The 54,167-nt window shown below is 71.9% G+C and carries 56 protein-coding genes (2 of these 56 cut by a window edge); 28 read left to right on the top strand and 28 right to left on the bottom strand.

Translation table 11 applies throughout. The features are described from left to right. Positions 1-308 carry the 5' portion of a pyridoxal phosphate-dependent aminotransferase gene (locus tag AB0C28_RS01845; protein WP_357839930.1) on the bottom strand. The gene continues 979 nt to the left of window position 1, outside the view, so only the first 308 of its 1,287 coding nucleotides appear in the window; the start codon lies at positions 306-308; the stop codon falls past the left edge of the window. Between the two features lie 79 nt (positions 309-387). On the opposite strand from AB0C28_RS01845, the gene AB0C28_RS01840 reads away from it, so the two are divergent. The 3 genes from AB0C28_RS01840 (at position 388) to AB0C28_RS01830 (ending at position 3,188) form a co-directional block, all read left to right on the top strand. Next, positions 388-1,431, top strand: coding sequence for a LysR family transcriptional regulator (locus AB0C28_RS01840; RefSeq protein WP_357839933.1), 1,044 nt, complete (start codon positions 388-390; stop codon positions 1,429-1,431). A gap of 77 nt (positions 1,432-1,508) precedes the next feature. Beyond that, positions 1,509-2,180, top strand: a complete 672-nt coding sequence (locus AB0C28_RS01835) for a ribonuclease HII (RefSeq protein WP_357839936.1) — start codon at positions 1,509-1,511, stop codon at positions 2,178-2,180. Between the two features lie 27 nt (positions 2,181-2,207). Continuing rightward, entirely contained in the window at positions 2,208-3,188 is a 981-nt protein-coding gene (locus AB0C28_RS01830; RefSeq protein WP_358072730.1) for an LLM class flavin-dependent oxidoreductase, read from the top strand. A gap of 78 nt (positions 3,189-3,266) precedes the next feature. Here the strand turns inward: AB0C28_RS01830 and AB0C28_RS01825 are convergent, their stop codons facing one another. The 3 genes from AB0C28_RS01825 to AB0C28_RS01815 form a co-directional block, all read right to left on the bottom strand. Continuing rightward, the gene (locus AB0C28_RS01825; RefSeq protein ID WP_326632854.1) at positions 3,267-3,653 is read right to left on the bottom strand and encodes an SCO5389 family protein; all 387 of its coding nucleotides are present in this window, start codon (positions 3,651-3,653) and stop codon (positions 3,267-3,269) included. 97 nt (positions 3,654-3,750) lie between these two features. Then, positions 3,751-4,680, bottom strand: a complete 930-nt coding sequence (locus tag AB0C28_RS01820; protein ID WP_357839942.1) for an ATP-binding protein — start codon at positions 4,678-4,680, stop codon at positions 3,751-3,753. 183 nt (positions 4,681-4,863) lie between these two features. Then, entirely contained in the window at positions 4,864-6,243 is a 1,380-nt protein-coding gene (locus AB0C28_RS01815; protein ID WP_358072728.1) for an LCP family protein, read from the bottom strand. 127 nt (positions 6,244-6,370) lie between these two features. Here AB0C28_RS01815 and AB0C28_RS01810 point away from each other — a divergent pair, with 127 nt between their 5' ends. Together AB0C28_RS01810 and AB0C28_RS01805 are read left to right on the top strand one after the other, a co-directional pair. After that, positions 6,371-7,099, top strand: a complete 729-nt coding sequence (locus AB0C28_RS01810; RefSeq protein ID WP_357839948.1) for a class I SAM-dependent methyltransferase — start codon at positions 6,371-6,373, stop codon at positions 7,097-7,099. A 42-nt stretch (positions 7,100-7,141) separates the two neighbouring features. After that, positions 7,142-8,584, top strand: coding sequence for an MFS transporter (locus AB0C28_RS01805; RefSeq protein WP_358072726.1), 1,443 nt, complete (start codon positions 7,142-7,144; stop codon positions 8,582-8,584). Between the two features lie 62 nt (positions 8,585-8,646). Here the strand turns inward: AB0C28_RS01805 and AB0C28_RS01800 are convergent, their stop codons facing one another. After that, on the bottom strand, positions 8,647-9,639 hold the full coding sequence (locus AB0C28_RS01800) for a polyprenyl synthetase family protein (protein WP_358072724.1): 993 nt from the start codon (positions 9,637-9,639) through the stop codon (positions 8,647-8,649). A gap of 130 nt (positions 9,640-9,769) precedes the next feature. On the opposite strand from AB0C28_RS01800, the gene AB0C28_RS01795 reads away from it, so the two are divergent. Then, positions 9,770-10,291 carry a flavoprotein gene (locus AB0C28_RS01795; RefSeq protein WP_357839957.1) on the top strand — a complete coding sequence of 174 codons (522 nt, stop codon included), beginning with the start codon at positions 9,770-9,772 and terminating at the stop codon, positions 10,289-10,291. 40 nt (positions 10,292-10,331) lie between these two features. Then, positions 10,332-11,276 carry a serine hydrolase gene (locus AB0C28_RS01790; RefSeq protein ID WP_358072722.1) on the top strand — a complete coding sequence of 315 codons (945 nt, stop codon included), beginning with the start codon at positions 10,332-10,334 and terminating at the stop codon, positions 11,274-11,276. Between the two features lie 135 nt (positions 11,277-11,411). Here the strand turns inward: AB0C28_RS01790 and AB0C28_RS01785 are convergent, their stop codons facing one another. Then, positions 11,412-12,281, bottom strand: a complete 870-nt coding sequence (locus AB0C28_RS01785; protein ID WP_358072720.1) for a LysR substrate-binding domain-containing protein — start codon at positions 12,279-12,281, stop codon at positions 11,412-11,414. A gap of 71 nt (positions 12,282-12,352) precedes the next feature. Between AB0C28_RS01785 and dapA the strand changes: the two genes are divergently transcribed. Next, entirely contained in the window at positions 12,353-13,231 is an 879-nt protein-coding gene (gene dapA / locus AB0C28_RS01780) for a 4-hydroxy-tetrahydrodipicolinate synthase (RefSeq protein WP_358072718.1), read from the top strand. Here dapA and AB0C28_RS01775 read toward each other — a convergent pair. Then, the gene (locus AB0C28_RS01775; protein ID WP_358072716.1) at positions 13,193-13,429 is read right to left on the bottom strand and encodes a hypothetical protein; all 237 of its coding nucleotides are present in this window, start codon (positions 13,427-13,429) and stop codon (positions 13,193-13,195) included. The genes dapA and AB0C28_RS01775 overlap by 39 nt on opposite strands. Before the next feature lie 156 nt (positions 13,430-13,585). On the opposite strand from AB0C28_RS01775, the gene AB0C28_RS01770 reads away from it, so the two are divergent. Continuing rightward, positions 13,586-14,026 (top strand): MarR family transcriptional regulator, encoded by a 441-nt coding sequence (locus tag AB0C28_RS01770; RefSeq protein ID WP_346101608.1) that lies wholly within the window; start codon positions 13,586-13,588, stop codon positions 14,024-14,026. Positions 14,027-14,066: 40 nt separating this feature from the next. On the opposite strand, the gene AB0C28_RS01765 is transcribed toward AB0C28_RS01770, so the two are convergent. Genes AB0C28_RS01765 through AB0C28_RS01755 form a run of 3 tightly spaced genes read right to left on the bottom strand, consistent with a single transcriptional unit; the run spans position 14,067 to position 21,582 of the window. Then, a complete protein-coding gene (locus AB0C28_RS01765; RefSeq protein WP_358072714.1) occupies positions 14,067-18,998 on the bottom strand; it encodes a DNA repair ATPase in 4,932 nt (1,643 codons plus the stop codon). Further along, positions 18,995-21,088: a flotillin family protein gene (locus tag AB0C28_RS01760; RefSeq protein WP_357839975.1), complete on the bottom strand. Its 2,094-nt coding sequence runs from the start codon at positions 21,086-21,088 to the stop codon at positions 18,995-18,997. Before AB0C28_RS01760 ends, AB0C28_RS01765 begins: the two co-directional genes overlap by 4 nt. Next, positions 21,088-21,582 (bottom strand): hypothetical protein, encoded by a 495-nt coding sequence (locus AB0C28_RS01755; protein WP_357839977.1) that lies wholly within the window; start codon positions 21,580-21,582, stop codon positions 21,088-21,090. Before AB0C28_RS01755 ends, AB0C28_RS01760 begins: the two co-directional genes overlap by 1 nt. A 196-nt stretch (positions 21,583-21,778) precedes the next feature. On the opposite strand from AB0C28_RS01755, the gene AB0C28_RS01750 reads away from it, so the two are divergent. Beyond that, a complete protein-coding gene (locus AB0C28_RS01750) occupies positions 21,779-22,702 on the top strand; it encodes an NADP-dependent oxidoreductase (RefSeq protein ID WP_358072712.1) in 924 nt (307 codons plus the stop codon). Here the strand turns inward: AB0C28_RS01750 and AB0C28_RS01745 are convergent. Genes AB0C28_RS01745 through AB0C28_RS01735 form a run of 3 tightly spaced genes read right to left on the bottom strand, consistent with a single transcriptional unit; the run spans position 22,692 to position 25,039 of the window. Then, complete coding sequence (locus AB0C28_RS01745) at positions 22,692-23,633, bottom strand: aminoglycoside phosphotransferase family protein (protein WP_358072710.1); 942 nt, start codon at positions 23,631-23,633, stop codon at positions 22,692-22,694. The two genes, AB0C28_RS01750 and AB0C28_RS01745, sit on opposite strands and share 11 nt — an antisense overlap. Positions 23,634-23,637: 4 nt before the next feature. Further along, positions 23,638-24,516, bottom strand: a complete 879-nt coding sequence (locus tag AB0C28_RS01740; protein WP_357839986.1) for a 1,4-dihydroxy-2-naphthoyl-CoA synthase — start codon at positions 24,514-24,516, stop codon at positions 23,638-23,640. Between the two features lie 10 nt (positions 24,517-24,526). Then, the gene (locus AB0C28_RS01735; RefSeq protein WP_357839989.1) at positions 24,527-25,039 is read right to left on the bottom strand and encodes a PadR family transcriptional regulator; all 513 of its coding nucleotides are present in this window, start codon (positions 25,037-25,039) and stop codon (positions 24,527-24,529) included. 74 nt (positions 25,040-25,113) lie between these two features. Between AB0C28_RS01735 and AB0C28_RS01730 the strand changes: the two genes are divergently transcribed. Continuing rightward, complete coding sequence (locus tag AB0C28_RS01730; RefSeq protein WP_358072708.1) at positions 25,114-25,671, top strand: hypothetical protein; 558 nt, start codon at positions 25,114-25,116, stop codon at positions 25,669-25,671. Here the strand turns inward: AB0C28_RS01730 and AB0C28_RS01725 are convergent. Continuing rightward, the gene (locus tag AB0C28_RS01725) at positions 25,664-25,996 is read right to left on the bottom strand and encodes a metalloregulator ArsR/SmtB family transcription factor (RefSeq protein ID WP_106243058.1); all 333 of its coding nucleotides are present in this window, start codon (positions 25,994-25,996) and stop codon (positions 25,664-25,666) included. The two genes, AB0C28_RS01730 and AB0C28_RS01725, sit on opposite strands and share 8 nt — an antisense overlap. Positions 25,997-26,082: 86 nt before the next feature. Between AB0C28_RS01725 and AB0C28_RS01720 the strand changes: the two genes are divergently transcribed. Beyond that, a complete protein-coding gene (locus AB0C28_RS01720; protein WP_357839995.1) occupies positions 26,083-26,253 on the top strand; it encodes a DUF3073 domain-containing protein in 171 nt (56 codons plus the stop codon). Here the strand turns inward: AB0C28_RS01720 and AB0C28_RS01715 are convergent. Next, complete coding sequence (locus AB0C28_RS01715; RefSeq protein ID WP_357839998.1) at positions 26,216-27,496, bottom strand: cytochrome P450; 1,281 nt, start codon at positions 27,494-27,496, stop codon at positions 26,216-26,218. The two genes, AB0C28_RS01720 and AB0C28_RS01715, sit on opposite strands and share 38 nt — an antisense overlap. A gap of 68 nt (positions 27,497-27,564) precedes the next feature. On the opposite strand from AB0C28_RS01715, the gene AB0C28_RS01710 reads away from it, so the two are divergent. Continuing rightward, positions 27,565-28,161 (top strand): TetR family transcriptional regulator, encoded by a 597-nt coding sequence (locus tag AB0C28_RS01710; protein ID WP_358072706.1) that lies wholly within the window; start codon positions 27,565-27,567, stop codon positions 28,159-28,161. Between the two features lie 141 nt (positions 28,162-28,302). Then, a complete protein-coding gene (locus AB0C28_RS01705; protein ID WP_357840003.1) occupies positions 28,303-28,893 on the top strand; it encodes an NAD(P)-binding domain-containing protein in 591 nt (196 codons plus the stop codon). Positions 28,894-29,029: 136 nt separating this feature from the next. Here the strand turns inward: AB0C28_RS01705 and AB0C28_RS01700 are convergent, their stop codons facing one another. The 6 genes from AB0C28_RS01700 to AB0C28_RS01675 all read right to left on the bottom strand — a co-directional run bounded on the left by AB0C28_RS01700 (position 29,030) and on the right by AB0C28_RS01675 (position 34,100). Continuing rightward, on the bottom strand, positions 29,030-30,433 hold the full coding sequence (locus AB0C28_RS01700) for an LCP family protein (protein ID WP_357840006.1): 1,404 nt from the start codon (positions 30,431-30,433) through the stop codon (positions 29,030-29,032). Positions 30,434-30,549: 116 nt separating this feature from the next. After that, positions 30,550-30,816, bottom strand: a complete 267-nt coding sequence (locus tag AB0C28_RS01695; RefSeq protein WP_346101594.1) for a DUF6510 family protein — start codon at positions 30,814-30,816, stop codon at positions 30,550-30,552. A gap of 2 nt (positions 30,817-30,818) precedes the next feature. Next, positions 30,819-31,544, bottom strand: coding sequence for a ferredoxin reductase (locus AB0C28_RS01690; RefSeq protein ID WP_357840009.1), 726 nt, complete (start codon positions 31,542-31,544; stop codon positions 30,819-30,821). A gap of 1 nt (position 31,545) precedes the next feature. Next, positions 31,546-32,145 carry a sulfite oxidase-like oxidoreductase gene (locus AB0C28_RS01685; RefSeq protein ID WP_357840012.1) on the bottom strand — a complete coding sequence of 200 codons (600 nt, stop codon included), beginning with the start codon at positions 32,143-32,145 and terminating at the stop codon, positions 31,546-31,548. Between the two features lie 45 nt (positions 32,146-32,190). Then, positions 32,191-32,853 carry a response regulator transcription factor gene (locus AB0C28_RS01680; protein ID WP_357840015.1) on the bottom strand — a complete coding sequence of 221 codons (663 nt, stop codon included), beginning with the start codon at positions 32,851-32,853 and terminating at the stop codon, positions 32,191-32,193. Beyond that, a complete protein-coding gene (locus AB0C28_RS01675) occupies positions 32,850-34,100 on the bottom strand; it encodes a sensor histidine kinase (RefSeq protein WP_358072704.1) in 1,251 nt (416 codons plus the stop codon). The genes AB0C28_RS01680 and AB0C28_RS01675 overlap by 4 nt, the downstream gene beginning before the upstream one ends. 178 nt (positions 34,101-34,278) lie before the next feature. Between AB0C28_RS01675 and AB0C28_RS01670 the strand changes: the two genes are divergently transcribed. Continuing rightward, entirely contained in the window at positions 34,279-35,418 is a 1,140-nt protein-coding gene (locus tag AB0C28_RS01670; RefSeq protein ID WP_358072702.1) for a carboxymuconolactone decarboxylase family protein, read from the top strand. After that, positions 35,415-35,810 (top strand): hypothetical protein, encoded by a 396-nt coding sequence (locus tag AB0C28_RS01665; RefSeq protein WP_358072700.1) that lies wholly within the window; start codon positions 35,415-35,417, stop codon positions 35,808-35,810. The genes AB0C28_RS01670 and AB0C28_RS01665 overlap by 4 nt, the downstream gene beginning before the upstream one ends. A gap of 12 nt (positions 35,811-35,822) precedes the next feature. Here AB0C28_RS01665 and AB0C28_RS01660 read toward each other — a convergent pair whose 3' ends face one another. Next, positions 35,823-36,296: an MSMEG_6728 family protein gene (locus AB0C28_RS01660; protein ID WP_358072698.1), complete on the bottom strand. Its 474-nt coding sequence runs from the start codon at positions 36,294-36,296 to the stop codon at positions 35,823-35,825. A 73-nt stretch (positions 36,297-36,369) separates the two neighbouring features. On the opposite strand from AB0C28_RS01660, the gene AB0C28_RS01655 reads away from it, so the two are divergent. Next, positions 36,370-38,652, top strand: coding sequence for a xanthine dehydrogenase family protein molybdopterin-binding subunit (locus AB0C28_RS01655; RefSeq protein ID WP_358072696.1), 2,283 nt, complete (start codon positions 36,370-36,372; stop codon positions 38,650-38,652). Positions 38,653-38,760: 108 nt separating this feature from the next. On the opposite strand, the gene AB0C28_RS01650 is transcribed toward AB0C28_RS01655, so the two are convergent. Beyond that, positions 38,761-38,919, bottom strand: coding sequence for a hypothetical protein (locus AB0C28_RS01650; protein ID WP_357840031.1), 159 nt, complete (start codon positions 38,917-38,919; stop codon positions 38,761-38,763). Between the two features lie 102 nt (positions 38,920-39,021). Between AB0C28_RS01650 and AB0C28_RS01645 the strand changes: the two genes are divergently transcribed. Then, a complete protein-coding gene (locus tag AB0C28_RS01645) occupies positions 39,022-39,582 on the top strand; it encodes an ATP-binding protein (protein WP_346101584.1) in 561 nt (186 codons plus the stop codon). Positions 39,583-39,600: 18 nt separating this feature from the next. Here AB0C28_RS01645 and AB0C28_RS01640 read toward each other — a convergent pair whose 3' ends face one another. Beyond that, positions 39,601-40,980, bottom strand: a complete 1,380-nt coding sequence (locus tag AB0C28_RS01640; RefSeq protein WP_358072694.1) for a DHA2 family efflux MFS transporter permease subunit — start codon at positions 40,978-40,980, stop codon at positions 39,601-39,603. Positions 40,981-41,065: 85 nt separating this feature from the next. Here AB0C28_RS01640 and AB0C28_RS01635 point away from each other — a divergent pair, with 85 nt between their 5' ends. From AB0C28_RS01635 to AB0C28_RS01615, 5 genes are all read left to right on the top strand, one after another. Continuing rightward, positions 41,066-42,046: an Lrp/AsnC family transcriptional regulator gene (locus AB0C28_RS01635; RefSeq protein ID WP_358072692.1), complete on the top strand. Its 981-nt coding sequence runs from the start codon at positions 41,066-41,068 to the stop codon at positions 42,044-42,046. A 76-nt stretch (positions 42,047-42,122) separates the two neighbouring features. Continuing rightward, on the top strand, positions 42,123-42,587 hold the full coding sequence (locus tag AB0C28_RS01630) for a hypothetical protein (protein WP_358072690.1): 465 nt from the start codon (positions 42,123-42,125) through the stop codon (positions 42,585-42,587). Then, positions 42,512-43,009, top strand: coding sequence for a hypothetical protein (locus AB0C28_RS01625; RefSeq protein WP_358072688.1), 498 nt, complete (start codon positions 42,512-42,514; stop codon positions 43,007-43,009). Before AB0C28_RS01630 ends, AB0C28_RS01625 begins: the two co-directional genes overlap by 76 nt. Before the next feature lie 10 nt (positions 43,010-43,019). After that, on the top strand, positions 43,020-45,203 hold the full coding sequence (locus tag AB0C28_RS01620) for a polysaccharide lyase 8 family protein (protein WP_358072686.1): 2,184 nt from the start codon (positions 43,020-43,022) through the stop codon (positions 45,201-45,203). A gap of 193 nt (positions 45,204-45,396) precedes the next feature. Next, entirely contained in the window at positions 45,397-46,221 is an 825-nt protein-coding gene (locus tag AB0C28_RS01615; RefSeq protein ID WP_358072684.1) for a patatin-like phospholipase family protein, read from the top strand. Positions 46,222-46,272: 51 nt separating this feature from the next. On the opposite strand, the gene AB0C28_RS01610 is transcribed toward AB0C28_RS01615, so the two are convergent. Then, entirely contained in the window at positions 46,273-47,439 is a 1,167-nt protein-coding gene (locus tag AB0C28_RS01610; RefSeq protein WP_357840050.1) for an acyl-CoA dehydrogenase family protein, read from the bottom strand. A gap of 183 nt (positions 47,440-47,622) precedes the next feature. Between AB0C28_RS01610 and AB0C28_RS01605 the strand changes: the two genes are divergently transcribed. After that, complete coding sequence (locus tag AB0C28_RS01605; protein WP_357840053.1) at positions 47,623-48,327, top strand: DUF4097 family beta strand repeat-containing protein; 705 nt, start codon at positions 47,623-47,625, stop codon at positions 48,325-48,327. 57 nt (positions 48,328-48,384) lie between these two features. On the opposite strand, the gene AB0C28_RS01600 is transcribed toward AB0C28_RS01605, so the two are convergent. After that, positions 48,385-49,302, bottom strand: coding sequence for a type II CAAX endopeptidase family protein (locus AB0C28_RS01600; RefSeq protein ID WP_358072682.1), 918 nt, complete (start codon positions 49,300-49,302; stop codon positions 48,385-48,387). A gap of 217 nt (positions 49,303-49,519) precedes the next feature. On the opposite strand from AB0C28_RS01600, the gene AB0C28_RS01595 reads away from it, so the two are divergent. The 4 genes from AB0C28_RS01595 to AB0C28_RS01580 all read left to right on the top strand — a co-directional run bounded on the left by AB0C28_RS01595 (position 49,520) and on the right by AB0C28_RS01580 (position 53,314). Next, a complete protein-coding gene (locus AB0C28_RS01595) occupies positions 49,520-50,185 on the top strand; it encodes a glycosyltransferase family 2 protein (RefSeq protein ID WP_357840059.1) in 666 nt (221 codons plus the stop codon). Positions 50,186-50,249: 64 nt separating this feature from the next. Then, complete coding sequence (locus AB0C28_RS01590; protein ID WP_358072680.1) at positions 50,250-50,912, top strand: TIGR04282 family arsenosugar biosynthesis glycosyltransferase; 663 nt, start codon at positions 50,250-50,252, stop codon at positions 50,910-50,912. After that, the gene (locus tag AB0C28_RS01585; RefSeq protein WP_358072678.1) at positions 50,909-51,895 is read left to right on the top strand and encodes an NAD-dependent epimerase/dehydratase family protein; all 987 of its coding nucleotides are present in this window, start codon (positions 50,909-50,911) and stop codon (positions 51,893-51,895) included. Before AB0C28_RS01590 ends, AB0C28_RS01585 begins: the two co-directional genes overlap by 4 nt. Positions 51,896-51,943: 48 nt before the next feature. Further along, a complete protein-coding gene (locus AB0C28_RS01580) occupies positions 51,944-53,314 on the top strand; it encodes a glycosyltransferase 87 family protein (RefSeq protein ID WP_358072676.1) in 1,371 nt (456 codons plus the stop codon). Here the strand turns inward: AB0C28_RS01580 and AB0C28_RS01575 are convergent. Next, positions 53,309-53,968 carry a class I SAM-dependent methyltransferase gene (locus AB0C28_RS01575; RefSeq protein ID WP_357840070.1) on the bottom strand — a complete coding sequence of 220 codons (660 nt, stop codon included), beginning with the start codon at positions 53,966-53,968 and terminating at the stop codon, positions 53,309-53,311. The genes AB0C28_RS01580 and AB0C28_RS01575 overlap by 6 nt on opposite strands. Next, on the bottom strand, positions 53,965-54,167 hold the 3' end of the coding sequence (locus AB0C28_RS01570) for a hypothetical protein (RefSeq protein WP_358072674.1). Its footprint extends 361 nt past the window's final position; only the last 203 of its 564 coding nucleotides appear in the window; the start codon falls outside the window, past its right edge; its stop codon occupies positions 53,965-53,967. The genes AB0C28_RS01575 and AB0C28_RS01570 overlap by 4 nt, the downstream gene beginning before the upstream one ends.

The following is a 54,167-nucleotide window of genomic DNA, read 5'->3' as shown; positions in this document are numbered from 1 at the left end:
TCTCCGCCGATCGCCAGCAGCAGGCCGTACAGCAGTGACTTGCTGCCGGGACCGCAGACGACCAGGTCGGGGTCGGTGGTGAGCCCCCGTCGTGTCCAGTAGCCCGCCGCCGCGGCCCGCAGGCCGGGCGCCCCCGCGACCGGCCCGTAGCCGTTGCGCTCGGAGGCGGCGGCCAGCCTGTCGCGCAGCGCCGGGTGGACGGGCAGACCGGCTTCACCGAAGGCCAGGTGCAGCACGCGCTCCCCGGCGCGTCGTCTTCGCTCGATGTCCTCATTCGCCGCCAGGGTGGCGGACAGAGTTACGGTCATGTTTGTCACGTTCCCAGAGTGGTTGGATGAAGGCATCAGCACAAGCGGAGCTTTTTGTGGGTAGGCATAAGGAAGTCTGATGCTCGAATTGCGGCGATTGGTCCTGATCTGCGAGTTCGCAAGGAAGGGAAGTATCGCGGCGACGGCAGAAGCGCTCGGCTACAGTCCGTCGGCCGTCTCTCAACAGCTGGTCGCGCTCGAACGCGAAACCGGCACGGCGCTCATCGACAGGACGGCGCGCAGCGCCGAGCTGACCGACGCCGGTCGCCGGCTCGTCCTGCACGCCGAGCGCATCCTGTCGATGGTGGAGGAGGCCGAGTCCGACCTCTCCGCGCACGCCGGCACACCGTCCGGGCGGGTCGTGGTGAGCGCCTTCCCGACGGCGGCGGTGGCGTTCGCGCCCGCGCTGGCGCGCTCGCTGCGCCGTCACACCGAGCTCACGCTGCGGCTGGGACAGAGCAGGTCGGGGCGGGGGATGCGCGAGGTGCAGTCGGGCGAGGTGGACATCGCGCTCGTCGACGACTGGTACGGCCGCGTCCGCGACAGCGAGAGCCTGCGCGCCTTCCCCCTGCTGCGCGACCCCATGGTGCTGGTCGTCCCGCGCAAGCACCGCCTGGCCGACCCCGACGTGCCCCTCGACCTGCGGGAGCTGCGCGACGAGCCGTGGATGGCCACCCCCGACGGCGAGCCCTCGCGGCTGGCGGTGGACCGGCTGCTCGTGGACGTGGGCGGCACCCGGCCGACGCCGTGGGAGTTCGAGGGGCTGGGAACGATCCTGTCGCTGGTCGCCAAGGGCATCGGCATCGCCGCCGTGCCCGCGCTGGCCCTGGCCGCCGGTGTGCGCGGGCTGGCCGTGCGGCAGTTCCCCGGCGATCCGGTGGCGCGCGACGTACACGCGGTCGCGCGCGGGTCCAGCGTGCACCGGCCGTCGGTGCACGTGACGCTGCGCGCCATCCACGTCGCTGCCCGCTACATCGCGGCCGACCTGGAGCCGGTACGGCTGGCTGAGCGGTCGCGAAAGGACCGTTCTGCCGACCCCGCCGACTCCGACTCCGGCGGCGGGTGGGAGGGCGGCGCGGTGCGGTCGGCGGGCTCTGTCGTCGGGAGGTCGTTCGGTGAGTGACGGTCGGTATGGGTCTGCTGCTGCTTCTTCTTCGGTCTGTGCGGTCATGGTCCTGTGAGGCGATAGCGTCTGCGGGCATGGCGCCGACGTACGAGATCGAGCAGTTGCTGCTCTCCCAGCCCAGCGTCCGGACGGTCGCGGGCGTGGACGAAGTGGGCCGGGGCGCGTGGGCGGGGCCGGTCACGGTCTGCGCGGTCGTCACCGACCTGTCCGAGCCGCCGGCCGGCCTGACCGACTCCAAGCAGGTTTCCGTGGCCAGACGCGGTCCGCTGGCCGCCGAACTGGCGGTCTGGGCGGCGGGCGTCGGCTTCGGCGAGGCCACGCACGAGGAGATCGACACGCTCGGCATGACGGAGGCCCTGCGCAGGGCCGCGCGCCGGGCGCTGGAGTCGCTGCCGGTCCGTCCCGACGCGGTGATCCTCGACGGCAAGCACGACTACATCGGCGCGCCGTGGCCGGTGCGGCTTGAGGTCAAGGGTGACGCGGCGAGCATCTCCGTCGCCGCGGCCTCGGTGCTGGCCAAGGTGCGGCGCGATGCGTACATGGGGACGATCGGCTGCGACGAGTACGGGTTCGCGGAGAACGCGGGCTACCCCTCACCCGTGCATCAGGAGGCGCTCGCCCGTCTCGGGCCCACCCCGCACCATCGGCTCTCCTGGTCATACCTAGACGAGCTGCCCCAATGGCGACACTTGAAGCACCATCGTGACCCGCTGGCGGGCGAGGGGCAGGCCAGCCTCTTCGCGTAGTCGCGCCGATCGGTCATCATTCGGTGGGTGCGCATCGGCATTTTCGTGGTCGCGGGCCTGTTCCCCGGCCGGCAGGCCGGGCCGACGCTCGCGGACGCCGTGGAGTGGATCGTCGCGGCCGAGGAGGCGGGGTTCGACGACGCGTGGATCGCCGAACACCACTTCATGTCGTACGGCGTCTGCCCCTCGCCGCTCACCCTGGCCGCGGTCGCGATCGGCAGGACCACCCGCATCGGGCTCGGCACGGCCGTCAGCGTGCTGTCCACCCAGCATCCCGTGGCGCTGGCCGAGCAGGCCGCCGTGCTGCACCACCTGTCCGGCGGGCGGTTCACGCTGGGGGTGGGCAGGGGCGGGCCGTGGGTGGATCTGGAGGTGTTCGGGACCGGGCTCGATCGGTATGAGCGGGGGTTCGCCGAGTCGCTCGACCTGCTGATGTCGGCGCTGTCGGGCGCGTCGGTGGCGGCCGACGGGGAGTTCTTCCGGTTTCGCGAGGTGCCGATGGTGCCGGGGGCGCGGCTGCGGCCGGTCGTCGCCTGCACCTCACCCGGCACCGTCGATCTGGCGGCCTCGCGCGGGCTGCCGATGCTGCTGGGCATGCACATCGGGGACGCGGACAAGGCGGCGCTGGTACGGCGGTACCGCGAGCACGGAGGGCCGCCTGGGGGCCATGTCGCGGCCGGGGTGGCCTTGGTGGGTGACTCCACGGCCGAGGCGGTGCGTGAGCTCAAGGAGCGGATGCCGTCCTGGCTGGGGCCCGGTCTGGCCGGATATGTGCCGGTGGACGATCGGCCGCGCACGGCTCGGGACGCCGGCGCGTACGTCGAGTTGCTGACCGGAATCCATCCGGTGGGGTCGGCCGAGCACTGCGCCGAGACGCTGCGGCGTACGGCGGAGAGCACCGGGATCGAGCACTTCATCCTGCTCGTGGAGGGGCTGGGCGAGCATCGGCGGACGCTGGAGAACATCGCCAGGTTCGGCGCCGAGGTGCTGCCGCTGTTGCGCGGCTGATCCGGCTGATCCGACTGCTTCGGTTGATTGCGGCTGATCCGGCGGGCCGGCCTTGGACCGGCCCGCCGGGGCAGGGGCTCAGCAGTCGACGAGCTCCGGTTTCTGGTTGAGGATCTGAGCGCGCGGGGTGACGAAGTCGGCCAGGGCCTTCGTGGCCGTCGGGTCGAAGACGGCGACCCGGTGGCAGTTCTGGAAGGCCAGGCGCACGCCGTAGTGACGCTCCAGCGCGCCACGCATCGAGTCGCTCGCCAGGCAGCGAAGGAGCTGGCCGCGCGCCTCCTCTGACGGCGGCGGCACCTCGTTGTCGGCGAACTCGGCCCCGCTGTGCTCACGCTGCTTGACCAGCTCGCTGATCAGCGACCACGCGTAGGGCAGTGAGTCGCGGACGCAGGCGAGGAAGGCCGCGTCGTCGACCTCACCGGCTTTGGCCTGGTCGAGCAGATCGTTCGGAACGGTCAGCGACATGCTGTCTCCTCTCGAAAGGGATTGAATCTGACGCTAGGTCGGAAAAGGGAAGGGCTCCAGATTCCCAACGGGAACAGTCGCGTGATCTCGCCCGCGTTCAGGGGCCGTAGACGAATCCCGGGTCGACCTGCTCGGCGAGGTCGGCGCCCGTCCGCTCGTTGCCCCAAGCCTTCGCGTTGCGCAGGTGGAACTCCACCGTCTGGCGGCCGAAGCGGGCCCAGTCCTTCTCCTGCTCGTCGAGGGTCTTGCGGAGCACGGCGAGGGCGTCGGCGTTGGCCGGCTCCAGGTCGTCGAGGGTGAAGTGGCGGCCCTGCTCCATGGCGCGGACCGCGGCGGAGTGCTCCATCCAGGTGAGCAGGTCGTCACCCACGTGCTCGCGCAGGAAGTCGACGTCGGACGGGCCGTGCACCTTGTTGCCCACGACGGCGAGGGCGACGTCGTACTTGGCGGCGTACTCGCGGTACTGCCGGTAGACGCTCACGCCCTGCCTGGTCGGCTCGGCGACGAGGAAGGTCAGGTCGAAGCGGGTGAACAGGCCGGAGGCGAAGGAGTCGGCGCCTGCGGTCATGTCGACCACGACGTATTCGCCCGGGCCGTCGATCAGGTGGTTGAGCAGCAGCTCCACCGCGCCGACCTTCGAGTGGTAGCAGGCCACGCCCAGGTCGTCCTCGCTGAACGGGCCAGTGGCCAGCAGACGCAGGCCGTCGGGGGTGGTCAAGCCGTAGGGGTCGGCGGCCAGGTCGTCGAAGCGGAGCAGCCGGGAGCCGCGGCCGGGTGGGGTGGTCTTGAGCATGACCTCGGCGGACGGGATGCGCGGGTTGTCGCCGCGCAGCCGGTCCTTGATCTCGGTGAGGTGGGCCCCGAGCGGCTCGGGCTGCTCGTCGAGGCCGAGCACGAGGGCCAGGTGCTGGTTGATGTCGGCGTCCATGGCCACCACCGGGCCGCCCTGGCTCGCCACGTGTCTCGCGAACAAGGCCGACATCGTCGTCTTGCCGCTGCCGCCCTTTCCGACGAACGCCACTCTCACTGTTGCTCCAGGTGAGGATGAAAATCATTTCCGTTGGGGACGATCACCATCATGCCACAGGCGTCGCGCGGAGACACGGGAAACGGCGGGCACACCGAAATGAGATTCATTCTCGGAACGCGTGGGAGACGCGGGAGACGCGGGAGACGCGGACAAGGGCTGGGCCTCGGTGAGACCCTGGGCTCAGGCGCAGGTGGCGTCGAGGCTGACCGGGGCGTCGGTCGGCGTCGGGGACGGCGATTGCGGGCCCGAGGTCTTGGTCGAGGCGGAGCGCTCCTCCAGGGCGTCGTCCACCTCGCGCCGGATCGCGTACCAGTCCGGGTCGGCGGTGTTGACCAGCGGCGGCACGAAGTTCAGGCTGCGGATCTTGGCGCCCTTGACCTTCTGCGCCAGATCGACCACCGCGGGCAGGAGGTCCTGGGGCAGATCGGTGGAGATGGCCCGCTTGGTGGCCGCGGCGAGGCGTTCGAAGCTGTTCAGCACGGTCATCGGGTCGGCCTGCTTGGCGACCGCGTTGAGCAGGCACTTCTGGCGTCCCATGCGGACGTAGTCGTCGCTGTCGGTGCGGGAGCGGCCGTACCAGAGGGCCTCCTGGCCGGACAGCTTGCGGGTGCCGGCGGGCAGCAGGCCCTCGCGGTAACGGCCGTACACGATGGGGTCCTTGATCGTGACCTGGACGCCGCCCATGGCGTCGACCATCTCGGCGAAGCCCTTCATGTCCACCATCGCGTAGTAGTCCACGGGGATGCCGAGGATGTCGGCGATGGTCTTCTTGATGAGAGTGGGGCCGCGCTGCCCCTTCTGTACGCCCGGCACCACCTCGGGATGGTCCTCGGCGTACTGAAAGACCTCGTTGAGCAGGCCCGGGGTGTCGGGGCCCGCGCCGGTGAAGCCGTAGGGGAAGCGGTCCCTGGCGGGACCCACGGGCAGCTGGACCTGCTGCAGGTTGCGCGGCAGGCCGAACAGGACGGTCGCGCCGGTGGCCACGTTCACGCTGGCCACGGTCATGCTGTCGGTACGCACCCCGGGCCTGCCGGGCGCGGAGTCGCCGCCGAGCAGCAGGAAGTTCACCCGTTCCGCACCGTTCCACGGGTCCTGGGCCATGACGGGGGTGGTGGCGGTGGTGCCGCGCGGGAACAGGGTGTTCACGACGTCGCGCGACAGGTACGCCAGCCGGGTGGCGTACGCGGTCGGAGCCAGCACGAGCGCGCACAGCGCGACCGTGAGCGTGGTGGTCAGGAAGCGGCCGACGGTGTCGGAGCGGGCGGGGCGTACCAGCAGGAACGACCAGACGATCACCCCGGTCCAGGCGAGCGCGACGGCCACCAGCGCGACGGTGAGCCAGGTGAGCCAGCGGGGCTGCACGGCCAGCGACAGCAGGTTCGCGCTGAAGGCGGTGAACACGGTCAGCACGCCGGCCAGCATCAGCACGTATGCCGCCATCAGGGCCAGACCGGTCTTACGGCGCTCAGCGGCCAGGTGTGCCACACCCCACAACAGGGTCGAGGCCAGCGTCAGTGCGATGCTCGCGCCCGGTCCGAATCGCCGGTCCTCTCCCGTCATGCCTGGTCAAACCCCCAATGTGCGCCCATCCCAAGCACGTTAGTAATGCGCGGTGCGTGTCAGGCGTTGCTAAGGGCAAGGGTTCGGTCAAATCACCGTCAAGTACACATTGAGATATAACGTGAGCATGAGCAAGCGTCACGGCAGCTACGGGTTCGACGCACCCTGGGCACTGGCCGGTCTGCTCCTGGGAGCGATCGTGCTGCTGGGCCTGGCCGGGATCTCGTTCGCCCTCGACGTCCTCCCCGCCGGCGTCGCCTTCCTCTTCGGCGGGCTCTACACGCTCGCCAGCGCGGTCAGCTACCTCTACACGACCAGGCGCGGCAAGTTCGTCGTCTGGGACAGGGAGCTGCGGCGGCTGCGCGGCGACGAACGGCTGCTCGACCTGGGCTGCGGCAGGGGAGCGGTGCTGCTGCTCGCGGCCGGACGGCTGGAGCGGGGCAGCGCGACCGGCGTCGACCGATGGCGCACCAAGGACCAGTCGGGCAACCGCGCGCCGGTCACCAGGCGCAACGCCGAGCTGGAAGGCGTCTCCGACCGGGTGCGACTGGTCACCGGCGACCTGCGCGACCTGCCCTTCTGCGACGACTCGTACGACGTGGTGGTCGCGAGTCAGTCCGTGCACAACATCCCCGACGCCGAAGGACGGGCCCAGGCCGTCCGTGAGGCGCTGCGCGTGCTGCGGCCCGGCGGGCTGGTGCTCATCGCGGACTTCCAGCACACGCCCGCCTACGAGGACACTCTGCGCGACCTGGGTGTGATCGACGTACGCAGGCGGAACGCGGGCTGGCGGTTCTGGTACGGCGGCCCGTGGTTCGCCACCGGCATCGTGGAGGCCAGGAAACCGGCCGCCTGACGCGACGTTTGCGCGCCGCTTCCCGGGTATCGGGAAGATCCTATGAGCGACGTGGAAACCGGCACCGTCACCACGAAAGTGCCCGCACGGCTGGACCGGCTGCCGTGGTCACGCTGGCACTGGATGATCGTCATAGGACTCGGCACCGTCTGGATCCTCGACGGGCTCGAAGTCACCATCGTCGGCAACCTCTCCGCGCAGCTCGCCAAACCGGGCAGCGGCCTGGAGATCACCCAGGCCCAGGTCGCGGGCGTCGCCGCCGCGCTCTACGTGGCAGGCGCCTGCACGGGAGCGCTGTTCTTCGGCTGGCTGACCGACAAGTTCGGCCGCAAGAAGCTGTTCATCATCACGCTGGTCGTCTACCTGCTGGCCACGCTGATGACCGCGTTCTCCTTCAGCGCGTGGTGGTTCTTCCTGTTCAGGTTCCTGACCGGCTTCGGCATCGGCGGCGAGTACGCGGCCATCAACTCCGCCATCGACGAGCTCATCCCGAGCCGGCATCGCGGGCGCATCGACATCATCATCAACGGCAGCTACTGGCTCGGCGCGGCCGGCGGCGCGTTGCTGACCGTGCCGCTGCTGAACGACCTGCCGGTCAACATCGGCTGGCGGGTCGCCTTCGGCCTCGGCGTGGTGCTCGGCCTGGCCATTCTTCTCGTACGGCGCAACGTCCCGGAGAGCCCGCGCTGGCTGTTCATCCACGGCAGGGGCGACGAGGCCGAGAAGATCGTCGGCGACATCGAGCACGACATCGGCGAGGACAAGCTGCCGGAGCCGCAGCAGTCGATGACCATTCACACGCGCAAGTCGATCGGGTTCGTCCGGATCGCGCACACGATGGTGGCGCTCTATCCGAAGCGGACGGTGCTGGGGCTGTCGCTCTTCATCGGGCAGGCGTTCCTCTACAACGCCATCACCTTCGGGTACGCGCAGATCCTGTCCACCTTCTACGGCATCGACACGCACACGGGCTACTACTTCGCCGTCATCGCCATCGGCAACTTCCTCGGCCCGCTGCTGCTCGGCCACCTCTTCGACACCGTCGGCCGGGTGCCGATGATCTCGGCCACGTACATCGGCTCCGGGGTGCTCCTGCTGGGCACGGCCTGGCTGTTCAACCAGGGGGTGCTCACGGCGGTCACGCTGACGGCGTGCTGGTGCGCGGTGCTCTTCGTGGCCTCGGCGGGGGCGAGCTCGGCGTACCTGACCGTCAGCGAGATCTTCCCCATGGAGACCAGGGCCATGGCCATCGCCTTCTTCTTCGCGATCGGCACGGCCGCGGGCGGCATCGCCGGCCCGCTCGTCTTCGCCTCCCTGGTCGAGAGCGGGGTGCCGGGGGACACGGCGCTGGCGTTCTGCATCGGGGCGGTGGTGATGATCATCGGTGGGCTGGTGGAGCTGTTCCTCGGGGTGAAGGCCGAACGGAAGGGGCTGGAGGAGATCGCGGCCCCACTCTCGAAGGCGGAGACCGAACCGGCCACGTGACGGCACCTTCGACGGATGCCCGGCACCACCACCTCCAGAACGTTGTGAACCGGATACGCCCTCTAGGGACTGGGGACGGAAGCAAGAAGCACCTGGCGTTCGACACTGTCGATATAGGCGGAAGGCAGGCGACGCAACACCACCCCCATCTCCTCATCCTGGAGCACCGGCAGGGCGGCCAGCGCCTCGGCGGCCAGGCCCCGGCAGTACCGGATCGTGTTGCCCGCCATCGGGCTCGCCCGCAGCACTCGCAGCGCGCGAGCCACCTGCTCCTCGCTCATGTCCCGCCCCACCAGACCGTCGCCGGCCAGGTCGATCCCGGACATGAGCAGGGGCAGGCTGTAGACGCCCTGGCGCAGGTCGTTCCCGGCCGGCTTGCCGAGCTGCTCGTCCGACGCGGTCAGGTCGAGCAGGTCGTCGAGCACCTGGAAGATCAGCCCGAACCGCTCACCGTACGCCGCCATCCGCGCCCTGTCCTCGGCCGGGGCGTGCGCGCACAACGCCGCCGCCAGGCAGCCCGCCCGGAACAGGGCCGCCGTCTTGCCGGTGATCGACCGCACCGCGCTCTCCCGCGTACGGCCGGTGTCGAACAGGTCGGCCGTCTCCAGATACTGGCCCTCCGCCAGCTCCACCACCGTGGCCGCCAGCACCTCGGCCACCGGCCGCGACACGTTCACGATCGCCGCCAGCGCGGCCCTGGCCAGTATGAAGTCCCCGATGACCAGCGCCTTGCCGTCCCCCAGCTCGGCGTTGAGCGTCCGCTGCCCGCGCCGCCGGTCGGCCCGGTCCATGAGGTCGTCGTGCACGAGCGAGCCCGTGTGGATGAGCTCCACACACGCCGCCGCTGTGATCACCCGGCGATCGGGCGCCTTGCCGAGTGCGATCGAGGCGGCCAGAGCCAGCGCGGGCCGCAGCCGCTTGCCACCCGCGGACACGACCCGCTCCGCGCCCGCGTTGATGTCCGGCAGCACGGACGACCCGCTCAGCCGCCGGATCCTGGCCTCGACCTTGACCAGCCCCGCGATGACGCCCGGGCTGCGCAGCAGTTGCTCCATGCCGCCCAGCCTGCGCCCCGGCCGCTGTGGAGCACCTGAGACACACTGAGGACCCTCTCAGCAGGCGTCCCCGCGGAGGATCCTGGAGGGGAGCGAACCCTGTCGCCTCCCTGGAGAGTGAGTGCACCGCGTGAGCGAGACATCGGACGAAGTCCTCTACCTCGTCGTCTGCGCGGCCGGCGCGGCCCGCGACGTCGGCCGGCTGGTCACCCTGGCCCAGGACGCGGGCTGGATCGTGCAGATCGTGGCCACACCGTCCGCCCTGGACTTCATCGACGTGGCCGCCCTGGAAGAGCAGACCGGCCGCCCCGTACGCAGCCGCTACCGCAAGCCCCACGAACCCAAACCGCCCAGGGCCGACGCCATGATCGTCGCGCCGGCCACGTACAACACGATCAACAAGTTCGCCCAGGGCATCACCGACACCTACGCCCTCGGCGTCCTGGCGGAGGCTCCGGGCCTGGGCATCCCGGTCGTCGTCCTGCCGTTCGTCAACAGCGCCCTCGCCGCACGCACACCGTACCGGCGCAGCCTGGAGGATCTGCGCGCGGACGGCGTACGCATCGTCCCGAACCCCGACCCCACTACCGCCCCCTACGCCTGGGACCGCGCTATGAAGGAACTCGGCCCAAGCCCCTCCAAAAGGCTGTAGATCTGGACAGGTCGATGGCGAAGGAAGGTGTGCCGTGGGAGTGGCTGAGCGGGTTGACGAGGTGGTGCGGGCGGGGCGGGCGCCGCAGCTGCATGGGCTGGTGGTGATGCGCGGCGGGCGGGTCGAGGTCGAGCGGTACGGTGCTGGGCGCGATCATCATCTCGGTGAGGATCTGGGGGAGGTCGTGTTCGAGCGGGACACGCTGCACGATCTGCGGTCCGTGTCCAAGAGTGTGGTGGCGCTGGTGTACGGGATCGCGCTGGGTGAGGGGCTGGTGCCGGGGCCGGAGGAGTCGTTGATGCGGCAATTTCCGGAATATCGGGATTTGGGGGCGGATCCTGGGCGGGCGCGGCTCACGGTCGAGCATGCGTTGACCATGACCCTCGGGCTGGAGTGGGACGAGTCACTGCCCTACACCGATCCGGCCAACGGTGAGATCGCGATGGAGCTGGCGCCCGACCGGTACCGCTACGTGCTGGGGCGGCCGCTCGTGGAGGCGGCGGGCACGCGGTGGAACTACTGCGGCGGGGCGTCGGCGCTGATGGGCGCGATCATCGCGCGGGGGACCGGGCGGCCGATCGAGGAGTACGCGGCGGAACGGCTCTTCAAGCCGCTCGGCATCACCCGGTACGCCTGGGCCAAGGGGAGCGACGGCGTGGCGGCGGCCGCGTCCGGGCTGCGGCTGCGGCCCGTGGACCTGGCCGCCATCGGGCAGCTCGTGCTCGACGGCGGGCGGGACGTCGTGCCCGGCTCCTGGATCCAGGAGATGTTGCGGCCCCGGGTGGTGATCGAGGACGGGTTCGAGTACGGCTACCAGTGGTACCTGAGCACCGGCGAGCGTCGCTGGGTCGAGGGCATCGGGAACGGCGGGCAGCGGTTGCTCGTGGTTCCGGAGGAGGGGCTGGTGGTGGCGGTTACGGCCGGGGAGTATGACCAGGCTCAGACCAGTGCGGGCGCCGTGCTCGATGCCGTTCTCGATCGGTAGGCACTCCGGTGGCGGTCCCCCATCGGTAGCCGTCCTGGTTGTGTCCGCGATCGGTGGTGATTCTGGTGATCGGTCTTGTCGCGGCGACGGCTGTACGGGCCGTGTCCGGTTCCCCAGGTGCGCCGGTGTTCCGGGTCAGAGGGGGAGGTGGGGGAGGGCGGTGTGGAAGGCGGTGATGGCGGCTCTGATGGCCGGGTGCTCGCCGTTGCCTCTCCTGAACGCGGCCAGCGTGCGCCGGCTCAGCGGTAGCCGGGTGAGCCGGACGCCGCGCGGCGGGTCGACGGCCGCCAAGCGGGGGACGAGGGCAACCCCCTGACCTGCGGCGGCGAAGGCGAGGACGGTGTCGAAGTCGTCGATGTGGTGACGGACGAGCGGTTCGAAGCCGGCCGCCTGGCAGGCTCTGATCGCCATGGTGTGGCAGAGCGTGCCGGGCTTGTTCATGATCCAGGCGTCGGCGCGGGCGGCGGCCACGGAGGGGCGGTCGGTGAGGTACATCGGCTCGGTGAACAGGGGCTCGATCTCGGTGGACGCGTCGGTGACGGGCGGGACGAAGTCGTACTCGTGGACGAGGGCCAGGTCCAGCTCGCCCGCCCGCAGTGCCGCAGAGACGTCGGCCGGGTCGATCTCGGACACCATGGGCTCCAGGCCGGGGTGCGCGGCGGTCAGGTCGGCGAGGGCGGGCGGGAGGAGGACGCGGGCGGCCGTGGGGAAGGCGCCGATCCGCAGCGGGCCCGAAGGGCCGCCACGGACGGCGGCGAGGGCGGCCGAAGCACGTTCGAGCTGTTCCAGTACGGCCTGCGCGTGCTCCACGAGCAGGTGCCCGGCGGGCGTCAGCGTCACCGTGCGCCCAGTGCGTTCGAGCAGCCGCACGCCCGCCTCCCGTTCCAGCGCGCTGAGCTGCTGGGAGACGGCCGACGGCGTGAACGTGACCGCCTCGGCCACGGCGGCGATCGTGCCGCGCCGGGCGAGTTCGCGGAGCAGGTGGAGCTTGCGCGGGTCGAGCATAAGGTGAGCTTAATCTCGAACGAAGAAATCCGTGCTGGACCTAACGGGTCGGCAGGGGCGAGGCTCGAAGCATGTTGAGAGGAATCCACGTACCGCTGATCACGCCGTTCGACACGTCGGGCGACGTGGCCGTGGACGCGATTGAGAAGCTCGCCCACCAGGTGCTCGACCAGGGCGCGAAGGGGCTGGTGGCGCTGGGCACCACCGGAGAGGTGGCCACGCTCGACGCCGGGGAGCGGGCGCGGGTGATCGAGGTGTGCGCACGGGTCTGCGCCGAGCGCCAGGCGCTGCTGACGGTGGGGGTGACCGGCAACGACACGCGCTCGACCGCGCGGGCGCTGCGTGAGTTGCCCTCGGGGGTGGGGGCGGCGCTGGTGATCGTGCCGTACTTCCTGCGTCCCGGCGAACGCGGTGTCGTCGCGCATTTCGAGGCGCTGGCGGAGGAGACGCCGGTGCCGCTGGTGATCTACCACATTCCCTACCGGACCGGGCAGAGCGTCAGTGCCGCCACGCTGCGCCGGCTCGGCGAGCACCCGAGGATCGCCGGGGTGAAGTACGCGGCCGGCGGGATCGACCAGGACGCGGTGAGCCTGCTGGGTGACCTGCCCGACGGGTTCGAGGTGCTGGGCGGGGACGACGCGTTCATCTCGCCGCTGCTCGCGCTCGGGGCGGCGGGCGGCATTCTCGCCTCCGCGCACCTGGAGACCAGGAGCTTCGCCGACCTGGTCGACGCGTGGCATGACGGGGACGCCGTACGGGCGCGGCGGCTCGGGCACCGGCTGGCCCGGCTGTCGGCGGCGCTGTTCGCCGAGCCGAACCCGACGGTGATCAAGGGCGTGCTGCACGCCCAGGGCCTGATCCCGACCCCGGACGTGCGCCTGCCGCTCGTGCCGGCCGGCGCGGAGTCGGTGTCACAGGCTCGCCTGGTAGCGGTACATCCAGGCGAATGACTCCTGGCTCGCGCTACGCCTGAGGAAGAACGGCAGCATCAGGTCGCGGAACACCCGGGCGACCGGGCCCGCGGCCTTGCTGTTGCTGATGGTCCTTGAGTAGGCGACGACCCGCTCCACGCGCGGGCGCCGCTCGGCCTCGAAGCGCCGGAACGTCTCCTCGTGCCCGCCACTGTCGCGCAGGCACCGGGCCAGCACGATCGCGTCCTCGATGGCGAGCGAGGCGCCCTGGCCGGAGCTGGGCGAGGTGGCGTGGGCGGCGTAGTGATAACCTTTCGTTCGGCCGAACGAAATATTAGGCAGAGGCAGAGGTGGTGGGCGGTGTCGAGAGGTATTTCGGATCGACGAACTAAATTGCTGGAGGCTCTCACCGTCGCGGGACGCGAGCACAGCAACGCCGCCGTGATGTACCACAGCGCCATGGGCGGGCGGCTCGGCCTGGGGATGACCGAGGAGAAGACGCTCGACCTGCTGCAACGCCTGGGGCCCCTGACGGCGGGGGAGATCGCCCAGCACACGGGCCTGGCGCCGGCCACGGTCAGCGGGCTGATCGACCGGCTGGAGGGCAAGTGGCTGGTGCGGCGCGTCCGCGACACCAAGGACCGGCGGCGGGTCATCGTCGAGATCAACTATGAGCGGGTGGCCGGGTTCTCGGAGCTGTTCGAGCCGTTCGTGGTGGCGTTGTCGCAGTTGTACGAGCGGTACAGCGATGAGGAGCTGGAGCTGATCCTCGACTGGCTCAACCGTTCGGCGGCCCTCCAGCGCGAGGCCACCCAGGGGCTGATGGAGGAGTAGGTACTCCCTTTCGGTCCTGGGTGGCCGTGGTGGTGGCGTCTCAGCCGGCCGAGTCCTTGATGGCGGTGCCGACCTCGCTCACCCGGTCGGCCAGCAGGCCGAGCGCGCCCACCGCGCGCACCATCGGGTCGTCCTCCGCCCCTCCCAGCGCCCGCGCCTTGAGGTAGGCGGCCTTGACCTCCGTCCAGCGTTGCGCCTGGGCCGGGGTCAGCCGGCCGCGCAGCTCGGCCAGCTTGAGCAGGTTCGCCTCCGCGTCGCTGGTGAGCGTCTGCGCCTCGCCGAGGTAGTGGTCGTCGATCACCGCCTCCAGTTCGGCGTCGTTCATGGCGGGGACGATCCGCTCGGCCAGCTTGTTCATGTTCCGGTACGAACCCTGCAGCCGGTACGGCGGCTCCGTACGGGCGGCGTCGGACTGGGCGGCCGAGGCGATGTAGGCCTGGTTGTTGGCCAGGACCACCTCCTGCACCCGGACGAGCTTGGCCAGCACGCTGAGCATCTGGTCCAGCTCCGGCTTCGTGTACGGGTGCTTGAGCTGGTCGGGCCGGACCGTCGGGTCGCCCTTGGCCAGGCGTACCAGCAGCTCCACGTCCGCCCGGTCGCCCCCGGACAGGGGCGCGAGCACGGGGTTGGAGGTGAGGGCGTTGTCCACGTAGCTCAGCGCGAACAGCTCCTCCTTGCCGGAGAGCACGTCGCCCAGGTTCCACACGTCGGCCCGGTTGGCCAGCATGTCGGGGATGCGGAAGCGCCGGCCCGACTCGGTGTACGGGTTGCCCGCCATGCACACCGCGAACCGTTTGCCGCGCAGGTCGTAGGTCCTGGTGCGGCCGTTCCAGACGCCCTCGATGCGGCGCTGGGCGTCACAGAGGGAGATGAACTTCTGCAGCAGCTCCGGCGAGGTGTGCTGGATGTCGTCCAGGTAGAGCAGGGTGTTGTTGCCCGTCTCCAGCGCGAACGAGATCTTCTCCACCTCCTGCCTGGCCGTCGCGTCGGGGGCGTCCGCCGGGTCCAGCGAGGTCACCTCGTGGCCCAGGGCGGGGCCGTTCACCTTGACGAAGACGAGGCCGAGGCGGCTGGCCACGTACTCCATCAGGGTGGTCTTGCCGTAGCCGGGCGGGGAGATGAGCAGGAGCAGGCCCATCTGGTCGGTACGCTTGCCGGCGCCGGCCGCGCCGAGCTGCTTGGCCAGGTTGTCGCCGATCAGCGGCAGGTACACCTCGTCCAGCAGGCGGTTGCGGACGAACGCGCTCATGACCTTGGGCCGGTACTCGTCCAGGCGCAGGCGGCGGCGTTCGGACTCGATCAGCTCGCTCCTGCGGCGCTGGTAGGCGCGGTAGGCGGGGACGCGTTCCCGGGCGAACGTGCGCGTCCTGGTGAGGATCTCGTCCAGGCGGATCTCCAGCTTGCGGTCCTTGATACGAGGGTGGGCACCGAGCAGGCCGTCCACCGTCGCCGTGGTCGCGGCGCTGGAGTCGTGGCGGGGCAGGTCGCACAGCAGGACGGCGATGGCCTCCGCGACCTCGGGACCCTGGTGGTAGGCGGTCAGCCAGGCGCGGGCGAGCTGGAGGCGTTCCGGCAGGGGCAGGGCCTTGAGGTCGTCCTCGAACTCACGCGTCCTGGCCGGGCCGAGCGTCTGCCGGAAGCCGTCGAGCAGGTCGCGGGCCTGTTTGGCGGTGATGAAGCCGGTCGGCGTGGAGCCCAGCTCCTCGACCAGGTACTCACCGGCGACCCGAGCCACCCCGGCGTCCGCGGGAGAACCCGCGCCGCCGCCCGCACCCGCACCCGAGCCGACGCCCGCGCCCGAGCCGACGCCCGCGCCGCCGCCCGAGTCCGCACCCGAGTCGGCGCCCGGACCCGGGCCGACGCCCGCGCCCCCGTTCTCGGAGAGGAAGGCGGCGATCAGGTCGCCGAGCTCGTGCCCCAGGTCGCTCAGCGCCGGCGACAGCCCGAACACCGTCCGCGCCCGCACCAGCGACACGGCCCGGGTGGTGAATGTTTTACGTGAAACCTCGTCCACCCCGAACGCCCAGAACAGCTGAGCCGCCGCCCGGACCTCGGCCGGATACCGCAGTAGCCCGGCCCCCTCCCGCAACCGCACCAGCGCACCGAGCACGGCCGCCGCGTCGTGGTCGTGCACCCCGCGCTCGTATCCCTCGTCGTACCGCGTCTCGGCCGCCCGCCGCACCAGTTCGCCGAGCTCGTCCGCGGGGGTGGCCGAGTCGAGGAGCGAGGCGGCCAGGTACTCCCCTCGATAGACCTCCGGCGTCTCCGAGACCAGCAACTGGTCCCAGAAGGGCCGCGTGTCGGCGAACGAGGCGGGCACGGGCGCGCGGTAGTCGGTGCCGGTGATCGCGAAGTACATGGACCCGTCGTGCGGCACCAGCGTCAGATCGATCGGCTGGGTGTTGACGGCGAAGCGGTGGCGGCCCAGCCGCAGCGTCTCGCCCCCGTCGGAGAACAGGTCGAGCCGGTCGCGCAGCGCGCGTCCCGCCTCCTGCTGGGCCGACTTGACCCGCCCGTCCAGCTCCTCGGCCCGTACGGCGTCCCCGAGCGCGCGCAGCTCCCCGGCCGCCGAGCGGACCTTGGCCACCATCGGGTCGGTCGCGAAGTAGGTGTTGACCTCGTCAGGCGACGACAGCGAGGCCAGCCGCCTGGTGATGCTGCCGAGGACGCGCTCGGCGGAGGCGAAGAGGCGGTCGGCGCGCCGGGCCAGGTCGTCGAGCTGGGTCTGCTTGCGGGCCGAGAACGCCTCGTAGACGTCCTCCCGCTTGGCGGCCAGTTGCGCGGCGAAGTCGTCGGACTCGCCGAAGCGGGACTCCAGGTTCTCGACCTGGAGCATCAGCCGACCGAGCTGCTCGTCGCACTTGTCCGGCGTGTCCGCCATCGCCAGCGCGCCGGTGATGGCCTGCCCGAGCAGGGCGAACTCGGCGGCGAACGCGGCGCGGCCCTCCGCGCCGAGCAGGTCGCGCCGGCGTCCGTCGAGCACGGCCCTGGCCCGGTTCACGCCGCTGAGCACTTCGGCGATGCGGCCCAGGATCGAGGTGCGCACGGTGGCGTCGGCGATGTCGAGCGACCCGACGACCTCCGTGACCACCTCCAGGCCCTCGCTCTGCTCCTCCAGCCGGTCGGCCACGGGCGCGGCCTCGGCCACCGTGGCGATGGCGGCGGCGTCGGCGGCCAGGGTCTCGACGGCGGCGTGGTAGGCGGTGAAGGCGTCCTGACCCGACAGGAAGTCCACGGCGCGCCGGCCGGCCGAGTCCAGCTCCTCCGCCACGGAGGCCGACAGCCTGTCCATGGCGGCCAGGTCGATGTAGCGGACCTCGCGCAGCGTCACCAGGCGGCCCTGGGCGCGGCGCAGCGTGGCCAGCAGGGTGACCCAGGCGTCGGCGGTGACGGGGGTGTCGGCCCTGGCGCGGCGGACCAGCTGGGTGGTCTCCTCCGTGGCCGTGGCCAGGGTCTGCGCGGCGTGGCGGGTGAGCTGCTCGACGTTCTCGTATTCGTCGAGGACCTGTTCGGCGGTGGCGCGTACGTCGGTGAGCGGGCCGAGCAGGCCGTGCTCGCCGAGCCAGTGGTAGGAGTCGAAGGTACGGGTGCAGGCGGCGATCAGGCCCTCGAACGTGCCGGCCGACGGCGCCATCTCCTCGACCATCCGCGACACGGACAGGCAGTCGGAGATGCCGCGGACGAGCTCGGCGTTGCCGATGCGCTCCAGCGGCCCGGTCCCGGCCGGCTGGGCGGCGGCGTAGGTGTCCGACACGTACGGCGTCTGCCACACCTGCATCGGATGCACCCGGGTGGGCTCCTCGGAGGTGGCGCGGAAGACCACCATCGTGCCGTCGTCGAACAGCGAGTAGCCGTGGCAGACGATGGGGGTGGCCACCTCCTTCCTGATCACGTTGTACGGCAGCAGCAGCGAACGCCCGTCACCCCGCGCGTGGAAGACGTACAGGACGTCCTCGCCGTTGGGCGAGCGCACCACCCGCTCGAACTCCAGGTCGCTGACGTCGGTGTCGAACGTCTTGCTGACCCCCGTGGCCAGGTAGTAGCCGCCGGGGAAGATGAGCCCCTGGTCCTCGGGCAGCCGCTGGCAGGCCTGGCCGATGCCGTCGAGCCGCACCACGGCCTTGGTGCGGGTGTTGAAGACCAGGTGGCGCCAGTCCTCCTCCTTGTACGGCTTGATCCGCATGAGGATGAGCGGCCCGACGCGGGCGTAGTCGATGTCGGCGTCGGCCAGGCTCTGCAGCGGCTCGGCCACCGGCTCGGCGTAGATGCCGGCCCCGGTCTCGGTGTTGTTCTCGACCTTGATGGTCAGGTCGCCGCCGAGGGTCTCGACGAACACCTCGCCCTCGATGGAGACGTGCGGATGGCGGCCGAGCACGTGGTCGTCGCGGGTGGTGACCGTCCATTCGAAGTCGTGAGACGGGGGGAACACGTGATCGCGCTCACCCCTGTTGTCCACATATTTCGGGACTCCGCCGTTGCTGACCGTCCAGCGCAGCACCCGAATGTCGGCGGGCCCCGTACGGAAGACGGCCAGCAGCTTGCCGTCCACCCGCCGCAGCTGCTGCAGCCTGGTCTCCTTGTAGTACCGGTACAGCTCGGCGAAGTCCTTCTTGAACGCCGGGTCGGCCAGCGTCTCCAGCTTGTCCGCGTCGAACCTGAAGGCGTCGCCGTCCCTGGAGAAGCGGTGCACCGCGAACACGTCGGCCACGGTCGTCTCCGGCTTGAGCCCGATGAAGACGTTGTAGCCGAACAGCATCACGTCGCCCAGAGAGACGATGTCCCTGGGGACGCAGTTGTTCTCGGTCCGGATCCGCTCGGTCCCCAGCAGGCGCAGCTCGGCGCCGCCGAAGACGCGCAGCCGCTCCTGGTTGACCCCCTCGGCCGCCGCCGCGAGGGCCTTGGCCTGGGCCTGGAGGCGGTTCCTGAGAACCTCGTACGTCCCCGCCTCCAGCCCCGCTTCGATCGTGCTCATTTGGCCCCGGCCAGCGCCGCCACCGGCGAGTCCGCGACGCCGAGCCTGCGGGCGGTCTCCAGCAGCTCACCGAGGGCCGACGACTGCGGGCCGCCGTCCTGGATGAGCCGCATGAGCAGGGCGGACACGGTCAGGTTCTTCAGGTCGGCGGTGCTCACGCCGCTGATGACGCTCGCCAGGTCGCCGGCCAGGCTGGCGGTGCCGTTGACGTACGGGGCGGCGACGGCGCCCGCGATCTCCGAGTGGCCGATGAAGCCGTCCACCACCTTGCCCGCGGTGATCGAGCCGACGACCCTATCGAAGAACATGGTGTCGCCGCCGACGATGTCGATGTTGGCCTTGGCCAGCCCGGCGGCCAGCACGCTGGCCTGCGACTCGGCCACCTGGCGGCTGACGTCGATGTGCTTGAGCCGGATCTCCTTGTCGGCCTCCAGCCGCAGGCGGTACTCCTCGTGGGCCCTGCTGGCCTCGTCCAGCGCCGCCAGCGCGGCCGCCTTCTCGGTGAGACCCTCGGCCTCGGCCTTGAGCTTCTCGCCCACCGCGGCGGCCCCGGCCAGCGCCATGGCCTGCTCGCCCTCGGCCTGCGCCTTGAGCCGGTCGCCCTCGACCAGTGCCATGGCCCTCGCGCCGTCGGCCTCGGCGGCGAGCTTCTCCTTCAGCGCCACGGCCTCGGCGCGGCCGACCTTCTCGATGGCCTCGGCGTCGCGCTCCCTGACCTGGACCTGCGCCAGCCCGCCGGCGGCCGTCTCGGCCTGGATGCCCTCGGCGAGCCGGATCTTGGCCCTGGCGTCCAGCTCGGCGGCCTGCTGCCTGGCCTCGGCCAGCACCAGCTCCTCGCGGGCCTTGAACTTGGAGGCGGCCTCCGCGGCCTCGGCCGCCTTGATGTCCTTGACCAGGTTCTCCTGGGCCTCGGCCTCGGCGGCGATGATCACCTGCTGGCGGGTGCGCTCGGCCTCCTCGACCACGCGCAGCCGCTTGATGGACTCCTCCTGCTCGGCCACGGTCTTGTCGACCGCGATGCGCTCGCGGATGACCTCGGCGATCGAGCGCTTCTCGGACTCGACCTCCTTGTCCTTGGCGATGCGCGACAGCTCGGTCTCCCGCTCGCGGGAGATGACCTCCAGCAGGCGGTCCTTCTCGATGCGCTCGGACTCGATGGCGATCACGCGCTCGCGGTTCTTCTCGGCGACGGCGATCTCGCGGGCCCGGTTCTCGTTCTGCACGCCGAGCTGCTCGTCGGTCTTCATGTGCGCGGCCTGGGCGCGCAGCCGCTCCTCAGCCTGGACGCGGGCGATCTCGGCCTCCTCGCGGGCCTTGACGGTCTCGATCTCCCGCCGCTGCTTGAGCTCGGCGTCGGCCTGGCGGCGCTCCAGCTCCAGGATCGCCTCGCGGGCGTCCACGTTCTGGCGGGTGATCTCCTTCTCCTCGTTGCGCTGGAACTCGTTCGTCCGCACGTGCTCGATCGCCGTCAGCTCGGTGATCTTGCGGATGCCCTGCGCGTCGAGGATGTTGCTCTTGTCGAGCTGGCTGAGCGCGGTCTGCTCCAGGTAGTCGATGGCGGCGTCCTCAAGGCTGTAGCCGTTGAGGTCGGTGCCGATGATCCGGACGATCTCGTCGCGGAACTCGTCGCGCTTGGTGTAGAGATCGACGAAGTCGAGGTGCTTGCCCGCGGTCTTGAGCGCCTCGGAGAACTTGGCGTTGAACAGCTCCTGCAGCGTCGTCTCGTCGCTGGCGCGGGCGGTGCCGATGGCCTGGGCGACCTTGATGACGTCCTCGGCGGTCTTGTTCACGCGGACGAAGAACGTGATCTTGATGTCGGCCCTGATGTTGTCCCGGCAGATCAGGCCGTCGCGGCCGGTCCGTTCGATCTCGATGGTCTTGACCGAGATGTCCATGATCTCGGCCTTGTGCACCACGGGCAGGACCACGGCGCCGGTGAACGTGACGTCGACCTTGTTGACCTTCGAGACGATCAGCGCCTTGCCCTGCTCGACCTTACGGAACAATCGCCCGACGACGAGGAGGAGACCGATCACGATGATCAGGATGACGGCGAGGAATACGCCGAACCCGGTGGAGATGACGTCCATCAATGCTCACTTTCGTACGGCATGACCCAGAAGAATTCGCCGTCTTTGTCGTAGTCGAAGATGAGTGCGTTCTGGCCGCGGGCGAGGCGGTCCTGACCGGTCGTGCGGACTTGCACGATCGCGGACGAGCCGTCGGCGGCGGTGACCTCGGCCTGGCCGAAGTCCGGGGTGGCCGTGCCCGTGCGGATCACGCACATCTGGCCGACGAAGTCGCCGCGCGAGTGCCGGTCCCCTTCGGGGAACAGCCTGCGTAACGGCACCACGAGGCCGCGGACGGCGAACCAGGCGCCCGCCGCGGCGGCGAAGGGGACGGCGATCAGCAGGCCACCGCTCGCCACCACCACGCTGCCGATCAGGCAGAGCAGCCAGGCGAACGCGATGAGCAGCGACAGCGTGATCCCGGCGGGAACTCCCCCGAGTCCCAGCCACGTGGCGTCGTCCTCCAGCTCGAACAGGCCGGTGATGACGGTCAGCCAGTAAGCGGCGACGACCACGAGAAGAAAACTGAAAATGACAGTCGGAAAGCTCAGTGCGATGGTGAAGAAGTCGGTCATCCCGCCTCGGTATACCTGATCCCCCTGTGTACGTCCTGTCGGACTATATCTAGATAAAGCGCAACTAAAGAAGAAAGTTCCCGAAACGGTTAAGGCACTTGACCTCAACCATGGTTGAGCATGCAGGCTCGCTGGCATGAGCGAACTGATGCGGGCGGCGGCGTTCACCGAGCCGGGCGGCCCCGAGGTGCTGAAGGTGATGGAACTGCCCGCCCCGCAGGCGGGTCCAGGCCAGGTGCGGGTGCGCGTGCGGGCGGCCGGCGTGCAGCCCTTCGACACGGCCGTACGCCAGGGCTGGCTGCCGCCGTACATCGAGGACCCCGGCTATCCGCGCATTCCCGGCAACGAGTTCGCCGGCGTGGTGGACCAGGTCGGCGAGGGCGTGACCGGGGTGGCGGCGGGCGGCGACGTGCTCGGGTTCACCGCACTCAACGCCTACGCCGAGTACGTCGTCGTGCCGGCGGCCAACGTGACGCCCAAGCCGCGGGCCGTGCCGTGGGAGGTGGCCGGCGGGCTGACCGCCGGCGTGCAGACGGCCGAGCTGGCCATTGACGGGCTGGGGCTGGCGGAGGGCGAGACGCTGCTCGTGCACGGCGCGGCCGGCGCCGTGGGCACGGCGGCCGTGCAGATCGCGAGGAGGCGCGGGGCCACCGTCATCAGCACCGCGCGCGAGGTCAACCACGAGTACCTGCGCGCGCTCGGGGCCGTACCCGTCGTGTACGGGGAGGGCCTGGCCGGCCGGGTGCGCGCGCTCGCGCCCGGCGGGATCGACGCGGTACTCGACGGGGCCGGCGGGCACGCGCTGGAGGTCTCGCTCGACCTGGTCGCCGACCGCGGGCGCATCGTGACCCTGGTCGAGCACGACAAGGCGGCCGGGCTGGGCGTCAGGCTCGTCAGGGGCGACCGCACGGCCGAGCGGCTCGGGCGTTACGCCCGGCTGTGCGCGGAGGGGGAGTTCACGTTCCCGGTACGGAGGGCGTACCGGCTGGAGGAGGCCGCGGACGCGCACCGCGAGGTCGAGACCGGCCACGGCCAGGGGAAGATCGTGCTCACCATCTAGCGCGCATGGCCAGCGCCACCTGCTCCTGGACGCCGTCCGGCCCGTGGCCGTCCTCCAGACGCCACAGCAGGTTCTGCAGCACCCTGCCGAGCGTCCATCCGGCGGCCCGCCGCCGGTCGAGGCCGAGCGCGTCCACCATGAAGTCGAAGCGCCGCAGCACCTCGCGCGGCGCGTCGCCGGTCGCGAGCGCCTCGCCCCAGCGGTTGTGCAGGGCGGGCAGCAGCTCGAACGCCGGGTCGCCGGCCAGCGGCTTGGGATCGATGGCCAGCCACGGCTCCCGCTCGCCGGCCAGCACGTTGTCGTAGTGCAGGTCCCAGTGCAGCAGCCGGTCGCCGTCCCCGGTGTCTTCCCGGGCGCCTTCCCCGGGGTCGGAGAGCAGGTCGGTGACCGCCGAGGCGCACAGCCCGACCCAGTAGCGCTCCTCCTCGGGCATCGGCCGCACGGCGGCCTTCTCCGCACGTTCCAGCATCGCCCGCGCGATGTCGTCCAGCCGACGAAGGCCCTCGGGCGCGGGACGGGCCACCAGCCGGCGCAGCAGCCCGGACAGGACGTCCAGGGCCTGCATGACGTCGGGCACGGCGGCCAGGGAACGGCTGCCGTCGAGCCGTTCGAGCAGCATCGTGCCGGTCTCGGGGTCGGCGTCGAGCAGCCGCACCGCGCCGTCGCCCGCCCACGTGCGCAGGGCCAGGCCCTCGTGGACGGTCTCGGGGGTGACGGGCTGCAGCTTGAGCGCGGCCTTCGTGCCGTCGGCGCGCACCACGGGCTGGACCAGCGCCATGATCCCGTGCCGGGGCGCGCCGTCCGGGCTCAGGTCCCATTCGTCGAGATAGCGCCCGGCCAGGGCCGGCAGCGCGGCCGTCCACGCGGCGCCGGCCTCACCGCCGTACTTCAGGTGCGCGGCGGCCAGCGCGCCGGGGACCTCAAGGGGCACGGTCTCAGAAATGCCAGGGGAAGGGCGACCAGTCGGGCTCGCGCTTCTCCAGGAACGAGTCACGGCCTTCGGCCGCCTCGGCCGTCATGTACGCCAGCCGCGTCGCCTCACCGGCGAACACCTGCTGCCCCACCAGCCCGTCGTCCACGGCGTTGAAGGCGAACTTGAGCATCCGCTGCGCGGTCGGCGACTTGCCGTTGATCTTGCGGGCCCACTCCAGGGCCGTCGCCTCCAGCTCCTCGTGCGGCACCACGGCGTTGACCATGCCCATGCGGTGGGCGTCGGCCGCGCTGTAGGTGTCGCCGAGGAAGAAGATCTCGCGGGCGAACTTCTGGCCCACCTGCCGGGCCAGGTAGGCCGAGCCGAACCCGCCGTCGAAGCTGGCCACGTCGGCGTCGGTCTGCTTGAAGCGGGCGTGCTCGGCGCTGGCCAGAGTGAGATCGGCCACCACGTGCAGGCTGTGGCCGCCGCCCGCGGCCCAGCCGGGCACCACGCAGATCACGACCTTCGGCATGAAGCGGATCAGCCGCTGCACCTCCAGGATGTGCAGCCGGCCGGTGGACGGGGTGCCGTCGGCGTACTGGTAGCCGTCTTTACCCCTGATGCGCTGGTCGCCGCCGGAGCAGAAGGCCCACCCGCCGTCCTTGGGCGAGGGGCCATTGCCGGTCAGCAGCACGCAGCCGACGTCGGTGCTCTGCCGGGCATGGTCGAACGCGCGGTAGAGCTCGTCGACCGTCTGCGGCCTGAAGGCGTTGCGGACCTCGGGCCGGTCGAAGGCGATGCGCACGGTGCCCTGGTCGACCGCACGGTGGTAGGTGATGTCGGTGAAGTCGAATCCCTCGACCGCCTGCCACGCCTTGGGATCGAACAGTTCGGAGACCATGGCCGGAAGCCTAACGGATTCGCCCTTCCGCCCACTCGGCCCACTCGCCCTGGCTCTCGGCCAGGCGCCGGCCGTATTCGAGGGCGAGCCGGCCGTACACCGACAGGTTGTCCTCGCCGCTCTCGACGAACGCGCGGATGCTCGCGAGGTGCTCCAGCTGCTTGGCGGCCAGCTCGGCCTGGCGGCGCAGGTAGCTCCTGGCCTGCTCGGGCGAGACCTGGGCCAGGAAGAACACGCGCAGCAGCATGTCGCTGCGCACGACCCGGGTGGGCTCGACGTCGGTGATCCAGTGACGCAGCTCGGCCAGGCCCGCCTCGGTGATCGTGTATTCCTTGCGGCCGCGCGGGCCCTGCGCCGTCACGTCCACGAGCCCCGCCTCGGCCAGCTTGCCGAGCTCGGTGTAGAGCTGGCTCTGCGTGGCGGGCCACACGTTGGCGAGCGAGACGTCGAACAGTTTCAGCAGGTCGTAGCCGCTCGCCGGCCCCTCTGACAGCAGGCCGAGCACGGCATGTCGAAGACTCATATTCCTATGTTGACATGTCTCCTGAGGAAGTTCTACCTTCGACATGTCTGTCTAGGAATGTCGGAGGATGCCTGATGCGCGGCCTGCTCGGTTTTCTGCCCTGGATCGTCTACGGCTTCGTCGCGACCGGCGACGAGTGGCGCTGGGGCGCGATCACGGGCCTCGTCGTCGCCCTGGTGCTCGTGGCCGTGGACCGCAGGTCGGGCAGGTCGTGGGACATGATGGTGATCGAGACCAGCGCGGTGGTGTTCTTCGCCCTGCTCACCGCGCTGTCCCGGCTCGATCCCGGCTCGCCGCTCACGCCGTACGGGCCCGCGCTCGTCGACGTCTGGCTGGCCGGCACGGCCTGGGGCTCGCTGGCCATCCGCAGGCCGTTCACGCTGGGCATCGCCCGCGCCACGACGCCCGAGAAGGTGTGGCGCACCCCCGCCTTCCACCGGGCCAACGTGATCATCAGTGGCGTCTGGGCAGCCGCCTTCACCGTCGCCGCGCTCGCTCTGACGCTCGTCCTGTCCGTCTCGCTCCACGCGACCACGCTGGTGATCACCATCAAGGTGCTCTCGTTCGTCGCACCCGCCGTCTTCACCGCGTGGTACCCCGGGCACCTGAGGCGGCGGGCGCTCGCTAGGTGACCTCGGCGCGCAGCTCCGCGAGCAGTTCCCCTTGGTCGGCCAGCATCTCGGTCAGTATGCGCCGGGCGGCGCCGAGCAGATCGGCCAGCTCGGGCGTGGCCAGGGTGTAGACCACGGTGCTGCCCTCGCGGATCGCGCTGACGATGCCCGCCCGTCGCAAAACGGCGAGCTGCTGGGAGAGACTCGAAGCCTCGATGTCGATCTGGGCCAGCAGGTCCCTGACGGGGAGCGGCCCTTCCTGGAGTAGCTCCAACACTCGGATGCGAGCGGGGTGGCCGAGCGTTCGGAAGAAGTCGGCCTTGGCCTGGTAGACCTCCACGTGCATATGGTTAGCGTAATCCAGTTCAGTTGCATAATTCTTCAAGTCGCTATGTTGTCGGGTAGCATGACAGCGGGGACTAGGGAGTTGCCATGGGCCGAGGAAGAGCCAAGGCGAAGCAGACGAAGGTCGCTCGCCAGCTGAAGTACACCAACCACAACATCGACTACGACCGGCTCCGCGAGGAGTTGGGCACGGACACGCGACGCGAGGATCACTACCCGCCTACGCCGTCCGAGCAGGAGTCCGAGCGCGGGCGGTGACGCGGGTCTGCTTCGCGGGTGCCAAGGTGACGTTCTGCAGCCGCCTGGCCTCCGGTGCCTGATCGGGCGCCGTGAGCTCCAGGCGGTGCAGCACCTCGCGGATGATGACGCGCATCTCCAGGAGCGCCAGTTGCGCTCCTACGCAGAAGCGCCGCCCGCCGCCGAAGGGCATCCAGGCTCTGCTCTGGTGCCCCTCCAGGAACCGCTCAGGACGGAATCGTTCTGGCTCGGAGAAGGCGGCGGGGTCACGGTGCACGAGCGGGATGTACGGTCCGGCGTACCATCCGGCGGGGATCTCGTACCCGCCCAGCCGCAGCGGCGCGTCGAGCAGCCTCGGCGCCTCGTAGACCACCGGCCTGACCCGCAGCACCTCCTTGACCGCCGCGTCGAGATAGGGCTCGTCGTCCGGCAGCCGCTCCAGCACCTCGGGCATGCGCAGGAACCGTTCGAAGGCCCAGGCCAGACCGGTCGCGGTGGTCTCGTGGCCGGCGATGAGCATGGTGATCAGCTCGTCGCGGATCTCCTGGTCGTCCAGCTCGGTCTCCAGCAGCCGCCCGAGCACGTCCGTGCCCCCGGGGGCTTCCCGGCGCCGGCGGATCTCGCCGAACAGGATCGTGTCCACCTCGGCGCGCAGCCGCAGGAACCGGGCGTAGGGCAGGAACCGCACCCGCGCCGCCATCGGGCGCAGCCGCTCCGGCAGCAGGGCGACCTGCATGGAGCCGCCCGTCGCGAGCAGGCCGGGCAGCAACTCCCGTAGCCGGCCGGTGCGCCCGGCGTCCCTGATCCCGAAGATCAGCCGGATGATGATCTCCAGCGTGATGTCCTGCATGCGCTCGCGCAGCGCGAACGGCCGGCCCAGCGGCCACGTCGCGATCTTCTCGGCCGCGATGGCGGCGATGTCGTCGTGGTAGCCGGCGACCTGCTTGGCGCGTAGCGGCGGGTTCAGCGTCTTGCGGTGGTGCCACCACGGCTCGCCGTCCAGCGTCAGCACCGAGTGGGCGCCCACCAGGTGTTCCAGGAAGTCCTTGCGGGCCGCGCCGGCCTGCCCGCCGCCCTGGTCGGTCCGGTAGACCTCGGCGGCCAGTTCGGCGGTGGTCACGTAGACCTCCGGCGGGAAGCCGGCGTAGCGGAGCGTGAAGATCGGCCCGTACCTGCGGTGACAGCTCTCGAACATGCGCTCCGTGTCCGTCGCGAACCGTGCGGTCTGGACGATCGACGGCACTCTCGGCCCTGGAGGGATCATCGTCGCTCTCCTTGTCGTATACGTACGTCTGTCATAGACGCTTGTATTATCTCTGTAGCATGGATCGCGTGGCGAGCAAAGAGGCCGGTGGATACCGCGAACGACTGCTGGCTGGAGCGGTGAGCTGCCTCCAGGACAAGGGCTATGCCCGCACGACCGCACGAGACCTGGTCGCCGCGTCCGGCACCAACCTGGCCTCCATCGGCTACCACTTCGGCGGCAAGGAGGCGCTGCTCAACGAGGCCATCGCGGAGTTCTTCGAGCAGTGGACGGCGCGCGTCGAGCGATCGTTGTTCGGGAGCGAGCTGGGCACGCCGAGAGATCTGCTCCAGCGTGCGCTGGAGCAGTTGGTGGACGTGTTCGGGGAGATGCGGCCGCAGCTCGTGCTCTGCGTCGAGAGCTTCCCGGCGGCGGTGCGCGAGCCCTTGCTGCGGGCGAAGCTGGCCGATGCCTACGCCAGGGCCAGGGTCGCCGGCACCGACATGCTGCGCAGGGCCGCCGAGCGCCTGGAGACGGAGCTGCCGGTCGAGCCGGCGGCGCTGGTGTCGGTCGTGATCGCGATTTCCGACGGCCTGATGTTGCAGTGGCTGCTCGACCCCGAGGCCACGCCGGACGCCCGGCAGGTCGTGGACGTCCTGGCCGCGCTGGGCGCCTTCGTCGCCTGACGGCTGTCGTTCGAGAGCTGCTGTCCGGGGACGGCGTCTGAGGGCCGTCGGTTGCGGGCTATCGGGCGGCAAAAGGTGTCGGTCGGGAGGAATGTCGTCCGTGGGGATGGGCACACCCACGGAGGACGAGGAGATCGAGACATGCGCGTAGGAATCGTGGGGTCCGGAAGGCTGGGCTCGCGGCTCGGCCGCCTGCTCGCCGCGGCGGGCCACGACGTGCTCTTCAGTGACGCCGACCTCGCTCTTGCCGAAGCCGCCGCCGGTGCCGCGGTCAGGGTGCCCGCCGGGAGCGCCGACGGCCGGGCCAGGAGCGGGCCGCCGGCCGAGGCCGCGGCGTTCGGCGAGGTCCTCGTCCTGGCGGTCGGCTGGGAGGCGTTCCCCACGGTGGTGGCGGAGCTCGGCGCCGCGCTCGCGGGCAAGATCGTCATCGATCCGAGCAACCCGATCGGCGAGCGCGACGGCGCGGCCGTGATGGTGGCCGTCCCGTGCGGGCTGACCAGTCCGCAGTACCAGCAGCATGTTCTGGGGGCGGGCGTACGCGTGGTGCGCACGTTCAACACCAAGTACCCGAACGAGCTGCTGGACCTCGGCCTCGCGGGGCAGCGGGGCGGGGCGCGGGCCGACATGCCCTACTGGGGTGACGACGACGAGGCCAAGAAGGCCGTGGTGCCGCTCATCGAGGACGCCGGCTTCACCGCCATCGACGCGGGCGGCCTGTCAGAAGCCCGCTGATCAGGAGGTCGGTGATCGGGGTTCCCGATCGGACGTGGTGATCAGGGCCCCAGTGATCGGCCCCAGTGATCGGCCCCAGTGATCGGGCCCAGTGATCGGGCCCGGCGGTCAGGGTCCGGTGGTCAGGGTCCGGCGGTCAGGTGGCGCAGGTGTCGTGGGTGGCGTCGAAGCCCTTGATGGCCTCGGTGTCGTCCGTACGCAGCGGCTTGAGGCCCTTCCAGTCGTCCCCGAGCACCAGGATCAGCCGGCTGGTGGCGGCGCCGGGCACCTGGCGCAGGGCGGCGCGCTGCAGGTCCTTGGTGAGCGTGGGCACGCGGGTCTCGCCGTTGGGGCCGTAGACGATCGTGGTCTTCGGCTGCGGCTTGCGCTCGGTGTCGCCGATCTTGGCGATGTGGTAGCCGCGCTGCTCCAGGTAGGCCGCGACCTCGGTGGCCAGGCCGGTGCGCCAGGTGCCGTTGCGCAGCTCGATCTGGATCTTCGAGCGGCCCACCTTCGCCTGGCCGCCCTTGACGCCGTCCACGCTCTGGTCCTTCGCCACGATCTGGAACAGCCGGTGGGACTGCGTCCGCTCCCACTCCACCCGGCCCGGCTGGGTGAGGGAGTAGTGCCACGGGGTGGTGATGAAGCGGATCTTGCTGATGTCGAGGCCCTGGAGGCTCGTCGCGAGGTCCTTCATCACGCCGGTGGTCAGGCCGCTGTCGGTGGTGATGGCCTTGGTCCCGGCGTCGAGCAGGGCCAGCAGCTTGGCCGGGTCGGTGAGCGTCTCGCCGCTCATCGCCTTCTTCACCATCGAGGCGATGAACATCTGCTGCCGCTGGATGCGCCCGATGTCGGAGCCGTCGCCGAGGGAGTAGCGGGCGCGCACGTAGCCGAGCGCCTGCTCGCCGTTGAGCGTCTGCCGCCCGGCCGGCAGGTGGAGCAGCGCCTTCTTGTCGTTGACCGGCTCGGGCAGGCAGACCTCGACGCCGCCGACCGCGTTCACGATGCCCTTGAAGCCGGTGAAGTCGACCTTCACGAAGTGGTCGATGCGGATGTGGGTGAGCGACTCGATCGTCTTCCAGGTGCAGGCGATGCCACCCGAGTTGAACGACTCGTTGATCATGCCGACGTGGGCCTGCTGGCCGGGCAGGCCGCGCGTGGCGCGGCAGGCGGGCAACTGGACGACCGAGTCGCGCGGGAAGCTGATCACCATCGCGTTGTCGCGCCTGGACGACACGTGCATCAGCATGATTGTGTCGGTGCGCTCGCCCGCGACCCTGCCGTACTTGGCGTTCTTGCCGTCACGCTGGTCGGAGCCGACGACCAGGATGTTCATCGCCGTGCCGGCCACCTTGGGCGGACGGGTGGCGCCGAGGTCGTCGGCGGTGACGTCCTGCTGCTTGAGGTTTCCCGTCAGCCGCGCGTAGACGCCGACGGCAGCGCCGGCGATCAGGAGGACGACGGTCACCGTGACCGCGATCACCCAGCGCAGCCACGGGCGGCGCCGCCGTGGCGGCGTGTCCGGCCCGGACGGAGGCGCGTCGACAAGCCCGCTGCTCACGTCACTCCCCACAGAGACGGGGCCGAGGGCCGCCGCCCCTGGCCAAGAGCCACGCCGTACTGATCTCGGCCGTTGAACGTGCCTGAGTGTACTCAGTCGGGCGTGCCCGCGTGGCCTCAGTCGGGCAGGTTGACCCGCAGGGACACCGTGCCGCGCAGGTCGAGCCAGGCCGCGCCGGGGCCGCGGACCACCCTCAGCACGACCTCCTCGCAGCCGGGGCAGCGGGCCACGAAGCCGGGCTCCGGGCCGTAGACGAGCAGCGAGGCGACGGGGCCCGCCAGGCCGCAGTGGGCGCAGCGGCCCGTCGCGGAGGTCACGTCCACGGCGAAGATCTCGCCCAGCGGGCCCGCGAGCGCGTTGCCGTCCAGGTGTTCTGCGGTCATCGTCAGCCTCCGGTGGGACCGAAACGTTCGGTTCTGATGCGTTCGGGGGCGTGCCCGAGCGCCAGCAGCAGGTCGGCCGCCGCCTCCACGAAGCCCGTCGGCCCGCACACGTAGCAGTCGGCCTCGAACGAGGCCGGCCAGCCGCCCTCGGCCAGGTCCTCCAGCATGAGGCGGCGGGCCGGGCGGGACACCCCCTCCGGCGCCGAACGGGTGTAGAGGTAGGTGACGTCGAGCCCGGGGTCGGGGCGGCGCAGCTCCTCGGCGTAGTAGCGGCGGCCGGGGTCGCGCAGCGAGTACAGCAGCCGGAACGGCACCCGGCCGCCCGCCAGCCGCCGGGCTCGGATCATCGCCATCAGCGGCACGATGCCGGAACCGCCGCCGACCAGCAGCACCGGCGCCGTGTTCTCCGGCCGCCAGACGAACCAGCCGCCGACGGGTCCGCGCAGCTCCAGCCGGTCGCCGGGCTCCATCACCTCGGTCAGGTAGGGGGAGACCTCGCCGTCGGGCACGCTCTCCACGGTCAGCTCGACCAGGTCGCCGTCCGCCGGATTGGCCACCGAGTAGCTGCGCTGCGCCGTGTAGCCGTCGTCGGCGGTCAGCCGTACGTCCACGTGCTGGCCCGCCAGGTGCCCCGGCCAGCCGGGCACCCGGAAGCGCAGCGTGCGCGCGCTCGCGGTCTCGGCGACGACGGAGATCAGCTCGGCCGGCCGCCAGACCAGGCGGCGCACCCTAGTCGCCCTCGTAACGCTGCTCGCGCCACGGGTCGCCGTAGTTGTTGTAGCCGGCCGTCTCCCAGAAGCCCGGATAGTCCTCGTTCAGCAGGCGGATGCCGCGGACCCACTTGGCCGACTTCCAGAAGTACAGGTGCGGCACGATCAGCCGGGCGGGGCCGCCGTGGCGGGGCTCCAGTTCCTCGCCGTCGAAGCGGTGCACGATCCACGCCTGGCCGTCGAGCAGGTCCTCCAGCGGCAGGTTCGTGGTGTAGCCGCCGTAGGAGTAGATCAGCGCGTACTCGGCGGCGCTCTCCACGTCCTCCATGAGCACGTCCAGGGAGACGCCCTCCCAGGTGGTGTCGAGCTTCGTCCATTTGGTGACGCAGTGGATGTCGGCCGTGGGCGTCTGCTGCGGCAGCGCCAGGAACTCCTCCCACGACCACCGGTGGGTCTCGCCCGCCTCGGTGTCGATGGCGAACTCCCACCGGTCGAGCGGCACCCGGGGCGTCGGCCCCGCCGACAGCACGGGGAAGTCGTCCACCAGGTATTGGCCGGGTGGCAGCCGGTCGCCCGCGTCTCTGCGCCTGCCCTGAAAACCGCGCGAAATGATGCCCACGTCGCCTCCTGAGCCCATTCCACCACGAGGGGTGCGAAAGGGGGCTCAGCGACCCGCCCGGGGAACGACCAGTCCCGACTCGTACGCGAAGACCACGAGCTGGGCCCGGTCACGGGCGTGCAGCTTCGTCATGGCCCTGCTGACGTGGGTCTTGGCGGTGGTCGGGCTGATCACCATGTGCGCCGCGATCTCGTCGTTGGACAGGCCGCGGGCCACCAGGGCGGTCACCTCGCGCTCACGGTTGGTCAGCACGTCCAGGCCCCGGTGGTCCGGCTCGGGGCGGCGGGCGACGAACTCGCCGATCAGGCGGCGGGTGATCGAGGGCGACAGCAGGGCGTCGCCCCTGGCCGCCACCCTGACGCCCTGCAGCAGGTCCACCGGCTCGGTGTCCTTGACCAGGAAGCCGCCCGCGCCCGCCCTGAGCGCGTCGAAGACGTACTCGTCGAGGCCGTAGTTGGTCAGGATCACCACGTGCACACCGCTCAGCCGCTCGTCGCCGGCGATGCGCCGGGTCGCCTCGATGCCGTCCATCACCGGCATCTGCACGTCGACGAGCGCCACGTCGGGCAGGTGCGCGAGGGCGAGCGCGACGGCCTGCTCGCCGTTCGCGGCCTCGGCCACCACCTCGATGTCGTCCTCGGCCTCCAGCAGGGCGCGGAAACCGCCCCGGATGAGCGCCTGATCGTCCGCGAGGAGCACCCGGATCACGACGGGTCCCCCAGAGGCAGCTCCGCCCGTACGGTGAAGCCGCCCTCGGCGCGGGGCTCGGCCCGCAGCCGGCCGCCGAGCGCCGTGACGCGCTCGCGCATGCCGACCAGGCCCACGCCCGGCACGGGCGGCGCGTCGCTCCTGGCCGCGCCGTCGTCCTCCACCTGCACGACCAGCTCCGTCCCTCCGTAGTCGATGCGCACCGAGGCGGCGGCGCCGCCCGCGTGCCTGGAGACGTTGGTGAGCGCCTCCTGGACGATCCGGTACGCGGCCCGGTCGACCTCCACGGGCAGCCGTCTGCGCTCGCCCGAGACGGTCACCGTCGCGGGCAGGCCGGTCGAGCGGGCCCGGTCCACCAGGTCGTCGAGCCGGTCGAGCCCGCTCGGCTCAGGTCTGACCGGCTCCGCCCGCTCACGTGGGCCCCCGTTTAGATGCTCGTCCAGGCGCTCGTGCAGGTGCTCGTGCGGGCCCCCGTCTGGGCTGTCGTGCGGGTCCCGCTCCCGTGCGTCGTCGTCGCGCAGGACCTCCAGGGTGGCGCGCAGTTCGCGCATGGCGTCGCCGCTGGCCTCCTGGATGGCGAGCAGCGCCGCGGGCACCTCGTCGCCGCGCTTGCGCGCCAGGTGCACCGCCACCCCGGCCTGCACCTTGATCACGGAGATGCTGTGGGTGAGCGTGTCGTGCAGCTCCCTGGCGATGCGCAGCCGCTCCTCGCCCGCGCGCCGCCGCGCCACCTCCTCGCGGGTCCGCTCGGCCTCGGCGGCGCGCTGCTCGGCCTGCTCCAGGTACGCCTGCCGGTGCCTGGTCACCGTGCCCCCCACCCCGGCGGCCAGGAACCAGCCCAGCAGCAGCACCGTCCCCTGGACGAGCGTCTGGGGGTCCTGCCCGGACGCCGCGCCGGCCAGGTTGGCCGCCAGCGTGACGCCCAGGAAGAGCGTGCCGGCCAGCGCGGGCAGCACCCGGTGCCCCGCGCGTACCGCGCCGAAGACCGACACCATCACCGGGAAGGCGGCGGGCGGGCCCGGCTGCGCGTGCGCCGCGTAGACGAGCATGCCGAGCGTGCTGACCAGCAGCGGAACCAGGGGCGCCCGCCGCCAGGCGACGAGGGCGGCCGAGGCGGCCAGCACGGCGACGAGGTCGAGGGCGCCCGCGTCGGGGTTGGCCAGCACGGTGACCGACTGCAGGACGGCCACCACGACGGCCAGCGCGCCGTCCACGGCGACCGGCCGCCACGCGTGCACAGAGCTCATCCCTGCAGATTAGAACGAGTTCCGGGCGGGCTCATCGGCGCGGGGAAGTGATTCCGCACTACTACCGGCGAAGTACGCGTTCCGGTTCCCGGCCGCCGGCGGTAGCCACGGAAGTCTCCCCACGGCCGATGACCGGCGGCGGGTCCGCGCAGGACGATTCGGCCATGGACACGATCCGGTGCGGGAGCCGATGATGGCCGGCTCCTTCCGTTACGTCACCCCCATACCGGCCAGGCTCGCCACCGGCCGGACGGCGCAGGTGTACGCCCAGCTCGCCGAGGACTTCGGCATGGCGCGCATGGCGGTGTTCCTGACCCTGTCGCCTGCCGAGGAGGTGCTGGCCGCGACCTGGGTCACGCTGCGCGAGTCGCTGCTGGCCGGGGCGGCGCCCAGGACCGGCAAGGAGGTCGTGGCACTGGGGGTCTCGCTGGCCAACCAGTGCACGTTCTGCGTGGCCGCGCACACGACGCTGCTGCACGCCACCGGTGACCACCGGCTGGGCGAGAGCATCGCCCGTGGCGAGGTGCCCGCGGATCCCGGGCACGCCGCGCTGCTGGCCTGGGCCAGGTCGCCCGGGGCGGCGCGGCCGTACCCTGACGCGCTGGCGCCCGAGTACGTCGGGACCGCGCTGAGCTTCCACTTCATCAACCGGATCGCCTCCGCGCTGCTCACCGAGAACCTCATGCCGGGCAACCTGCAGAGGTTCCGCCTGGTCAGGAGTGTGGGTGGGCGGGCGATGGCGGGCCCGGTGCGCAGGTCGGCGGCTCCCGGGACGGGGCTGCCGCTGATCGCCGGGCTGCCCGCCCGTGCCGAGCCCGGCTGGGCGGACGGGGCTCCGGCCGGGACCGCGTACGCCACGCTCAAGGCCGTCGCGGAAGCCGGTGGCGACCTGCTCAGCGGTCCGGCGCGGGCGGCCGTGACCCGCGCGGTCGCGGGCTGGGACGGCGCGCATCCGCCGATGGGCACCGCCTGGCTGGACGAGCCGCTGGCCGGCCTGCCCGCCGGTGACCGCGCGGGGGCGCGGCTGGTCCTGCTCACCGCGTTGGCGCCGTACCGGGTGACGGACGCCGACGTGGCCGCCTGGCGCGGCGGCGCCCGTACGGACGAGGACCTGGTACGGCTGTGCGCCTTCGGGGCGATCCTGGCCACCGCGCACGTGGAGGTCCGCATCACAGCAGCCGGACGTCCTGGTGCCGGGCACGCCGGCGGCGGGAAGGCCGGTGGCGGCAAGGCCGGCGGCGGGGGAGCTGGTGAAGGGGCCGTTCGGAGCGGGGCGGGCGGCGTACAGGCCGAAACCATTCAAGGAGAGCGATCATGACCGCGCACCACACCCTCGCCACCCCGCCCGCCACCGCCCCCTGGCCGATGCAGGCGCTCAAGGCGGTGGTCGTCCTGCACGTCGTCGCGCTGCTGTTCCAGGCGGTGACGGCGGGCATGCTGCTCTCCTCGCCCGGCGGACGGGCGCTGCACGAGAACTCGGGCATCGCCCTGGGCGTCATCGGGCTCGCCCACCTGGTCGCCGCGATCCTGGTCTGGCGGCCCGGCGGCGGGTCCGCCAGGTTCGTCGGGCCGGCCGCGGCGCTGCTGGTGCTCACGGTCGCGGCGGCGCTCCTGGGGCTGGCGCACATGACGGTCCTTCACCTGCCGCTCGGGGTGGCATTGTTCGGCGGCGGTGTCGCCCAGCTCATCCGGGTGATGGCCCGCGAATGAACGGCGGGACGGTCAGGCGGGCAGGCGGTCGGAGCGGGGCCAGACGTAGTCCAGGTCGTCGGGGTCGTCGTCGCCGAAGACCGGCCGGTAGAAGCCGGGGTCCTTGCGCAGGAGCGCCGAGCGGTGGCTGAGGTGCAACTTCTCATCGCCGAGCCAGGGCGGCAGCTCCCCGGCCGCCGCCAGCTCGGCCTGCGCGCGGACCACGGGCGTGGCGCGCAGCAGGGCGATCTCGGTGGTCATGGTGTCCGCGCAGGTGTCGGCGCGGCCGAGTGAGCACCAGTGGCGGCACATCTCCAGCCCGTAGCGTACGAGCGCCTCCTCGTAACCGGCCCACATCTTCACGACGGGGTGGTGCCGCCAGCCGTACCCGGGGACGGTGAGGGCGCGCAGGACCTGCAACGTCTCGACGCGCTGTTTGCCCAGCCGCAGCGGGTCGAGCACCGCAGCCGAAGCCGCGAAATCCGGATATGGCAGGAAAGTCTGCATCGTTACCCCCGCTGACGTGCTCTTTCCCGCGGATCGTATAGACCGCCGCCCGGGCAGCGCGCACAATCGGCCCATGGGGAACGGGTATGTCGGCGCGCGGACGCCACGCAGGGAAGACGCCAGACTGCTGACGGGAAAGAGCAGATACGTCGCCTCCGTACGCCTGCTGGGCATGGCGTACGCGCACGTCGTGCGCAGCCCCGTCGCGCACGGCCGGCTGCTCGGCTGCGACGTCAAGGCGGCGCGGGCCGTCGAGGGCGTGCTCGACGTCATCCTCCCCGCCGACGCCGCCGATCTCCGCCTGCCCTGCGTGACCGTCATGCCAGGCCAGCCGATGACGTCCTACCCCGTGCTGGACGACGCCGTCAGATACGTGGGCCAGCCGCTCGCCGTCGTCGTCGCCGAGACCCCGGAGGCCGCCAGGGACGCCGGCGACCTCCTCGACCTGGACCTCGACGAGCTGCCCGCCGTGGTCGGCGCCGAGCGGGCGCTGGCCGCCGACGCGCCGCCGCTCCATCCCGAGCTCGGCGGCAACGTGCTCTTCGACTTCACCATGGGCGACGACGACTGCGCCGACGCTGTCGAGGGGGCCGAGCACGTCGTCGAGATGACCTTCAGGATGGGCCGGGTCTCGCCGTACCCGCTGGAGCCGCGCGGCGTGGTGGCCTCTTACGCCGACGACGAGCTGACCGTCCACCTGTCCTCCCAGGCGCCGCACCACGCCCGTGAACACCTGGCCGACGCGCTCGGGCTGTCCCACGACCGGGTCCGCGTCATCAGCCGCGACACCGGCGGCGGGTTCGGCGGCAAGGAGCACGTCTACCCGGACGAGACGCTCGCCTGCCTGGCCGCGATGCGGCTGGGCCGGCCGGTGAGCTGGTCGGAGTCGCCGGGCGACCGGCTGTTCGCCACGCTGCCCGCCCGGCAGGGCGTGCACAGGGGACGGCTCGCGCTCGACGGCGACGGGCGCTTCGTGGCCATGGACGTGGACGTGCTCGGCGACCTCGGCGCCCATCCGTCGAACGTGGGCGGCTCGACGTTCGCGGTCACCGCCACGCTGCTGCCCGGGCCGTACCGGTTCGACCGCTTCGCCGTACGGGTGCGCGGCGTCGTCACCACGACCACGCCGACCGGCTCCTACCGCGGTTTCGGCCAGCCGGAAGCCGCTCTGACCAGGGAGCGGCTGATCGACGAGGCGGCCCGCAGGCTCGGCCTGGACCCGGTCGAGCTGCGGCTGCGCAACATGCTGCGGCCGGAGGAGCTGCCGTACACGACGCGCGTCTTCCAGACGTACGACTCCGGCGACTACCCGCGCGCCCTGCGCACGCTGCGCGACCTGGTCCGGCCGGTCGAGAAAGACGACGGGCGCCGGCGCGGCGTGGGCTTCTCCTGCCACGTGGAGAGCACCGGCATGGGGCCGTCGATGGACATGAAGGCCATCAACGCGGCGGCGGGCGGCTACGAGACGGCGATCCTGCGGATGGAGCAGGACGGGTCCGTGGTGGTGTCGTCCGGGGTGGTCTCCATGGGGCAGGGGATCGAGACGGCGCTGGCCCAGATCGCGGCCGACCGGGTGGGGGTGCCCATCGAGCGGGTGCGGGTGGTGCTGGGGGACACGGCGACGACGCCGTACTCGTCGATCGGGGCGATCGCCAGCCGCTCGCTGGCGGTCGGCGGCGGCGCGCTCGTGCGGGCCGCCGCGCGGCTGCGGGCCAGGCTGCTGGCCCTGGCCGCGCACCGGCTTGAGGCCGACGCCGGCGACCTGGAGATCGCCGACGGGGCGGTACGGGTGCAGGGCGATCCGCGGGCGTCGCTGACGCTGCGCGAGCTGGCCACCTCGGCCTGGCGCGGCTGGGACCTGCCCGAGGGGTTCGCGCCCGGCCTTGAGGAACGGGTCAGCTACGACCCGGAGGGCTACGCGTTCGCGTACGGGGCCCACGCGGCGGCCGTGGCCGTCGATCCCGAGACCGGCGCGGTCGAGGTGGAGCGCTACTGGGTGGTCAACGACGCCGGCGTGCTGGTCAACCCCGCCGTGGTGGAGGGGCAGCTCACGGGCGGCGTGGCCCAGGGCATCGGCCAGGCGCTGACCGAGGAGATCGGCTACACCGACGACGGGCAGCCGATCGCCGAATACCTGCCGCCGACCACGCGGGAGGTGCCCGGCATCGAGGTCGTGCTGCTGGAGACGCCGTCGCCGCTCACCCCTGGCGGGATGAAGGGCGTCGGGGAGGCCGGCACGATCGGGCCGCCGGCCGCTATCGCCAACGCGGTGGCCGCCGCGCTCCCGGAGATCGCCGACCGGGTCACCGACGTCCCTCTGACGCCGGCCGTCGTGTGGTCCCTGCTGCGGAACTGACGCCGGCGGACTGCGGCACCCCCGCCGCGGGGCTCGTGCCGTGCGGCTCTCCGTCCGCGAGGCTCGTGTCGCGCGGCGACCTCGCTGCAGGGTTCGTGTCGTGCGGGGTCATGCCGGGCCGCCGGGGCCGATGAGATCTTCGATGGCCATGCCCGACTCCGACAGCGCCTGCTCCAGGGCCTTGCGGCCGGCGGGCACGGGCTCGGCGGGGCGGTGGCGTTCGCGTTTGCCGTCGATCTTGGACTTGTGCTCGTCAGGACTGCTCATGCGGGAGTCAGTACCCGGCCCGGCGCCGCCGTTTCGAGCGACCGGCAAAACAATGGCGATTTCTCGCCGAAGAATCGACCCAAAACGCCTTCCCGTACGTACATGTTTCGACGGCGATGTACGACAACCCCCGGGCAGGTCCTCTTGTTAAGCGAAACGCGCATCCGTTGCCCATCGGCACAGGAGACAGATGCCATGACCAGGCTGCGATCGACTCGGCGGAGCCGGATGCAGTACGCGTGGCCGCTGCACGACGACGTCAGGACAGTGGGGCGGGCACGAGCTGTCATTCGCACGGAATTGTCACAACTCTCCCTTTCTTCCGAGGTCATGGACGACGCCGTTCTCATGGTGAGCGAATTGATCACTAATGCCCTCATGTACGGCGCCGAACCGTACGAACTCGGGCTGCACGTGGACGCCAGAGAGATCATGTGCGTGGTCGTGGACAGCAGCCCGCTGCTGCCCGCCCAGGCCCCCCACGACCTCGCGGCCGAGCACGGACGCGGCCTGCGCATCATCGCCAGGCTCTCCGACGGCTTCTACGGCTGCCACCCCCAGCGTTACGTCACCCGCCCCGACCTCGTCGGCAAGGCCACCTGGTTCGCGCTCCCGCGCCAGGGCACGGCGGGCAACGTCGTGCCGATCAGAGCCGGGGTCTGAGGACCGCGCAGGCCCGGCTCAAGCGCGGCGCGTGGCCGCTCCCGTGACGGTGACCAGGACCAGCAGGCCCGCCAGCACACCCGTGAGCGCGCTGACCCGGTAGACGTCGTTGAGCATGGCGTACGCCGGTCCGCCGCCCTGGTACACGATGCCGAGCACCGCGATGCCGAGCGCGTACCCGAGCTGCCTGACCGTGTTCACCGTGCCGGCCGCCATGCCGGCGCGTCCGGCCGGGGCGTGGGCCATGGCGGCGGAGCTGAGCGCGGGCACGGCCAGCCCGACGCCGACGCCGACGACGATCAGGCCGGGCGCCAGCGCCGGCCAGTCCGACTCCGCGCCGAGCAGGCCCTGGAGGAACGAACCCGCGCCGATCAGCAGCAGCCCACCGCCGAGCGCGGCGCGCGGCGTCAGCGTCGGCAGCAGCCGGGAGGCGGCCACGGAGGTCACCAGCGAGGAGAGGGCCATCGGCGACAGCGCCAGCCCCGCCGTCACGGGGCCGAGCCGCAGGTCCTGCTGCAGCCAGAGCGAGGTGAAGGCCAGGCAGGCGAACGCGGCCGGCATGAGCAGCCCGGCGCCCGCCATGATCCCGCTGAACGACCGGTCGGCGAACAGGCGCAGGTCCAGCATGGGGTTCGCGCCGCGCGTCTCGGCGACGAGGAAGGCCGCGAGCGCCACCGCCGCCGCGCCGAGCGGCACCAGCGTCCGCGCCGCCGTCCAGCCGTGCTCGCCGCCCTCGATCAGCCCGTACGTGAGCCCGCCGGCCGCCAGCGTGAACGTGGCCATGCCGATCCAGTCGAGCCTGGCCCCGCCGGGCAGGCGCGACTCCTCCACGCCGCGCACGGTCAGCCAGCCGGCGATCAGCGTGATGGGCAGGTTCACCAGGAAGATGGCCCGCCAGTGCAGGTGCTCGGTGAGCAGGCCGCCGAGCACGGGCGCGACGGCCGCGGCGGCCCCGTTCACGCCGCCCCACACGCCGAACGCGATGCCGCGCCGCCGGCCGTGGTAGGTGGCGCTGATGAGGGCGAGGGTGGTGGCCATCATGGCCGCGGCCGCCGCCCCCTGCACCACGCGGGCCGCCAGCAGCACGCCGCCGGAGGGGGCCAGCCCGCAGGCCAGCGAGGCCAGCGCGAACACGGCCAGCGCCGCCAGGTACACCTTGCGCCGCCCCGTGTGGTCGGCGAACGATCCTGCGGCCAGTAGCAGGGCGGCCAGCGCCAGCGCGTAGCCGTCGAGCAGCCATTGCCCGCCGGTGAAGGACATGCCGAGATCGGCGGTGATGTCGGGGAGGGCGACCATGACGATGGTGACGTCCACGAGGAGCATGAAGGCTCCCAGGCAGGCGGCCACCAGAGGCGACCACGAGGTGGTCGCGGTCTCGGGGATCCGGGTTTGGGTCATGGCGACCACAGTGCGGCCCGGGTGCGGGTTCCCACCAGCAACAGCGGCTGTTCTGCAGGTTTTCCGTGTGAGCTAGCCTGTGGTGGTGGAAATCGTTGAGCTGGACGAGGTGGACCGGGGCCTGATGCACGCGCTCCAGGTCGACGGGCGGGCCTCGTTCAACCGCATCGCCGAGGTGCTCGGGGTGTCCGACCAGCGGGTGGCGCGCCGCTACCGCCGGTTGCGCTCCAGCGGCATGTTGCGGGTGGTCGGCGTCGTGGACGGGCGGCGGCTCGGCTACGAGTCGTGGGCGATCAGGCTGCGCTGCACCCCCGACGCGGCGGTGTCGATCGCCGAGGCGCTCGCGCGGCGCTCCGACACGTTCTGGGTACACCTGCTGTCCGGCGGCACGGAGATCTCCAGCGGCACGCTGCACCGCACCGCCAAGGAGCGCGAGTCGCTGCTGCTCGACAAGCTCGCGCGGACCAACCGGGTGCTGTCGGTGTCGGCGCACCGGACCCTGCACACGTTCGTGGGCGGGCGGGTCGGCTGGTCGGGGCTGGCCGTGCTCTCGCCCGACCAGGTGGCGCACCTGGCGGCGGAGCGCGTCCGCGGGCCGCGCGGCGACGGCGAACGGCTCACGCTCGGGCCCGGCGACCAGGCGATGGTGGACGCGCTGTCGCGCGACGGGCGTACCGGCTACGCGGACCTGGCGGCGGTGACGGGCTGGTCGGAGTCGACGGTCAAGCGCCGGATGGAACAGCTCTGCGCGGCGGGCGCCCTCTTCTTCGACATGGACGTGCTGCCCACGCTGCTCGGCTATCAGGTGGAGGCCCAGCTGTGGATGTCGGTGCCGCCGGCCGAGCTCGACGCGACGGGGCGGGCGCTGGCGGAGCATCCCGAGGTGGCGTTCGCGGGCGCGACGACGGGGCCGACCAACCTGACGGCCAGCATCGTCTGCCGTGACGACGCCGCGCTCTACCGCTACCTGACCGACAGTGTGGGCGCGCTGCCCGCCATCCGGCACATCGAGACGGGGCCGATCATCAGGACCATGAAACGGGCGGGGGCGGTCCTGCCGGTGTAAGGGGGGCGGGCACCACCATGAGCTGGGCGGAGCGCGGGATGAGGCTCGGACGCCGCGATCCCTAGCGTTTCGTGCCATGAAGACCTCCATGAAGACCCGGCTGCTCGCCCTCGCCTGCGCCGGGCTCGTCCTGGCCACCGCGACCGCTCCGGCCGCGCTGGCCGCGACCGGGACGTCCTCCGCCTCGCGATCGGGGACGTCCGACCTGACCCGATCCGAGATGTCCTCCACCACATCGTCCAGGAGCGTGACCGTCGATGGCAGAGGCTCGGTGGTCTCCGCCGAGTTGCTGGCGCGGCTGTCGGCCGAGCAGGTCGAGGCCACGCTCACCGAGGGCGGCTTCCCCGTGCCGCACCGGCCGCAGGGCGCCGACCTGTACGCGGTCGTCTACCGCACCGTCGCCGTGGACGGCACGCCCACCACGTCGCACCGATCGCGGGGCCGTTCCACGTGTGCAGGGCCGAGATGCCCGCGCTGCTCAAGGGCCGGCTCGACCCCCACAGCGCCACGTTCTACCTGGCGTACTGGACGGTCTCGATGAACCGGCTGCACCACCTGTATGACTCCCCGTCCGAGGTGTTCCAGGACCCGGCCGTGGAGCGGCTCTTCGACGGGCACCACAGCTTCGAGGAGATCGCGGCCGGGCTGCCCGCCTCGCCCCGCGACCTGGTCACCGCCGCCTACCTCAAGCGCATGGCCGAGCCGTCGGGCTCGCTGCTGCACGCGATGCTGGTCAACGACGTCACCTGCGCCGGATGGCGGCCCGGCGTGCCCGTCCGGCTCTACGCCGGGCGCGGCGACAAGGACGTGGCCGTCGCCAACTCCCGCCTCTGCCTGAAGGAGCTGAAGGCGAGCGGGGTCAAGGCGACGTTCACCGACGTCGGGAACGTGGACCACATGACCTCTCCGTTCCGCGCCCTGCCGCGCATCCTCGACTGGTTCACCGGCCTGCGCGGCGCGTGATAATCGAGGCGTGCCGCTGCCATCCAGGCGATCGTTCCTCCGGCTCGGCGGCGTGGGCGCGGCGGGGACGCTGGGGGCGCTGACGCCCGCACGGGCCGCGCACACGCCGGACGACACGTTCACGCTGCTGCGCCACCGCTGGCGGGAGGTGGCGACGGGGCCGCCGGGCGATCCGAGGGCGCGGCCGTACCGTGAGCTGGCGCGGGCCGCCGCCCGTTACCGCGACACGATGGCGCCGGGGCCGTCCTGGCTCTGGCCGGACGAGCGGTTCCCCTCGTTCACGGCCACGCCGCGGCGGCTGCGGGTCATGGCGCTGGCGTACGCGCTGGACGAGCGTCCTGAGCTGGCGAGGGCGGTCGCCGAGGGCATGAGTCACTATGTCCGGCATGTCTACGCGGCCGGCGCCGAGCCCGCAGGCAACTGGTGGCACTGGCAGATCGGCGTGCCGAAGGCATTGCTCGACGCGGCCGTGTTGACGGGGCAGGCGAGTGCTGAGCTGAGGGACGCGGTCGACCACTTCGTGCCACTGAGCCGGCTCGCCTCCTACGGCGGCACCAGCACCGCCGCCAACCGGGTGGACCTGTGCCTGGTGACGCTGCTGCGGGCCATGCTCGACGACGACCACGAGCGGGCGCGGGCGGCCGTCGCCGCGCTGGCGCCGGTGTTCCGGCTGGTCTCCGACGGCGACGGGTTCTACCGCGACGGGTCGTACATCCAGCACTCCTACGTGCCCTACCAGGGCACCTACGGGGTGACGCTGCTGTCGGGGCTGGCCACGCTGTACGCGGTGCTGCGCGGATCACCCTGGGAGCTCACCGACACGAACGTGTTCGACACGGTCGAGCGGTCATTCGCCCCCTTCGTCCGCGACGGCGCCTGCATGGACCTCGTCCGCGGCCGGTCGGTCGGCAGGAGGGCGTTCGGCGACCACGAGAGCGGGCGGGCCATCGCGGCCGCGGTGCTGCTGCTGGGGGAGAGCGCGCCGACCGAGGTGCGGGCGCGCTGGCAGGCGATGGTGAAGGGCTGGGCGGTACGCGGCACGTACCGGCCGGTGTTGCGGCACGCCGACCCCGCGCTGCACGCCCGCCTGACGGTGATCATGGACGACGACGCCGTGCCCGCGGCGCCCGAGCCGCTCGGGCACCGGCTGCTGCCCATGAGCGCCAGGGCCGTGCACCGGGCGCCGGGCTGGTGCGCGGCGCTCAGCATGGCCTCGCACCGGATCGGCCACTACGAGCACGGCAACGGCGAGAACCTGCGCGGCTGGCACACCGGCTCGGGGATGCTCTACTGGTGGGCCGAGGGCTCGGGCGATCAATACTCCGACGCGTTCTGGCCGACCGTGGACCCCTACCGGCTGCCGGGCACGACCGTCTCCACCCGGCGGCTGCCCGACGGGGCCGGGGCGGGATGGGGCGACACCCGTACGCCGTGGCGGTGGGTGGGCGGGGCGAGCGACGGCACGTACGCGGCCGTCGGCCAGCACCTCAGCGGGCTGGAGAGCACGATGGAGGCGTTCAAGTCGTGGTTCTTCCTCGACGACGCCGTCGTCTGCCTGGGCGCGGGCATCACGGCCGGCGACGGCGTGGCCGTCGAGACGATCGTGGACAACCGCAGGACGAGTGCCGCGCTCACCACGGGGGAGGGATGGGCGCACGTCGAGGGGCACGGCGGTTACCTCGTGCCGGGCCCGCAGGTCCTGCGCACGCTGCGGGATCGCCGCGCGGGCGGCGGGGTGAGCAGGGACTACACGACGCTCTGGCTGGATCACGGCGTCGATCCGCGCGACGCCGGCTACGCCTACACGCTGCTGCCCGGCGCGACGCCGTGGGAGACCCGGTTACGCGCCGCGGATCCCGGACGGGTGCGCGTGCCGGCCAACACCGCCCGGGTGCAGGCCGTGCAGGTGCCCGCGCTGGGGCTGACGGCGGCCTGCTTCTGGAACGCGGGCACCGCCGGCGGCCTGACCGTCTCGGCCCCGTGCGCGGTGCTGGTGCGCGAGCGGCCCGGCGGGAGTGCCACCGTGACCGTCGCCGATCCCCGCCGCGACCTGGGCGAACTGTCCGTCACGCTGCCCCGGCCTGTCGCCGGCGTGCTGGAAGGGGACGCGGTCGCGGCCCGGGGCGGGCTCAGGTTCGGGCGCCTGGCCGACCGGGAGGGCGCCTCTGCGACGGTTCGCGTGCGCCTCGCATGAGGAACAGGTCCCGGCCCGTCCTCGCGCCCGGCCCACCCCGTGCCCGGCCCACCCCGTGCCCGGCCCGCCCCCGTGCCCGGCTCGGCTCGGTGGGCGGCCGGTCCTTTCGGGTCCGATGGGGGATGGCATCGCGGGTGGCCGGTGTTGCGATGAGCGGGTAGATGCCGGATGAGCAGCCACGTGTGGAGGACCGATGAGTGAGATCAGGCGGGCACTGGTGCTGGGCGGCGGGGGACTCGCCGGGATCGCGTGGGAGACCGGCGTGCTGGCCGGGCTCGCGGACGGCGGGGCAGACGTCACCGACGCCGACCGGATCATCGGCACCTCGGCCGGCTCCACGGTGGCCGCCCAGGTCACCAGCGGCCTGACGCTGACCGAGCTGCTCGCCCGCCAGACCGACCCCGGCCTGCAGAACGCCGAGCTCCGGTCCGGCGTGCCGATGGAGGAGCTGTGGGCCATGTTCGAGCGCATCTCCGAGAGCTCGCTCGACGCCGGGGAGCAGCGGCGTGCGATCGGCGCGATGGCGCTGGCCGCCGCCACGGTCCCCGAGGCCGCGCGGCGTGAGGTGATCGAGGCGCGGTTGCCCGTGCACAAGTGGCCCGAGCGGGACCTGGTGATCGTGGCCGTGGACGCCGCCACCGGAGAGCCGCGGCTGTTCGACCCGGGCTCCGGGGTCGAGCTGGTGGACGCGGTGGCGGCCAGCTGCGCCGTTCCCGGTGTGTGGCCGTGCGTCACCATCGACGGGGCCCGGTACATGGACGGCGGCATACGCACGATGGTCAACGCCGACCTGGCGGCCGGGTTCGATCGCGTCGTGGTGCTCGCTCCCATGCCCGAGCCGGAGGAGCCGTCGTGGGGGCGGCTCCCGGGCACGGTCGAGGTGATCGAGCCGGACGAGGCCGCGCTGGCCGCGTTCGGCGCCGACGCGCTGGACCCGTCGTCCCGCACGCCGAGCGCCGAAGCCGGCTACGCCCAGGGCCGCGCCGCCGCGACTCGCGTCGCGGAGATCTGGCGCTGACCCCAGGCGCGCACCCCAGACGCTGACCCCAGACGCTGACCCCAGACGCTGTCACGCTTCCAGGGCGAAGAGGTGCCACGTCTCGCCCGGGGCCAGCCCCGCCAGCTCGCGCCCGCACTCGCGCAGCGCCTGCGGGCCCGAGGTGATGTGCTGGGTGCCCGCGTGGACGTCCCTGAACAGCCGCTGGATCAGCCCGTCGCGCAGCGCCGAGGTGCCGCCCGAGGCGTAGACGAAGTCGGCCACCTCGGCCAGCGTCCAGGTGAGGTGGTTGAGCGCGAGCCGCACCATCGTCTCCTGCCGCACGTCGAGCCGCCCGCCCGCGGCCAGCGTGCGCTCGGCGTCGTCCCACGTCTCGTGCACCAGCGCCTTCGCCGCCCGGAACCCCGCCTCCGCGCGGGCGAAGTCGGTGTGGAAGGCGTCACTGCTCGCGATCTGGCCCGGCCGCCCCGCGCGGGTCCCCACGTGCCTGGCGAGCTCGTCGAGCAGCCTCCGTCCGACGCCGAGCGCCCAGGAGGAGTGGCAGATCAGCGCCTGGTCGAGCAGCCCCAGCCGGTAGATCGCGCCGCCGCGCAGGGGCTCGTTCAGGTCGAAGACGTGGCTGCGCGACTCCGGTACGAAGACGCCGTCGATGGCGTAGTCGATGCTGCCCGTCGCGCGCAGGCCGAGGACGTCCCAGTTGCCTAGCTGCTTGACCTCGTCGATGGGGGTGATGAAGATCCGTCCCTCGTCGGTGCCCTCGATGATGCCCAGGCTGTGGGAGTACTGGGCGTGCAGCATGCCGGAGGCGAAGCCCCACTGCCCGCTGAGACGGAACCCTCCGTCTTCCCGGACGGCGACGCCCGGCCGGGTGCCCTGGCCCGCGATGAGCGGCATCCGCGGGCCCGCGTACATCCGTTCGACGGCGTCGTCGCCCAGGTACGCGCCGCCCGTGCCGTTCGCCAGGCTGGCCGCCATGACCACCCAGCCGGTCGAGGGGTCGGCGTAGGAGAGCTCCGCGAGCACGTCCAGCAGTTCCCTGGGCGAGAGCTCGGCGCCGCCCAGCGGGGCCGGCACCCACATGCCGAACATCCCGGCCTCGTGCAGGGCGTCCACGACGGGGTCGGTGAGCCTGCCCTGGGCCTCTGCCTGCCCGGCCTCCCGGTCGATCAGCGCGCGCAGGTCGCGGGCCCGCTCCAGCAGCGCGGTACCGGCGGTGTTCAGTTGTGGTGTGTCACTCATTTCCGGTACTCCTGTTCGCGATCGTCGGTGCTTTTACCTCTTCCGTCAGATCACGTAAACGCCGGGTTGTCCAGTGCTGGGCGGGGGTTCGATGCGGACCCGGTGCCCCCAGGGGCGGGTCAGGGACGTTCTCAGGGACCTCCCCGACGCCCGCGCCGCCCGCGTGCCGCAGAATCGGGGGACATGAGGATGAAGCGTGTGGCCACGATCGCGGGTCTGCTGGGCGTGGCGGTGGCGCTGACGGGGTGCGGGATCGGCGGTCCGGCGGAGCAGGACACCGTCGCGTACGACGTCGCCGACAAGGTGGCGGCCCTCCAGGTGGAGACCGACTCCGGCTCGATCGAGGTGGTGGAGTCGCAGCGGCAGGGCATCCACGTGACCGAGGTGCTGAGCTGGCGCAAGAACAAGCCGGAGACCAGCCACCAGGTGCGGGGTGACACGCTCGCCCTGAGCTTCGACTGCCCCTCCACCTGGGGATGGGGGGCCGCGGGCACGTCCTGCGACGTGAGCTACAAGGTCGAGGTGCCCAAGGGGCTGCGGGTCAAGGTCACCTCCGACTCCGGCGCCCTGACGCTGACCGGCCTGTCCGGCGAGCTGGACGCGCGATCCGACTCTGGGGCGATCGAGGCCGAAGGGCTGTCCGGCAGGCAGGTCGCCGCGAAGACCGATTCCGGTCAGGTCGGGCTCACGTTCACCGGGGCGCCCGACAAGGTCACCACCACCACCGACTCGGGCCGGATCTCGGTCCACGTGCCGGAGGGGCCGTACAAGGTGGTCGCCACGACCGACTCGGGCGGCAAGAACATCAAGGCCTCCGTCGACGACTCGGCGCCCCGCCTGATCGAGCTGACCAGCGACTCGGGTGACCTGGAAGTCGTCTCTCCCTGACCGTCCGGACGAGCGCGGCGGGTGCGGGACCGATCTCGGTCCCGCACCCGCTCGCGTTCAGCTCTGATGCGCCGGCTCCGCGGGCGGGCGGTAGCCGAGGCGGCCTCGGGTCGCGGCGAGCACCAGGATCGCCGCCGCGGTGCCGGCCAGCAGGGTGACGCGGGACGCCTGCTCGGCCGTGGCGAGCGTCGGGAACACCTCCGAGTAGGCGATCGACATGAAGTTGTTGACGCTGACGTGCAGCAGCATGATCAGGGGCAGGCTCTGGCCGGTCCGGTTGAACACCCAGGTGACGACCACGCTGAAGACGCAGGCGAAGGCGACGAACTCGGCGACCCGCAGCCAGGTGACGTCCGGCCACCCGCCCCACTCGCTCAGGAACAGCGGCAGGTGCCACACACCCCACAGCGGGCCGAGGATGACGGTGGCGCCCAGCGGGCCGAACTTGCGCTGCATGCGGGCCAGGGCGAAGTCACGCCAGCCCGGCTCCTCCGCCAGACCCGTGGTGACCATCTGGAGCAGCAGACCCGGCACGTACGCCACCAGCACGGCGACGGACGGCATGCTGATCTTCTCGTCGGAGAGCGCGAGACCGGTGACGACGATGGCGGCGGGGACACCGAGCGCGGTCACCAGGTACCAGACCCAGCTGACCCGCCACTTGGTCATCCGCCCGATCCATCGGCGCACGCCCTCCTTGCCCTCCGCGACCCTGGTCACCAGGTAGGCGGAGAAGATGGGGCCGAGGTAGGCGCCGGGGAGCACGCCGAGCAGTTGCGAGGTGCCGAGGAACTCGGGGAAGCTGAAGTTCAGGACGCCGAGGCCGTTCGTGGACAGGACGTACGGCACCCAGGCGACCCAGCTCAGCAGGTTGGCCAGGACGAAGAAGCTGACCAGCGGACGCCGGCGGATGAAACCCCCGAGACCGGCCTGTCCCGGATGCTGCTCGGCCACCGGCCGGCTGTCGACTGTCATTTCTCTCTCTCCTTGGGGAGCGCTTGACTGACAGTGATCAGCACATCAGCGGAGGGCCCTTCGAGTCGTTCCCGCGTACGGGCCAATGGGGGTATAGCCAGGGGTACCGTCCGGCGCCTCTGCGACGGCCAGGAATGCCTTCTGGGCAGGTCAACACTCGGAAAGACGGCACCGTTCGTCAGGGTGTGCGGGCGGATGTCTCCATAACGTCGGTGACATGAAGATCGACGTGGTGCTGCCCTGCCTCAACGAGGCGGCCGCCCTGCCGTGGGTGCTCGGGCGGATGCCGGACGGCTTCCATCCGATCGTCGTGGACAACGGCTCGACCGACGGCTCCGCGCGGATCGCGGCCGAGCTCGGCGCGACGGTGGTGCGCGAGCCCCGGCCCGGGTTCGGCGCCGCCTGCCACGCGGGCCTCGCGGCCGCGGTGTCGGACGTCGTGTGCTTCATGGACGCCGACGCGTCGCTCGATCCCGAGCAGTTGTCCAGGGTGTGCGATCCCGTGGTGGCGGGGGAGGCCGATCTGATCCTGGGCCGGCGGGTCCTGAAGCCGGGGGCGTCGTGGCCGGTGCACGCGCGGCTCGGCAACGCCGTACTGGCCAGGGGGCTGCACCGCCGTACCGGGGTCCGGCTGCGCGACCTGGGGCCGATGCGGGCCTGCGAACGCCTGCCACTGCTCGCGCTCGGGCTGGTGGACCGGCGCTTCGGCTACCCGCTGGAGATGGTGCTGCGGGCGGGCGCGGCGGGCTGGCGCATCGGCGAGACCGACGTCGACTACCTGCCCCGCCAGGGCAGATCCAAGGTCACCGGTACGGTACGCGGCACGCTGCGGGCGGTCGGCGACATGCGCCGCGTCATGCTCCGCCAGAACGGGACCGCGTGAACGCGGCGTACGGCCGGGCGAACGGCGCCGGCGCGACGCACGGTGGCGCGATGGGCGGCGGCGCGTGAACGCGGATCGCGAAGACGGTGTTCTTCGCGGGCAGATCATCGTGATCGCCAAGGAGCCCGTGCCGGGGTGGGTGAAGACGCGGCTCGTGCCGCCGCTCACCCCCGAAGAGGCCGCCGGGCTGGCCCGCGCCGCGCTGGAGGACACGCTGCGTACCGTCGCCCGGGTGCCGGCCGCCGGCCGGGTGCTCGCGCTCGACGGCGCCCCCGGCCCCTGGCTTCCTCCAGGCTTCACCGTGCTGCCGCAGCGGGGCGGTGGTCTGGACGAACGGCTGGCCGCGGCCTTCGAGGACACTCACCGGCTGCGGCCGGCACCCACGGTGCTCATCGGCATGGACACCCCGCAGGTCACCGCCTCCCTGCTGGCCGACGCCCTGGGGTTGCTCGGCGGCCACGACGCGGTGTTCGGCCCCGCGACCGACGGCGGTTTCTGGCTGCTCGGGCTCCGCGACCCCGACCCGGCACTGCTGGTGGGAGTACCGATGTCGACGCCGTCCACCGGAGAGATCCTGTTGCGCGGACTGAAGGAGGCCGGGATGAGCGTGGCCACGCTGCCCTCCCTGACCGACGTGGACACCATGGCGGACGCGGTCGAGGTGGCGGCGCTCGTCCCCGGGTCCCGCTACGCCGCCGCGCTGGCCGGGCTGGGGGTGCCGCGATGAGGGTGCTGGTGACGGGTGCGGCCGGGTTCATCGGAAGTCACGTGGTCGAGGCGCTGGAGGCGCGGGGCCACGAGGTGACCGCCTTCGACCTGCGGTGCGGCGACGACGTACGCGACGCAGCCGCGCTCGCCCGGCCGTTGGCGGACGCCGACGCGGTCGTGCACCAGGCGGCCAAGGTCGGGCTCGGCGTCGACGTGGCCGATCTGCCCGACTACGCCGCGGCCAACGTGTACGGCACGGCGGTGCTGCTGGCCGCGATGGCCCGCCACGGGGTGGGGCGGCTCGTGCTGGCCTCCTCCATGGTGGTCTACGGCGAAGGCGCCTACGACTGCGCCGGGCACGGCCGGGTCCGCCCCGGCCCCCGTACCGCCGAGGACCTGTCGAAGGGCTCCTTCGAGCCGCGCTGTCCCCGCTGCGGCGCGGACGTGCTCCCGGCCGCCATCGACGAGGACGCGCGGACGGACCCGCGCAACGCCTACGCCACCACCAAGCTCGCGCAGGAGCATCTGGCCGCCAACTGGGCGCGTGAGACCGGCGGCACCGCCGTCGCCCTGCGCTACCACAACGTGTACGGGCCCAGGATGCCGCGGGACACCCCGTACTCGGGCGTGGCGGCGATCTTCCGGTCGGCGCTGGAGGCGGGGCGGGCGCCGCGCGTGTTCGAGGACGGGGGCCAGCGACGCGACTTCGTCCACGTCCGTGACGTCGCCGACGCGAACGTGGCCGCCCTGGCCGGTGGCGCGCCGGGAACGCTGGCCGCCTACAACATCGCCAGCGGGCACCCGCACACCGTGGGCGAGCTGGCCGCGGCCCTGTCGGCGCAGCACGGGGGCCCGGATCCGGTCGTCACCGGGGAGTACCGGCTGGGCGACGTCCGCCACATCGTGGCCGCGCCGGACCGGGCGGGGGCTGAGCTCGGCTTCCACGCACGCATCGGCTTCAGCGAGGGAATGAAGGAGTTCGCCACCGCCCCCTTGGCCTGACGGGCCGCGCCACCGGAGAGGGGTTTCCACGAGACGCGGTGAGAGAAGATGACGCTCGACGGCGCGGCCCGCCGCCGGGTCGCCGGGACGGTCGTGCTGCTGTTCGCCCTGGTCGGCGCGCTCGTGCTGACGATGAGCGCCGGTCACCCCGCTGAGCGCGCGAGCCTGATCCGCTGGTACGCGGTGTCCTGGGTGCTGTTCGCGGCGGCGGTGTGGACGCTGCGCAGGGTGCCGGCCCGTCAGGCGGCGTTCCTGGTGATCGCCGGAGCGGCTGCGGTGACCGCCACGGGCCTGCTCGCGCCGCCGACGACCAGCACCGATTCCTACCGGTACGTCTGGGACGGCCGGGTGCAGGCGGCGGGTGTCTCCCCTTACGCCCACGCGCCCGCCGATCCCGCGCTCATCCCGCTGCGGGAGCGCTGGCTCTTCCCCGAGGGCGTGGACTGCGACTTTCCCTACCGCTACGCCGTCCACTCGGGGCCGGCCGCCCGCACGTGCACGCTGATCAACCGGCCCGACGTGCACACGATCTACCCGCCGCTGGCCGAGCTGTACTTCCTGGTCGTGTATCGGCTCTCGCCGGAAGGCGCACGGTACGAACCATTCCAGATCGGCGGGGCGCTGCTGGCGTTCGGGACGTCGCTGGTCCTGCTGGCGGCGGTCAAGCGAAGGGCCGCGTGCTGGGCGTGGTGTCCCGCCGTTCCGCTGGAGGCGGTGAACAACGCCCACGTCGACATCCTCGGCGTCCTGCTCACCGTCGCCGCCATGACCGTGCTGAGCCGGCACAGGATCTGGGGCGGCCTGCTGCTCGGTGGGGCGATCGCGGTCAAGTTCCTGCCCGCGCTGGCCCTGCCAGGAGCGCTCTCCGCGCGGCGGCGGGTGCTCGGGGCACCGGCGGTCGTCGGGCCCGCCGTCCTCGTCGTGGCGCTCGCCTATCTGCCGTACGTGCTCGCGTCCCGCGCCTCGGTCCTCGGCTACCTCTTCGGCTACCTGGACGAGGAGGGGTACGACGACACGGACACCGGCGGCGGCGCCAGGTACGCGCTGCTGCGGCTGGTCCTGCCCGGCGCGGCGGCGCTGCCCGCGGCCCTCGTCCTGCTCGCGGTGGCTGCCGTGCTTGTGCTGCGCCGGGGTGACCCCGACCGGCCGTGGCACGGGGCCCTGGTGGTGACCGGGGTCGCGTTCCTGCTGTTCACGCCCGGCTACTCCTGGTACGGCCTGCTGATCGTCGCGCTCGCCGCCTTCGACGGGCGGTGGGAGTGGCTCGGCATCCCGCTGGCGGGCGCCGCCGCGTACCTGGGTGTCCACGAGCACGTCGGCACGGTCGCCTACGCGGTCGCCGCCCTGGCAGTGGTCACGGGCTCCGTCGTACGGGCGAGGCGGGTTTGGCCCGCGCTCTCGCTGCCGGAACGGTCATGAGAGGACGGCGAACCAGCGCCTGGCTGCGTTCCAGCGTTCGGTGGTGGGGAACCCGCAGCGGGCGGCGAGGGGGCCGATGTCGTCGGCGGAGACGGTCGCCCAGGCGAACCAGTCGCCGGTACGGCCGTCGTGGCGCAGCCGTACCCGGTCCACCGTGCTCTTCGAGCCGGGCGGGCGTACCTCGGCGATGACCGTTCCGCCCGGTCTGAGCAGTTGCCGCAGGCGCGTGAGCAGCGCCACCGGATCGCCGCCGATGCCGATGTTGCCGTCCGTCAGGAGGGCCTCCGCCCACCGTCCCGTGCCGGGAAGGGGGTCGAAGACGCAGCGCAGCAGGGCCGGGCCGCCCGCGCGGCGGGTCAGTTCGACGGCGAGGGGCGTGACGTCGATGCCGAGGGCGGGGACGCCCCTGCGGGTGAGCGCCACGGTCAGCCTGCCGGGGCCCGAGCCGACGTCCAGCGTGGGTCCGCCGCACCGGGCCAGGACGTCCTCGTCGCCCTCGATCGGGCGCAGCCAGCGCTCGGCGGCCAGTGGCCGGACGCGGCCGTCGGCGTACTCGACCTCCACGTGCCCGCCGCGCAGGCCGTGCTCGTAGACCGCGCTGCAGGACCGCCAGTCCGACAGCGTCGCGGGATCGCCGATCGCGCCGCCGCTCAACGATCCGGCCGTCCTGCGGCCCAGCGTCGTACCGCGTAGAGCAGGGCCGAGACGACGAAGAGCGCCACGGTGATCCACAACCACCGCGCCAGGTAGGGGGAGGTGCTCAGCCCGACCGCGCCCACGTAGTTGCGCTCGGCGCCGCGCAGGACGAGCGGGAACCACACCAGCAGCAACAGGCAGGACAGCGCGGCCGGCA

The sequence above is a fragment of the Nonomuraea sp. NPDC048892 genome (assembly GCF_040649735.1).
GTDB lineage: Bacteria > Actinomycetota > Actinomycetes > Streptosporangiales > Streptosporangiaceae > Nonomuraea > Nonomuraea maheshkhaliensis.
Note: the sequence above shows the minus strand (reverse complement) of the source record. Positions and strands in the feature narration are given on the sequence as shown.

What these genes read in the sequence shown, in the direction of transcription:
- AB0C28_RS01840 (WP_357839933.1), top strand. Translation starts at nt 388, where the DNA reads ATGCTCGAATTGCGGCGATTGGTCCTGATCTGCGAGTTCGCAAGGAAG.
- AB0C28_RS01835 (WP_357839936.1), top strand. Translation starts at nt 1,509, where the DNA reads ATGGCGCCGACGTACGAGATCGAGCAGTTGCTGCTCTCCCAGCCCAGC.
- AB0C28_RS01825 (WP_326632854.1), bottom strand. Translation starts at nt 3,653, where the DNA reads ATGTCGCTGACCGTTCCGAACGATCTGCTCGACCAGGCCAAAGCCGGT.
- AB0C28_RS01815 (WP_358072728.1), bottom strand. Translation starts at nt 6,243, where the DNA reads ATGACGGGAGAGGACCGGCGATTCGGACCGGGCGCGAGCATCGCACTG.
- AB0C28_RS01810 (WP_357839948.1), top strand. Translation starts at nt 6,371, where the DNA reads ATGAGCAAGCGTCACGGCAGCTACGGGTTCGACGCACCCTGGGCACTG.
- AB0C28_RS01805 (WP_358072726.1), top strand. Translation starts at nt 7,142, where the DNA reads ATGAGCGACGTGGAAACCGGCACCGTCACCACGAAAGTGCCCGCACGG.
- AB0C28_RS01800 (WP_358072724.1), bottom strand. Translation starts at nt 9,639, where the DNA reads ATGGAGCAACTGCTGCGCAGCCCGGGCGTCATCGCGGGGCTGGTCAAG.
- AB0C28_RS01785 (WP_358072720.1), bottom strand. Translation starts at nt 12,281, where the DNA reads ATGCTCGACCCGCGCAAGCTCCACCTGCTCCGCGAACTCGCCCGGCGC.
- dapA (WP_358072718.1), top strand. Translation starts at nt 12,353, where the DNA reads ATGTTGAGAGGAATCCACGTACCGCTGATCACGCCGTTCGACACGTCG.
- AB0C28_RS01765 (WP_358072714.1), bottom strand. Translation starts at nt 18,998, where the DNA reads ATGAGCACGATCGAAGCGGGGCTGGAGGCGGGGACGTACGAGGTTCTC.
- AB0C28_RS01760 (WP_357839975.1), bottom strand. Translation starts at nt 21,088, where the DNA reads ATGGACGTCATCTCCACCGGGTTCGGCGTATTCCTCGCCGTCATCCTG.
- AB0C28_RS01750 (WP_358072712.1), top strand. Translation starts at nt 21,779, where the DNA reads ATGAGCGAACTGATGCGGGCGGCGGCGTTCACCGAGCCGGGCGGCCCC.
- AB0C28_RS01740 (WP_357839986.1), bottom strand. Translation starts at nt 24,516, where the DNA reads ATGGTCTCCGAACTGTTCGATCCCAAGGCGTGGCAGGCGGTCGAGGGA.
- AB0C28_RS01735 (WP_357839989.1), bottom strand. Translation starts at nt 25,039, where the DNA reads ATGAGTCTTCGACATGCCGTGCTCGGCCTGCTGTCAGAGGGGCCGGCG.
- AB0C28_RS01730 (WP_358072708.1), top strand. Translation starts at nt 25,114, where the DNA reads ATGCGCGGCCTGCTCGGTTTTCTGCCCTGGATCGTCTACGGCTTCGTC.
- AB0C28_RS01725 (WP_106243058.1), bottom strand. Translation starts at nt 25,996, where the DNA reads ATGCACGTGGAGGTCTACCAGGCCAAGGCCGACTTCTTCCGAACGCTC.
- AB0C28_RS01720 (WP_357839995.1), top strand. Translation starts at nt 26,083, where the DNA reads ATGGGCCGAGGAAGAGCCAAGGCGAAGCAGACGAAGGTCGCTCGCCAG.
- AB0C28_RS01715 (WP_357839998.1), bottom strand. Translation starts at nt 27,496, where the DNA reads ATGATCCCTCCAGGGCCGAGAGTGCCGTCGATCGTCCAGACCGCACGG.
- AB0C28_RS01705 (WP_357840003.1), top strand. Translation starts at nt 28,303, where the DNA reads ATGCGCGTAGGAATCGTGGGGTCCGGAAGGCTGGGCTCGCGGCTCGGC.
- AB0C28_RS01695 (WP_346101594.1), bottom strand. Translation starts at nt 30,816, where the DNA reads ATGACCGCAGAACACCTGGACGGCAACGCGCTCGCGGGCCCGCTGGGC.
- AB0C28_RS01675 (WP_358072704.1), bottom strand. Translation starts at nt 34,100, where the DNA reads ATGAGCTCTGTGCACGCGTGGCGGCCGGTCGCCGTGGACGGCGCGCTG.
- AB0C28_RS01665 (WP_358072700.1), top strand. Translation starts at nt 35,415, where the DNA reads ATGACCGCGCACCACACCCTCGCCACCCCGCCCGCCACCGCCCCCTGG.
- AB0C28_RS01660 (WP_358072698.1), bottom strand. Translation starts at nt 36,296, where the DNA reads ATGCAGACTTTCCTGCCATATCCGGATTTCGCGGCTTCGGCTGCGGTG.
- AB0C28_RS01655 (WP_358072696.1), top strand. Translation starts at nt 36,370, where the DNA reads ATGGGGAACGGGTATGTCGGCGCGCGGACGCCACGCAGGGAAGACGCC.
- AB0C28_RS01650 (WP_357840031.1), bottom strand. Translation starts at nt 38,919, where the DNA reads ATGAGCAGTCCTGACGAGCACAAGTCCAAGATCGACGGCAAACGCGAA.
- AB0C28_RS01645 (WP_346101584.1), top strand. Translation starts at nt 39,022, where the DNA reads ATGTTTCGACGGCGATGTACGACAACCCCCGGGCAGGTCCTCTTGTTA.
- AB0C28_RS01640 (WP_358072694.1), bottom strand. Translation starts at nt 40,980, where the DNA reads ATGACCCAAACCCGGATCCCCGAGACCGCGACCACCTCGTGGTCGCCT.
- AB0C28_RS01630 (WP_358072690.1), top strand. Translation starts at nt 42,123, where the DNA reads ATGAAGACCTCCATGAAGACCCGGCTGCTCGCCCTCGCCTGCGCCGGG.
- AB0C28_RS01625 (WP_358072688.1), top strand. Translation starts at nt 42,512, where the DNA reads ATGCCCGCGCTGCTCAAGGGCCGGCTCGACCCCCACAGCGCCACGTTC.
- AB0C28_RS01615 (WP_358072684.1), top strand. Translation starts at nt 45,397, where the DNA reads ATGAGTGAGATCAGGCGGGCACTGGTGCTGGGCGGCGGGGGACTCGCC.
- AB0C28_RS01610 (WP_357840050.1), bottom strand. Translation starts at nt 47,439, where the DNA reads ATGAGTGACACACCACAACTGAACACCGCCGGTACCGCGCTGCTGGAG.
- AB0C28_RS01605 (WP_357840053.1), top strand. Translation starts at nt 47,623, where the DNA reads ATGAGGATGAAGCGTGTGGCCACGATCGCGGGTCTGCTGGGCGTGGCG.
- AB0C28_RS01600 (WP_358072682.1), bottom strand. Translation starts at nt 49,302, where the DNA reads ATGACAGTCGACAGCCGGCCGGTGGCCGAGCAGCATCCGGGACAGGCC.
- AB0C28_RS01595 (WP_357840059.1), top strand. Translation starts at nt 49,520, where the DNA reads ATGAAGATCGACGTGGTGCTGCCCTGCCTCAACGAGGCGGCCGCCCTG.
- AB0C28_RS01585 (WP_358072678.1), top strand. Translation starts at nt 50,909, where the DNA reads ATGAGGGTGCTGGTGACGGGTGCGGCCGGGTTCATCGGAAGTCACGTG.
- AB0C28_RS01580 (WP_358072676.1), top strand. Translation starts at nt 51,944, where the DNA reads ATGACGCTCGACGGCGCGGCCCGCCGCCGGGTCGCCGGGACGGTCGTG.